Source organism: Chroococcidiopsis sp. CCALA 051, assembly GCF_003015105.1.
Taxonomy (GTDB): Bacteria; Cyanobacteriota; Cyanobacteriia; order Cyanobacteriales; family Chroococcidiopsidaceae; genus Chroococcidiopsis; species Chroococcidiopsis thermalis.
The window spans coordinates 1-52,982 of record NZ_PYCI01000034.1 but is presented as its reverse complement, the minus strand read 5'-3'; the positions used below and the strand labels follow the sequence as shown (position 1 = coordinate 52,982).

General features: G+C 45.0%; 51 protein-coding genes and 2 pseudogenes. 34 read left to right on the top strand and 19 right to left on the bottom strand.

Annotation, left to right across the window (positions count from 1 at the left end):
* The 9 genes and pseudogenes from C7Y66_RS10775 to C7Y66_RS10735 all read left to right on the top strand — a co-directional run.
* Positions 1–550: pseudogene (locus C7Y66_RS10775) on the top strand (beta-glucosidase); the annotation flags it as partial.
* A 335-nt stretch (positions 551–885) separates the two neighbouring features.
* Positions 886–1,119 (top strand): DUF4327 family protein, encoded by a 234-nt coding sequence (locus tag C7Y66_RS10770; RefSeq protein ID WP_015155351.1) that lies wholly within the window; start codon positions 886–888, stop codon positions 1,117–1,119.
* Positions 1,120–1,420: 301 nt separating this feature from the next.
* A complete protein-coding gene (locus C7Y66_RS10765; protein ID WP_106545569.1) occupies positions 1,421–2,560 on the top strand; it encodes a sulfate ABC transporter substrate-binding protein in 1,140 nt (379 codons plus the stop codon).
* A gap of 168 nt (positions 2,561–2,728) precedes the next feature.
* Positions 2,729–3,595: a sulfate ABC transporter permease subunit CysT gene (gene cysT, locus C7Y66_RS10760; protein ID WP_015155353.1), complete on the top strand. Its 867-nt coding sequence runs from the start codon at positions 2,729–2,731 to the stop codon at positions 3,593–3,595.
* A gap of 7 nt (positions 3,596–3,602) precedes the next feature.
* The gene (gene cysW / locus C7Y66_RS10755) at positions 3,603–4,454 is read left to right on the top strand and encodes a sulfate ABC transporter permease subunit CysW (RefSeq protein WP_199197361.1); all 852 of its coding nucleotides are present in this window, start codon (positions 3,603–3,605) and stop codon (positions 4,452–4,454) included.
* Positions 4,455–4,573: 119 nt separating this feature from the next.
* A complete protein-coding gene (locus tag C7Y66_RS10750; protein ID WP_015155355.1) occupies positions 4,574–5,686 on the top strand; it encodes an ABC transporter permease in 1,113 nt (370 codons plus the stop codon).
* A 139-nt stretch (positions 5,687–5,825) separates the two neighbouring features.
* On the top strand, positions 5,826–7,403 hold the full coding sequence (locus tag C7Y66_RS10745; protein ID WP_106545567.1) for an ATP-binding protein: 1,578 nt from the start codon (positions 5,826–5,828) through the stop codon (positions 7,401–7,403).
* A gap of 41 nt (positions 7,404–7,444) precedes the next feature.
* A pseudogene (locus C7Y66_RS33365) lies at positions 7,445–7,630 on the top strand (hypothetical protein); the annotation flags it as partial.
* The gene (locus tag C7Y66_RS10735) at positions 7,596–9,656 is read left to right on the top strand and encodes a response regulator (protein ID WP_106545566.1); all 2,061 of its coding nucleotides are present in this window, start codon (positions 7,596–7,598) and stop codon (positions 9,654–9,656) included. The pseudogene C7Y66_RS33365 and the gene C7Y66_RS10735, both read left to right, overlap by 35 nt.
* 130 nt (positions 9,657–9,786) lie before the next feature.
* Here the strand turns inward: C7Y66_RS10735 and tsaB are convergent, their stop codons facing one another.
* A complete protein-coding gene (gene tsaB, locus C7Y66_RS10730; RefSeq protein WP_106545565.1) occupies positions 9,787–10,440 on the bottom strand; it encodes a tRNA (adenosine(37)-N6)-threonylcarbamoyltransferase complex dimerization subunit type 1 TsaB in 654 nt (217 codons plus the stop codon).
* Positions 10,441–10,510: 70 nt separating this feature from the next.
* Positions 10,511–10,759, bottom strand: a complete 249-nt coding sequence (locus tag C7Y66_RS10725) for a Ycf34 family protein (RefSeq protein WP_015155359.1) — start codon at positions 10,757–10,759, stop codon at positions 10,511–10,513.
* Positions 10,760–10,841: 82 nt separating this feature from the next.
* Here C7Y66_RS10725 and C7Y66_RS10720 point away from each other — a divergent pair, with 82 nt between their 5' ends.
* Positions 10,842–12,089, top strand: coding sequence for a CCA tRNA nucleotidyltransferase (locus tag C7Y66_RS10720; RefSeq protein ID WP_106545564.1), 1,248 nt, complete (start codon positions 10,842–10,844; stop codon positions 12,087–12,089).
* 6 nt (positions 12,090–12,095) lie between these two features.
* On the opposite strand, the gene trmD is transcribed toward C7Y66_RS10720, so the two are convergent.
* On the bottom strand, positions 12,096–12,839 hold the full coding sequence (gene trmD, locus C7Y66_RS10715) for a tRNA (guanosine(37)-N1)-methyltransferase TrmD (protein WP_106217341.1): 744 nt from the start codon (positions 12,837–12,839) through the stop codon (positions 12,096–12,098).
* Positions 12,840–13,109: 270 nt separating this feature from the next.
* On the opposite strand from trmD, the gene C7Y66_RS10710 reads away from it, so the two are divergent.
* Together C7Y66_RS10710 and cphA are read left to right on the top strand one after the other, a co-directional pair.
* A complete protein-coding gene (locus C7Y66_RS10710) occupies positions 13,110–13,970 on the top strand; it encodes a cyanophycinase (protein WP_106545563.1) in 861 nt (286 codons plus the stop codon).
* A 165-nt stretch (positions 13,971–14,135) separates the two neighbouring features.
* Positions 14,136–16,829 (top strand): cyanophycin synthetase, encoded by a 2,694-nt coding sequence (gene cphA / locus C7Y66_RS10705; RefSeq protein WP_106545562.1) that lies wholly within the window; start codon positions 14,136–14,138, stop codon positions 16,827–16,829.
* 128 nt (positions 16,830–16,957) lie between these two features.
* Here the strand turns inward: cphA and C7Y66_RS10700 are convergent, their stop codons facing one another.
* From C7Y66_RS10700 to C7Y66_RS10680, 5 genes are all read right to left on the bottom strand, one after another.
* Positions 16,958–17,344: a RidA family protein gene (locus tag C7Y66_RS10700; RefSeq protein WP_106545561.1), complete on the bottom strand. Its 387-nt coding sequence runs from the start codon at positions 17,342–17,344 to the stop codon at positions 16,958–16,960.
* 61 nt (positions 17,345–17,405) lie between these two features.
* Complete coding sequence (gene tatA, locus C7Y66_RS10695; protein WP_106545560.1) at positions 17,406–17,579, bottom strand: twin-arginine translocase TatA/TatE family subunit; 174 nt, start codon at positions 17,577–17,579, stop codon at positions 17,406–17,408.
* A 233-nt stretch (positions 17,580–17,812) separates the two neighbouring features.
* Positions 17,813–19,156 (bottom strand): serine/threonine-protein kinase, encoded by a 1,344-nt coding sequence (locus C7Y66_RS10690; RefSeq protein WP_106545559.1) that lies wholly within the window; start codon positions 19,154–19,156, stop codon positions 17,813–17,815.
* A gap of 93 nt (positions 19,157–19,249) precedes the next feature.
* Complete coding sequence (locus C7Y66_RS10685) at positions 19,250–19,720, bottom strand: GNAT family N-acetyltransferase (protein WP_106545558.1); 471 nt, start codon at positions 19,718–19,720, stop codon at positions 19,250–19,252.
* A 54-nt stretch (positions 19,721–19,774) separates the two neighbouring features.
* A complete protein-coding gene (locus C7Y66_RS10680) occupies positions 19,775–20,977 on the bottom strand; it encodes an RpoD/SigA family RNA polymerase sigma factor (RefSeq protein WP_199197359.1) in 1,203 nt (400 codons plus the stop codon).
* Between the two features lie 672 nt (positions 20,978–21,649).
* On the opposite strand from C7Y66_RS10680, the gene priA reads away from it, so the two are divergent.
* From priA to C7Y66_RS10660, 4 genes are all read left to right on the top strand, one after another.
* The gene (gene priA / locus C7Y66_RS10675) at positions 21,650–24,235 is read left to right on the top strand and encodes a primosomal protein N' (RefSeq protein ID WP_106545557.1); all 2,586 of its coding nucleotides are present in this window, start codon (positions 21,650–21,652) and stop codon (positions 24,233–24,235) included.
* 49 nt (positions 24,236–24,284) lie between these two features.
* Positions 24,285–24,650, top strand: coding sequence for a papain fold toxin domain-containing protein (locus C7Y66_RS10670; RefSeq protein WP_015155368.1), 366 nt, complete (start codon positions 24,285–24,287; stop codon positions 24,648–24,650).
* Positions 24,651–24,663: 13 nt separating this feature from the next.
* A complete protein-coding gene (locus C7Y66_RS10665; RefSeq protein ID WP_106545556.1) occupies positions 24,664–25,026 on the top strand; it encodes a hypothetical protein in 363 nt (120 codons plus the stop codon).
* Positions 25,027–25,292: 266 nt separating this feature from the next.
* Entirely contained in the window at positions 25,293–27,608 is a 2,316-nt protein-coding gene (locus tag C7Y66_RS10660) for a nitric-oxide reductase large subunit (RefSeq protein WP_106545555.1), read from the top strand.
* Here C7Y66_RS10660 and C7Y66_RS10655 read toward each other — a convergent pair.
* Both C7Y66_RS10655 and C7Y66_RS10650 read right to left on the bottom strand, forming a co-directional pair.
* Positions 27,605–28,864: a cell wall metabolism sensor histidine kinase WalK gene (locus tag C7Y66_RS10655; protein ID WP_146149770.1), complete on the bottom strand. Its 1,260-nt coding sequence runs from the start codon at positions 28,862–28,864 to the stop codon at positions 27,605–27,607. The genes C7Y66_RS10660 and C7Y66_RS10655 overlap by 4 nt on opposite strands.
* Positions 28,861–29,538 carry a response regulator transcription factor gene (locus tag C7Y66_RS10650; RefSeq protein ID WP_015155372.1) on the bottom strand — a complete coding sequence of 226 codons (678 nt, stop codon included), beginning with the start codon at positions 29,536–29,538 and terminating at the stop codon, positions 28,861–28,863. Before C7Y66_RS10650 ends, C7Y66_RS10655 begins: the two co-directional genes overlap by 4 nt.
* A gap of 126 nt (positions 29,539–29,664) precedes the next feature.
* On the opposite strand from C7Y66_RS10650, the gene C7Y66_RS10645 reads away from it, so the two are divergent.
* The gene (locus tag C7Y66_RS10645) at positions 29,665–29,853 is read left to right on the top strand and encodes a hypothetical protein (RefSeq protein WP_106545553.1); all 189 of its coding nucleotides are present in this window, start codon (positions 29,665–29,667) and stop codon (positions 29,851–29,853) included.
* Between the two features lie 256 nt (positions 29,854–30,109).
* On the opposite strand, the gene C7Y66_RS33255 is transcribed toward C7Y66_RS10645, so the two are convergent.
* From C7Y66_RS33255 to C7Y66_RS10630, 4 genes are all read right to left on the bottom strand, one after another.
* A complete protein-coding gene (locus tag C7Y66_RS33255; protein WP_106545552.1) occupies positions 30,110–31,999 on the bottom strand; it encodes an ABC transporter ATP-binding protein in 1,890 nt (629 codons plus the stop codon).
* Between the two features lie 36 nt (positions 32,000–32,035).
* The gene (locus tag C7Y66_RS31020; RefSeq protein ID WP_158265901.1) at positions 32,036–32,197 is read right to left on the bottom strand and encodes a hypothetical protein; all 162 of its coding nucleotides are present in this window, start codon (positions 32,195–32,197) and stop codon (positions 32,036–32,038) included.
* A gap of 13 nt (positions 32,198–32,210) precedes the next feature.
* Complete coding sequence (locus tag C7Y66_RS10635) at positions 32,211–32,693, bottom strand: single-stranded DNA-binding protein (protein ID WP_015155375.1); 483 nt, start codon at positions 32,691–32,693, stop codon at positions 32,211–32,213.
* Positions 32,694–32,795: 102 nt separating this feature from the next.
* Positions 32,796–35,348, bottom strand: coding sequence for a mannose-1-phosphate guanyltransferase (locus tag C7Y66_RS10630; protein ID WP_106545551.1), 2,553 nt, complete (start codon positions 35,346–35,348; stop codon positions 32,796–32,798).
* A gap of 214 nt (positions 35,349–35,562) precedes the next feature.
* Here C7Y66_RS10630 and C7Y66_RS32405 point away from each other — a divergent pair, with 214 nt between their 5' ends.
* From C7Y66_RS32405 to C7Y66_RS32880, 4 genes are all read left to right on the top strand, one after another.
* The gene (locus C7Y66_RS32405; protein WP_233222622.1) at positions 35,563–35,703 is read left to right on the top strand and encodes a hypothetical protein; all 141 of its coding nucleotides are present in this window, start codon (positions 35,563–35,565) and stop codon (positions 35,701–35,703) included.
* A gap of 22 nt (positions 35,704–35,725) precedes the next feature.
* Positions 35,726–35,917, top strand: coding sequence for a hypothetical protein (locus C7Y66_RS10625; protein ID WP_106545550.1), 192 nt, complete (start codon positions 35,726–35,728; stop codon positions 35,915–35,917).
* Positions 35,914–36,867: a cobalt-precorrin-6A reductase gene (locus C7Y66_RS10620; RefSeq protein ID WP_199197358.1), complete on the top strand. Its 954-nt coding sequence runs from the start codon at positions 35,914–35,916 to the stop codon at positions 36,865–36,867. Before C7Y66_RS10625 ends, C7Y66_RS10620 begins: the two co-directional genes overlap by 4 nt.
* Positions 36,868–37,110: 243 nt before the next feature.
* Entirely contained in the window at positions 37,111–37,245 is a 135-nt protein-coding gene (locus tag C7Y66_RS32880; protein WP_255409960.1) for a hypothetical protein, read from the top strand.
* Between the two features lie 53 nt (positions 37,246–37,298).
* Here the strand turns inward: C7Y66_RS32880 and C7Y66_RS10615 are convergent, their stop codons facing one another.
* From C7Y66_RS10615 to C7Y66_RS10605, 3 genes are all read right to left on the bottom strand, one after another.
* Complete coding sequence (locus tag C7Y66_RS10615) at positions 37,299–37,907, bottom strand: 2OG-Fe(II) oxygenase (protein ID WP_106545571.1); 609 nt, start codon at positions 37,905–37,907, stop codon at positions 37,299–37,301.
* A 113-nt stretch (positions 37,908–38,020) separates the two neighbouring features.
* Complete coding sequence (locus tag C7Y66_RS10610) at positions 38,021–38,446, bottom strand: type II toxin-antitoxin system VapC family toxin (RefSeq protein ID WP_106545549.1); 426 nt, start codon at positions 38,444–38,446, stop codon at positions 38,021–38,023.
* Entirely contained in the window at positions 38,443–38,703 is a 261-nt protein-coding gene (locus C7Y66_RS10605; RefSeq protein WP_015155382.1) for a hypothetical protein, read from the bottom strand. Before C7Y66_RS10605 ends, C7Y66_RS10610 begins: the two co-directional genes overlap by 4 nt.
* A 152-nt stretch (positions 38,704–38,855) precedes the next feature.
* Between C7Y66_RS10605 and C7Y66_RS31010 the strand changes: the two genes are divergently transcribed.
* Both C7Y66_RS31010 and C7Y66_RS10600 read left to right on the top strand, forming a co-directional pair.
* Positions 38,856–39,011, top strand: coding sequence for a hypothetical protein (locus C7Y66_RS31010; protein WP_158265899.1), 156 nt, complete (start codon positions 38,856–38,858; stop codon positions 39,009–39,011).
* Between the two features lie 116 nt (positions 39,012–39,127).
* Entirely contained in the window at positions 39,128–39,322 is a 195-nt protein-coding gene (locus C7Y66_RS10600; protein WP_015155383.1) for a heavy-metal-associated domain-containing protein, read from the top strand.
* Here the strand turns inward: C7Y66_RS10600 and C7Y66_RS10595 are convergent.
* On the bottom strand, positions 39,300–40,205 hold the full coding sequence (locus C7Y66_RS10595; protein ID WP_106545570.1) for an alpha/beta fold hydrolase: 906 nt from the start codon (positions 40,203–40,205) through the stop codon (positions 39,300–39,302). The two genes, C7Y66_RS10600 and C7Y66_RS10595, sit on opposite strands and share 23 nt — an antisense overlap.
* Before the next feature lie 84 nt (positions 40,206–40,289).
* Between C7Y66_RS10595 and C7Y66_RS10590 the strand changes: the two genes are divergently transcribed.
* The 4 genes from C7Y66_RS10590 to C7Y66_RS10575 all read left to right on the top strand — a co-directional run bounded on the left by C7Y66_RS10590 (position 40,290) and on the right by C7Y66_RS10575 (position 42,665).
* Complete coding sequence (locus tag C7Y66_RS10590) at positions 40,290–40,502, top strand: type II toxin-antitoxin system VapB family antitoxin (protein WP_106545548.1); 213 nt, start codon at positions 40,290–40,292, stop codon at positions 40,500–40,502.
* Positions 40,489–40,890 (top strand): PIN domain nuclease, encoded by a 402-nt coding sequence (locus C7Y66_RS10585; protein WP_106545547.1) that lies wholly within the window; start codon positions 40,489–40,491, stop codon positions 40,888–40,890. The genes C7Y66_RS10590 and C7Y66_RS10585 overlap by 14 nt, the downstream gene beginning before the upstream one ends.
* A 137-nt stretch (positions 40,891–41,027) precedes the next feature.
* Positions 41,028–41,585: a Uma2 family endonuclease gene (locus C7Y66_RS10580; protein WP_106545546.1), complete on the top strand. Its 558-nt coding sequence runs from the start codon at positions 41,028–41,030 to the stop codon at positions 41,583–41,585.
* Positions 41,586–41,678: 93 nt separating this feature from the next.
* The gene (locus C7Y66_RS10575) at positions 41,679–42,665 is read left to right on the top strand and encodes a tyrosine-type recombinase/integrase (protein WP_106545545.1); all 987 of its coding nucleotides are present in this window, start codon (positions 41,679–41,681) and stop codon (positions 42,663–42,665) included.
* A 110-nt stretch (positions 42,666–42,775) separates the two neighbouring features.
* Here C7Y66_RS10575 and C7Y66_RS10570 read toward each other — a convergent pair whose 3' ends face one another.
* Entirely contained in the window at positions 42,776–43,927 is a 1,152-nt protein-coding gene (locus C7Y66_RS10570; protein ID WP_106545544.1) for a tyrosine-type recombinase/integrase, read from the bottom strand.
* Positions 43,928–44,328: 401 nt separating this feature from the next.
* Between C7Y66_RS10570 and C7Y66_RS10565 the strand changes: the two genes are divergently transcribed.
* From C7Y66_RS10565 to C7Y66_RS10535, 7 genes are all read left to right on the top strand, one after another.
* Positions 44,329–44,913, top strand: coding sequence for a DUF99 family protein (locus tag C7Y66_RS10565; protein WP_106545543.1), 585 nt, complete (start codon positions 44,329–44,331; stop codon positions 44,911–44,913).
* A 141-nt stretch (positions 44,914–45,054) separates the two neighbouring features.
* On the top strand, positions 45,055–48,726 hold the full coding sequence (locus C7Y66_RS10560; RefSeq protein ID WP_106545542.1) for a DUF2157 domain-containing protein: 3,672 nt from the start codon (positions 45,055–45,057) through the stop codon (positions 48,724–48,726).
* A gap of 285 nt (positions 48,727–49,011) precedes the next feature.
* Positions 49,012–49,680 carry a DUF998 domain-containing protein gene (locus C7Y66_RS10555; protein ID WP_106545541.1) on the top strand — a complete coding sequence of 223 codons (669 nt, stop codon included), beginning with the start codon at positions 49,012–49,014 and terminating at the stop codon, positions 49,678–49,680.
* Positions 49,661–49,948 (top strand): element excision factor XisI family protein, encoded by a 288-nt coding sequence (locus tag C7Y66_RS10550; RefSeq protein WP_233222618.1) that lies wholly within the window; start codon positions 49,661–49,663, stop codon positions 49,946–49,948. The genes C7Y66_RS10555 and C7Y66_RS10550 overlap by 20 nt, the downstream gene beginning before the upstream one ends.
* A gap of 386 nt (positions 49,949–50,334) precedes the next feature.
* On the top strand, positions 50,335–51,222 hold the full coding sequence (locus C7Y66_RS10545; protein ID WP_106167894.1) for a DUF2267 domain-containing protein: 888 nt from the start codon (positions 50,335–50,337) through the stop codon (positions 51,220–51,222).
* 302 nt (positions 51,223–51,524) lie between these two features.
* A complete protein-coding gene (locus tag C7Y66_RS10540; RefSeq protein ID WP_106545539.1) occupies positions 51,525–52,157 on the top strand; it encodes a hypothetical protein in 633 nt (210 codons plus the stop codon).
* 128 nt (positions 52,158–52,285) lie between these two features.
* Positions 52,286–52,882, top strand: coding sequence for a glyoxalase-like domain protein (locus C7Y66_RS10535; protein ID WP_106545538.1), 597 nt, complete (start codon positions 52,286–52,288; stop codon positions 52,880–52,882).
* Positions 52,883–52,982: the final 100 nt, after the last annotated feature.

Below are 52,982 nucleotides of genomic sequence, written 5' to 3'. Positions count from 1 at the left end.
GGGGGAGACAAGGGAGACAATTTTTGAGTTGGCTCAACCGGAAGCTTTTGCGGTCGTGAATGAGATTTTAAGTGCTTCCCAGGTCGTACAGGGAAACGTGCCTTTGATGCCTTTGATGCCAGCAGCATCTGCCTCAGAGTCACAAAATTTGCGGAATTTGATTGTGGTCGATGAGTTGCTTGGATGCGATTTCTTGCACCGCAAAGCACCTGCGATCGCTCTCCCTACTTTACACGGCTATACAACACAGCTTTGCGATCGCCATACCCCTGTTGTTTTTGAGACTGATGACGATTGCCCAACTTTACTCCAGCTGTTCATTCGCGGTAATCCTTTTCGCGGCAGTGCTGGAATCGCCCAAGTAGGACAGGTGTGGGTTAAGAAATTATTAGCTTCAGGTAATCTTCAAGCACTGGTAGTTTACGGTAGTCCGTATGTCCTCCAGCAGTTGCTGCCTATGCTACCGTCTATTCCTTATGCTTTCTCTTACGGGCAAATGCCAACAGCTCAGGCAGTTTCCTTGTCCGCGTTATTTGCTAGGTCGATTTAGTTCTCTATCTTAAGATAGATTTTTTTGACTCTTCTATCTCACCTGAGTTAGATATGACAAAACCTTAACCCATTCCTAAACCAAAAAATATAGGATTAAAAGGGCTATGCACCAGCTCTTGAAAAAGTTCAAGCATAGACAGGTGGCGAACGTTTTGTCAAGAATTGTTGACTGTCTCAATATTTGTTAATATATAGTTGAATGATATAACGTCAAAATAGGGATAATTTCAGTATAGTCAACTACAAAATTTTCAACTTCAATTAATTTTTACCCATCTGCCATCTTGAGAGAACAACACATCCGATACCCCGATCGAAACTTAGGTTAAAACTATGAGTGTAAATACGGTGCCACCAATCCGATATTCTTTGGACGTAATCCAAGATGAAGCCCGTCAGTTGGTACAAAAAGGATTGGTTAGCCGCCAGCAGCCAATCTATACTCTGTGTCAGTACATTCCAGCACGGGAATGGGTTTGCATAGAGTGCGAATTAGAGCAATGTGATTTCTTGCTACGCGATCGCATCGGCGATCTGATTGGTAGAGAACAATGGGATAACGATTAAAAGGGCTATGGAATTAGAAACTAAGGGCTAGTGCGTCGTTGCACTAGCCCTTAGCGTTTTTAGCAAAAGAATCGTCAACTGAACAGCTCTTGAGAAGAGTGGCTAATAGTCACGAATAATTAACTATTAGCCATTAGCAATCGCGCTCAAATCTTCATCCATTGTCTATAAACCCCACATTCTCGCTCGGAGAACGAGGATTTTTCTTGCTTTTTTCGGTTTGACTCTGTAATATCTATGACCAGACAGATTAAATACGGTAGTTCTACCAAAGATTCGTAGATTATTAGGAGACAATGACATGAGGTGGTGGCAGCAGACCTGGAAGCAATGGCAGCGGGCGGTTGAGCAGCTTGGTAGACTCAGGTGGAATTCGGTCAAAAGCTTGGCATCGCTATTTTTAGTTGGGGTGAGTTTGAGCGTGGCGATCGCCGCTTGTAGTGGGAATGGTAGTAATTCTGCTCAAAACCCTGCTGCCAATCCTGTAGCTGCAAACAAGCAGGATGTGGAACTGACTCTCGTTTCCTTTGCTGTCACCAAAGCTGCTCACGATGCGATTATTCCCAAGTTTGTCGAGCAGTGGAAGCAAGAACATAACCAAAACGTGACCTTCAGCACTAGCTACGGTGGTTCTGGCTCCCAAACTCGTGCCGTGATTGATGGTTTGGAAGCAGATATCGTTCACTTAGCTCTTGCCCTCGACACGAGCAGGATCGAAAAAGCAGGACTGATCGAGCCAGGATGGGAAAAAGAAGTCCCCGATAATGCCATTGTCTCTAAATCTGTTGCCGCATTAGTCACTCGTCCAGATAACCCCAAAGGTATTAAGACTTGGGCAGATTTAGCCAAAGATGGAGTCAGCCTGATTACAGCCGATCCGAAGACTTCCGGGATTGCCCGCTGGAATTTTCTGACGCTGTGGAATTCTGCCATCAAAACTGGAGCAAGCGAAGAACAGGCACTCGACTTTGTGAGCAAAGTGTATGGCAACGTGCCAATTTTAACTAAAGATGCGCGAGAAGCAACCGATGTCTTTTTCAAGCAAGGGCAGGGAGATGCGCTAATTAACTACGAAAACGAAATTCTTCTAGCACAGCAAAGAGGCGGCGAGAACGTTGCTTACATAATTCCCGATGTCAATATCTCCATCGACAATCCCATCGCTGTAGTGGATCGCAACGTAGATAAACACGGCACTCGCGAGGTTGCCGAAGCTTTTGTGAAATACTTATTTACCCCCGAAGCGCAGCAAGAGTTTGCCAAAGTCGGATTTCGACCTGTAGACGAGACAGTAGCTCAAACCAAGGAAAATACTGACAAATATCCCAAAGTGCAAAATCTCGGATCGGTGAAGGACTTTGGGGGATGGAACGCAGTCCAAGCTAAATTCTTTGAAGATGGAGCAGTTTTCGACCAAATTCAAGCCAAAATTAATCGTTAATTGTTGCGTGGTGCGTGGAAGAAATTTTACATACATTCTTCTGACTCCTTTTCAGGCGGGTTTGACGGAGAACATATCCGTCTAGCGACAGCTAACGCGAATAAACCCGCCCCTACGACTCCTGATTCTTGATTTTTAACTTTTAACTTTTGACTTTTAACTTTTCAGATGGCTGTATCTCCTGCACCTCGATTTGGTTTTCGCAATTCAGTAGCTCAAAAGTTGCGGCAATGGTTGTTTCATATGCCTTGGACGTGGCGCATTACGCTGGGATATCTCACAGTAATGTTATTCCTCCCCATTGCGGCAATGTTCCTCAAAGCAAGTACAGAAGGTCCTGTTAACTTTTGGCGCATTGCTACTAGTCCCGTGGCGCTGGCAACATACAACGTCACATTTGTGACATCAATCTTGGCGGCTTTGATGAATGGACTTTTTGGCACTCTGATTGCCTGGGTTTTAGTGCGCTACACATTTCCTTTTAAACGATTAATTGACGCTTCGATCGATTTGCCCTTTGCCTTACCAACTTCAGTTGCGGGGCTAACGCTGGCAACAGTCTATAGCAATAATGGCTGGATTGGCTCTTTGCTTGCCCCTTTGGGAATTAAAGTGTCCTTCACCCGTTTGGGCGTATGGGTAGCGATGATTTTTATTTCGTTGCCTTTTGTGGTACGGACAGTGCAACCTGTCATGCAAGAAATGGAAAGAGAAATTGAAGAAGCTGCTTGGTCTTTAGGGGCAGATCGGTGGCAAACTTTTGTGCGGGTGATTTTACCACCTCTATTTCCAGCAATTTTGACTGGTGTGGCTTTGGGTTTCTCCCGTGCTGTAGGAGAGTATGGCTCAACCGTAATTATTTCCTCCAACACGCCTTTTAAAGATTTAATTGCACCCGTACTGATTTTTCAACGCTTAGAGCAATATGATTACTCTGGTGCAACTGTCATCGGTACGGTGTTGCTGTTGATTTCACTAGTGTTGCTGCTGTTGATTAATCTTTTGCAGGCTTGGGGAAGACGGTATGACGACTAGGAAGGATATGAATTCTCGGATGAATAATAGCAAAGCTGCGCCTAGCGAACAAAAGAGTTGGATTCCAGCCATTTTGATTGTCGTAGCGATCGCCTATGTCAGTTTAGTGCTTTACATCCCTGCCTTAAACGTCTTCATCCAAGCTTTTAGCAGAGGAGTTGGTCCATTTTTTGCTAACCTGACTCGACCGGAGTTTCTCCATGCCGTCCAATTAACTGTAATGTTAGCCGCGATCGCCTTACCGCTGAATACAGTTTTTGGGCTATGTGCAGCTTGGGCGCTGACTCGTCACCGATTTCCAGGTCGTGCTTTTGTTTTAAGTTTGATCGACCTACCCTTTTCCATCTCGCCTGTAGTTGCAGGATTAATGCTTGTCCTCCTCTACGGACGACAAGGATGGTTTGGTGGATGGTTGCAAGATCGCGGGCTGAATATTATCTTTGCCTTTCCAGGTATGGTTTTGGCAACAGCGTTCGTGAGTATGCCGTTTGTTGCCCGTGAGGTGATTCCCGTATTGGAGGAATTAGGGTCAGATCAAGAAGAAGCGGCAAAAACTCTAGGCGCAAACGACTGGCAGATCTTTTGGCGCGTCACCTTGCCTAATATCCGATGGGGTTTACTCTACGGCTTAATTTTGACTAATGCTAGAGCTATGGGTGAATTTGGGGCGGTTTCGGTGGTTTCGGGAAATATTTCGGGAAAAACCCAAAGTTTACCGCTATTTGTTGAAGATGCTTACAAACAGTATGAAACTGAAGCTGCCTACTCTGCTGCTGTACTGTTAGCACTGTTGGCTGTAGTGACGTTGGTATTGAAGGAAATTTTGGAACGGAAAACTCGAATTAAAGATGTAGAATAGGGCGGAATTGGTAATGGGTAATGGGTAATGGGTAATTGGTAGTTGACGACGGTTGACGGTTTACAGTCAAAGAGTGGTGCGCAATCGAATTTTGAATTTTGAATTTTGAATTTAAAGTTATGAACTGGTGGCAAAGACTTAAAAAGAATCCCCTCGCCCGCTTTGGGGCGATTCTGCTACTCATTTTTTACATTGCAGTTTTCGCTGCTGATTTTGTCGCACCCTACGACCCTTATGAGTCTCAAGCTAATGGTTCCCTGCTGCCACCCACACAAATTTATTGGCAGAATACACAAGGGCAATTTGTTGGACCTCACGTTTACCCTACGACTCAAGGTAAGACAGATTTAAATACAGGCGATCGCCAACTGATTGTAGACCGGACTAAGCCTGCTTGGTTCCGCTTGTTTGTTGCAGGCGATCGCTACCAACTATTTCGTCTCAGCTTACCACTGGGCAATAATTTTGAAGAAGTAGAAGTATTTAGTGGCATTCCCGTCAACCTGCATTTATTTGGTACGACTGGGGCTAAATTTAACTTGTTGGGAACTGACGAACAGGGACGCGATCAATTTAGCCGTTTGCTACATGGGGGGCGCGTTAGCCTCAGTGTCGGTTTAATCGGAGTCGCTATCTCTTTTCCCCTGGGAATGATTGTCGGTGGTATTTCTGGCTATTTTGGTGGCTGGATTGATAGCATCATCATGCGTCTTGTAGAAGTATTAATGACGATTCCTGGTCTTTATCTATTGGTTGCTTTGGCAGCAGTTTTACCACCAGGACTAAGTAGCGCTCAGCGATTTATGCTGATTGTTTTAATTACTTCTTTTATCAGTTGGTCTGGACTGGCGCGAGTAATTCGCGGACAAGTTCTATCGATTAAAGAGCGAGAATTCGTTCAAGCAGCTAAAGCTATGGGTGGCGATCCTTTCTACATCATCATCCGTCACGTTCTGCCTCAAACAGCAACGTATATCATCATCTCAGCAACTCTATCCGTACCTGGATTTATTGCGGCAGAATCGGTATTAAGTCTAATCGGATTGGGCATTCAGCAACCCGATCCATCTTGGGGCAATTTGCTCTCTTTAGCAACAAATGCCTCAATTTTAGTGTTACAACCTTGGTTGGTTTGGCCTCCCGCGATATTAATTATTGTTACAGTGCTGGCATTTAATTTATTAGGAGATGGCTTGCGCGATGCCCTCGATCCTCGTAGTGTCAGACGGTAGAAGGTTCAAAATTCAAAATTCAAGATTCAAAATTGCCCCACACCCTCTCTTCACTGATAACTGATAACTGATAACTGATAACTGTAGAGGTGGATTAAGCTGGATTATTCCTTAATATTCTTTCCAGCTTTTCTTGCTTATGCTTAGTAGTCTGTTGTTGGGTGCAAATAGTGTCATTGCGGTTTGCTACTTCGCAATATCCTTTCTGATCTTTCAGGGACTCCGACGCGGACAAAAGCATTTACTCAAGAACCCACTCGTTCTAGCAACTGTTATTATCTTTTTCACCTGTGCTGTGGGTCACTCCGTCCATGTTGTAGGTGGAATTGTTGACGAACAATATTCGCAACTGACAATGCAGGTGCAAGTTGTTGTGGACTTGCTGACTGCTAGTATTGCTGTCATTTACTTTGCACTGCGCCGACAGTACTCTTTACTCGTTGATGGTCCGTTGCTGCTAGCTCAGACTCAAAGCCAATTGGCGAAAGCGATCGCCGAGCTAGCACACGCAAAAGGTAACTTAGAAAATGCGGTTGTAGAACGCACCACCGAATTATTACACGCCAATCAACAACTGGATGAATTGTTGGGACGCGAACAAAAGGCTCGTCAAGAAGTCACCGAACTACTAGAAAGCATTTCCGATGCGTTTTTTGCCTTGGACGGCGACTGGCGATTTACCTACATTAATTCCCAAGCCGAAAACTTGTTGCAGCGATCGCCAGATGAATTACTCAATCGTCAGATTTGGTTTGAATTTCCCGCAATTGTAGGAACTGTTTTCGAGCGCGAATATCGCCGAGCTGCAACAGAACAAGTCACCGTTCAATTTGAAGAATTCTTTGCGCCACTTGACAAATGGTTAGGGGTTCGAGTTTATCCGGCGGCGAACGGATTATCAGTTTATTTGCAGGACATTACAGAGCGCAAGCAGGAACAGGCACTTTTACAAGAACTCAATCAAAATCTAGAACAGCGGGTAACCGAGCGCACGTCACAATTAGCAGCTGCGAATAAAGAACTAGAAGCCTTTTCCTATTCTGTCTCCCACGATCTTCGCGCCCCACTACGCAGTATCGACGGTTTCAGTCTAGCTTTACTAGAACGTTGTACTCACTTGGACGAAAAAGGGAAGCATTATCTGCAACGTATTCGTGCTGCTAGTCAAAGAATGGGAGAACTGATTGAAGAATTGCTTCACCTATCGCGGGTGACGCGCAGCGAAATGCGGTTACAAAATCTAGATTTGAGCGCAATGGTACGCAATATTGCTTCAGAATTACAACAGGCACAACCAGAACGAGTTGTAGAATTTGCGATCGCTCCTAACATCACCGCACCAGCAGATCCACAACTCATTCGAGTTTTATTTGAGAATTTACTCAATAACGCTTGGAAATTTACCTCGCGCACAAAATCTGCTCGAATTGAATTTGGCAAACTTCCATTAAAACAGCTCAAATTCTTTACAGAACGCTCTTTATCTCCTTTTAATTCCTCTAATGTTTATTTTATTAGTGATAATGGTGCTGGCTTCGATATGGCATATTCTGCTAGATTGTTCGTTGCCTTTCAACGCCTCCATTCAGAAGATGAATTTCCTGGGAATGGCATTGGATTGGCGACAGTCAAGCGGATTATCCTGCGTCACGGAGGGCAAATTTGGGCAGAAAGTATCATAGGTCGAGGGACAACATTTTTCTTTACATTACGGTAATGGTAATGGGTAATGGGTAATTGATAATTGGTAGTTGACGGTTAACCGTTGTCGTACTGACAACTTCCAACGAACAGGAAGATATGATTAACAGCTATGAATTAGGTTGCAATAGCTACGTGCGCAAACCTGTAAACTTTACGGATTTTTTGGTGGCTTCTCGGCAGCTTGGGTTATACTGGCTCCACTTAAATGAATTCCCGCTATGTAACTCATACCGTGAGTAAACCTCTACGTATCTTACTAGTTGAAGACTCAGAAGATGATGCTGAGTTATTGGTGTGTCATTTAGAACGCCATAACTACGATGTAGAGTGGCTGAGGGTAGAAACTCCAGAGGCAATGTCGAGCGCCCTAGATCGCCAACAGTGGGATATCATTCTAGCCGATTACTCGTTACCAAAATTTAATGCTACTGCTGCTTTGCACGTATTGCAATCTAAAGCTTTAGACATTCCATTTATCATTGTCTCTGGCAACATTGGTGAAGAAACTGCTGTCGCAGCCATGAAAGCCGGAGCGCACGACTACATTATGAAGGGGAATTTGGCGCGTCTAGTCCCCGCGATCGAACGAGAGATTGAAGAGGCTGCTTCTAGGCGAGAACGCCAACGCATTCAGTTAGAACTTAAAGAAAGTGAAGCTCGCTGGCACTTAGCACTAGATGGTGCTAATGACGGACTTTGGGACTGGGATATTAAAAATCATACAGCTTTTCTTTCAGCCCGTTGGAAAGCAATGCTGGGTTATGCAGAAAATGAAATTGACAATCGCTTTGAAGAATGGGCGAACCGCGTGCATCCAGACGATGTGGCATCGGTGATGCGATCGCTACAAGAGCATCTTGCCCGACAAACTGAATTTTACCGCACAGAACATCGCCTTCGCTGTAAAGATGGCACTTACAAATGGATTTTGTCTCGCGGCAAAGTCTCGTGGGATGAAACTGGCGCTGCAATCCGCATGGTTGGTTCCCATACAGATATTACTTCCACGAAGCAGATGGAAGATACCCTAAGACAACAAGCCGAAAGTTTAACAGCAGCAAATCGGATCAAAGATGAGTTTTTAGCTGTTGTGTCTCACGAACTACGCGCACCGCTCAATGCCATTCTTGGTTGGTCGCAAATACTTCGCACGCGAAAATTTACAACGACTACCAAATGGGAAATATTAGATGCGATCGAACGCAATGCGAAATGGCAACAACATTTAATTGAAGACTTATTAGATGTCTCCCGCATTGTTCAAGGTACGCTCGAACTTCAGTTTGCTCCAGTCTATCTACCGTCGATTATTGCTGCAACAGTTAAGGCAGTACAACCGATGGCTGATGCAAAAAGAATTCAACTTAAGTTTACAGTCGATCCTGATTGGGAAGACGCAGAAATAGAAAGACAAATTTTGCTTTTGGCTGACTCTAACCGATTGCAACAAGTCTTTTGGAATTTGCTAAGTAATGCAATTAAGTTTTCTGCCGAAGGTCAACAAGCAGACATTTGCCTATCATTAGTTGCTGACGATTCTAACAGCCAATCTCAAATTTACAGCTACGCTCAAATTCAAATTATCGATCGCGGTCAAGGTATTAGCGCCGAGTTTCTGCCGCATGTATTCGATCGCTTTCGGCAAGAAAATAGCTCTAGCGCCAGATCGCATGGCGGGTTGGGATTGGGACTGGCGATCGTCCGTCACATCGTCGAAATGCACGGTGGGACAGTTGGTGTTGCTAGCGACGGAGTTGGACAGGGAGCAACTTTCACAGTTCAGCTACCACTACCAAAACAAAAATTGAGTCAAAATCGGCAGCCTTCTCCTGCCGATCTCTGGTTGGAGACATCAGAACCATATCCCTTAGTGGGGAGAAAAGTTTTAGCGGTTGATGACGAACCCGATACTTTGGAATTATTGGCAGTAGCTCTCACGGAGTACGGTGCTGAGATTGTTGTTGCTGGCTCAGTACCGGAAGCGATCGCTGCCTTTACCCAGTTCAAGCCAGATATTATGGTTTGCGATCTGGGGATGCCAGGAGAAGATGGTTATGCTTTGATTCACCAAATTAGAATGCTGGAGATAGGACTAGGTACTCATACCCCAGCGATCGCCTTGACTGGATTTGCCAGAGAATCAGACCGCGATCGCGCGATCGCTGCTGGTTTTCAAATCCATCTCTCTAAACCCGTCAATCCCTATCAATTAATGTCGATAATTCTGAAACTGACTAAAGATAGTTATTTAGCTGGAAAGATATAAGGGAGCAGGGAGCAGGGAGTAGGGAGCAGGGAGTAGGGAGTAAAGAATAAGAGAGAATTCTGAACCCAGTGCTTTTTGACTTTTAGCTTTTGACTTTTGACTTTTCAATTAGCTTTTGACTTTTGACTTTTCAGTCTACCGGATGCTGTCCGTAAAAAGGTAATGCTGCTGACCAGTGGGGGCGTTTGCCTTGTTGCCATTCGAGTTCGGCTAATTCTAAAATTTGAGAGACAGAAGCTCCTAAATTCCCCTCAGCAGAAACTAGTTGACAAGGGGCTGAAAAATCAGCCAAAGTTTGCTGCCATGCTTCGGGAGACATAACTGTATCTGCTAATAGGGGAGTTAAGGCTTGCGAATCTGAAGTCGATTGATAAATTGCCGTAAATAATTGTCCTCGCTGGGCTGGCATCTTTACGGCGACAGGTTTTTCGCCTCGATGTCCCCAGGCGACTGCGGCTAAAGTTGAGATGGCAAATAGGGGAATATCGAGTTGTTGCGCTAGCGTCCGCGCCGTTACCACGCCGATCCGCGTCCCTGTAAAGCCTCCTGGTCCCTTAGCTACAGCAATAAATGCCAAGTCAGACCAAGTTTGAGGTTGCAAAAATTCAGCTAAATTTTGGTGCAAAAAACTTGACAGATCGCGCCCCAAATGTACAACGCGATCGCGTCTATTTTCCTGAAAATTACTTATTGCCAGTCCTAACTCTGGTGTTGTCGTGTGTAGGGCAAGGGCGTAGTTGGTAATTGGTAATTGGTAACTGGTAATTGGTAGTTGGTGGTTCATGATTAATTTTTTGTTTCCATCAACTGTTGACTCTCTGCTATTACCTATTACCTATTACCCATTACCATCTTCATGTCGGTACGAGTTCGCCAGGACGTAGTTTTGACCATTTACCCATTTCGGCTTTGAAACTGAGGCAACCTACTACGTCCCATTCCATTTCAATGTAGTCTTCTTTAGGACGGATGTTGACGTTAATGCTTGGTTCGACTGGTTCAAAAGTTGGGTTTTCGGTCAAGTGGGGTTGCTGGTGTTGGTGTTCTACTGCATGATAGGTCATGCAGCGATCCACGTAATGGCAATTGACGCAGATGCACATAGAACCTTCTCCATTGGCTTTTCTGTTAATTTAGCTTATACAAATTGGATGTGAGTCAACTGCTGGGTTGATTTTTGTTGCGATGTCTCCCCCTTTATTATCTCAATTATTTACCAATCTGCCCTTTGACTGGGAATGGTTGCCTCAACCATCGTACCTAGTAGGTGGTGCAGTCCGCGATCGCCTACTCGGGAGAAAATCAGATTATTTAGATTTAGATTTTGTTTTACCAGAAAAAGCGGTTGAGACAGCTAGGGCGATCGCCAAACATTACAAAGCTGGTTTTGTCTTACTCGACGCGCAAAGGCAGATTGCTAGAGTTGTGTTTAAAAATGCTACCGTTGATTTTGCCTTACAAGAAGGTGCTACGCTCGAAACCGACTTGCAACGGCGAGATTTTACGATTAATGCGATCGCCTACAATCCTCACACTCAAGAACTCATCGATCCTTTACAAGGCTATACTGACTTACAGCAACGCTTGTTACGGATGATATCGCCTGCAAATTTGCAAGACGATCCGCTACGGTTACTAAGAGGTTATCGTCAAGCTGCTCAGTTAGATTTTGCTCTCGAACCAAATACGCGATCGACAATTCGTCAGCTTGCACCTTTAATTAGACGAGTAGCAGCCGAACGAGTACGAGTAGAATTAGGCTATCTCCTCAATAGCGATCGCGGTACGGCATGGTTGGAAGTTGCTGGGGAAGATGGGTTACTTGCACCTTGGTTTCCGAGTATGATGCGATCGCATATAGAGCGATTACTCAAGGTTAACTCTGCCGCTGCTAGCTTATCATCATTTCCCCAGTTAGTTCGAGAACTCAGTCAACCAGTACGAAATACAATCAAAACTTCCTGGTTGGGAATTGTCAAACTGACTTGTCTCGTTTCTACAAATTCAGCCACAGCAGAAATAGAGTTAGAGAAATTAGCTTACAGTCGCTCAGAAATCAAAGCTGTGACTACAGCCTTACAACTATTACCCCAACTCCAAGCAAAATCGCCCCTACAAATGACTTTAGCCGACCAATACTTTTTCTTTCGTGCTGCTGGTGTTGTTTTTCCGGCGATTGTCATTTTAGCTGTCGTACAAGGAATAAGTATAGACTCACTCTCTTCGCTCATTCACCGCTATCTCAACCCCAAAGATCCAGTTGCCCATCCTACCCCAATTTTGACGGGTAATGACTTAATGAAAGCCCTCCAACTCTCACCTAGTCCGCTGATTGGGGAAATGCTGTTACAGATTCAACTAGCGCAAATCGAAGGTAAAATCTCGACTGTAGAAGAAGCGATCGCATTTGCAGCAAAAAGACTAGACAGTTGACAGTTATCAGTGGCTAGTGGCTGGTGGCTGGTGGCTAGAATTGTCCGCCTTGTCTCCCTTGTCCCCCTGTTCCCCTGCTCCCTCTAACAAATCGGGACGACGCTCGCGGGTGCGTTGAATTTGCTGTTCGTAGCGCCACTGGGCGATCGCTTGATGATTCCCAGAAAGTAAGACTTCTGGAACTTTCCAGCCGCGAAATTCTGCTGGACGAGTATATTGAGGATAATCTAACAACCCTGCCTCAAAACTTTCGGCTTTAAGAGACTCTGTTTTTCCTACCGTTCCTGGTTGTAGCCGGATAACTCCATTCATCAATGCTAGAGCGGGAATTTCTCCTCCAGTTAATACGAAATCACCTAAAGAAATCTCTCGCGTGACTAAATGCAGTACGCGATCGTCTACCCCTTCATAATGCCCGCAGATAATGACTATTTGCTCGCAGTTACCTGCTAATTCTTTGAGCAACGATTGATTCAAAGGTTGACCTTGAGGAGTCATTAATATCGTTTCTCGACGCGGTAAAATTGGGAGTGATTCAACGGCAGCGAAAATCGGATCTGGTTTCATCAACATCCCTACACCACCACCGTAGGGTTCGTCATCAACCTTGCGGTGCTTGTCCGTGGTAAAGTCACGAGGATTAACCAGATTTACCTCAGCAATTTTTTTTGCCAAAGCTTTACACATCAATCCTGAGCTAAGAGGAGAGGTAAAGAAGTCGGGGAAGAGAGTAACTATATCAAAACGCACAAAAACTCAACCAGAAAAATGACTATATTAAACAGTTATCAGTGATTAGTGGCTGGTGGCTAGCTGCTCACAAATGACGAATGACGAATGACAAAAGTGTTGCTTATTGTTTAAATTATGTTTAAATATTGTCACGTCTGGCAAATTACTGAGCGGTCAGGGTAAAAAAAATTCAATTGGTACGGTCTCAACCTCGGATTGAATGCTTTGCAGCACTGAAGCGATCGCGGGAGCGGACTTTGAATGAGGTTGACGAGAAGGAAAGAAACAATGGTGCAATTAGAGGCTCAATCGCTGGAAATGAGGACTCCCCAAGCTACAAAAACAGCCATTTTGGTGATCGGTGGAGCAGAGGATAAGGTTCACGGAAGGGAAATCCTGCACACGTTTTTTGCTCGTGCCGGATCGACAGATGCCCATATTGCTATTATTCCTTCTGCTTCTCGCGAACCGACAATTATTGGCGCACGCTATCTTAGCATTTTTGAAGAAATGGGAGCAAAAAAAGTTGAAGTCTTGGATATCCGAGAACGACAACAGTGCGAGGAGCCAAACGTTCAGGCATGTCTGGCTGCTTGTACGGGAGTCTTTTTGACCGGGGGGGATCAACTACGTCTGTGTGCGGTGTTGGCAGATACCCCAGCGATGGATATTATTCGGATGCGGGTGCAGCGGGGACAGTTGACTTTAGCTGGTACGAGTGCGGGAGCTGCCGTGATGGGGCATCACATGATTGCTGGTGGTGGTAGCGGCGAGTCACCAAATCGAGCGCTGGTAGATATGGCGATTGGTCTGGGAATCATCCCTGATGCAATCGTGGATCAGCACTTTCACAATCGCAACCGGATGGGACGGTTGCTCAGTGCAGTTGCCTGTCATCCAGATCGTCTGGGGCTCGGGATCGATGAAGATACTTGCGCTATGGTCGAGAAAGATGGCACTTTAAGGGTAATGGGCAAAGGTACAGTTACGATTGTCGATCCTGGGGAAATGTCTTACACTAACCATGCCGACATCGGTGCTGCCGAGCCTTTGAGTTTGCATAACTTACGAGTGCATATTTTGAGTTATGGCGATCGCTACCATTTACAAAAGCGGATCGTTTTGGCTCCCGTGCAAAGACTACCTTAGTAGAATTCGGAATTCGGAATTCGGAATTCGGAATTATATTCTTTCATTGGGAAGAATATGAGTTGCATTTTTGATTTTCAGTGAAAATGTGATTTTCGATACAGTTGTCGCTAAGTCTTGAGCGAGACACTAGTTAATTGGTTGCACCCCCCATTTCCCAATCCCATGAGAATTCTGAAAATCCAGACTTTACGCGGTCCCAACTATTGGAGCATTCGCCGACATAAGCTGATCTTGATGCGGCTCGATTTAGAAGAGTTAGCCGAGCAACCAACGAATCAAATCCCAGGCTTCTATGAAGGACTGGTTGAGACTCTGCCGAGTTTAGAATCGCATTTCTGCTCTCCTGGGTGTCGTGGTGGTTTCCTGATGCGGGTGCGGGAAGGCACTATGATGGGGCATGTGGTGGAGCATATCGCTTTAGAGTTACAAGAACTGGCGGGAATGTCAGTCGGCTTTGGACGGACGCGGGAAACCTCAACGCCAGGGGTTTATCAGGTGGTGTTCGACTATGCAGACGAGCAGGCAGGACGCTATGCGGGAAGGGCTGCCGTGCGGATGTGTCAAAGTATTGTGGAGCAAGGAAGATATCCCCAGGCTGAGTTAGAGCAGGATTTGCAGGATCTCAAGGAACTGTATCGGGATGCGGCGCTAGGACCGAGTACGGAAGCGATTATAGAGGAGGCAGCAGCTAAGGGAATTCCCTGGATGAATTTGGGGGCGCGATTTTTGATTCAGTTGGGTTACGGTGCGAATCAAAAGCGGGTGCAAGCTACCATGAGCGATCGCACGGGAATTTTGGGTGTAGAACTTGCCTGCGATAAGGAGAGTACGAAACGGATTTTAGGCAATGCAGGCGTACCCGTTCCCCAAGGGACGACAATTAGCTATTTAGATGAATTAGAAGATGCGATCGCCTCTGTTGGCGGTTATCCAATTGTGATTAAACCCTTGGATGGCAACCACGGGCGGGGCATCACGATAGATATTAGAACCTGGGAAGAAGCTGAAGCCGCCTACGATGCTGCTAAAGAAGTTTCTCGCGCTGTCATTGTCGAGCGCTACTACGTCGGGCGCGATCATCGCGTATTGGTCGTAGACGGTAAGGTGGTTGCTGTTGCCGAGCGCGTCCCCGCTCACGTTGTCGGTGATGGTGAGAGTACGATCGAACAGTTAATTGAAGAAACGAACCAAGACCCGAATCGAGGTGAGGGACATGATAATGTCTTGACCAAAATTCAACTCGATCGCACCAGTTTCCAATTGCTCGAACGCCAAGGGTATACCTTAGATACGGTATTAACAGACGGCGAAGTTTGCTACTTGCGGGCAACGGCAAACTTGAGTACGGGTGGGATCGCTGTAGACCGTACCGATGACATTCACCCAGAAAATGCTTGGTTAGCGCAGCGAGTCGCGAAAATCGTTGGCTTAGATATCACGGGGATCGATATTGTCACCTCCGATATCAGCCGTCCGTTGCGGGAAACTGAAGGCGTAATTGTCGAAGTGAATGCGGCTCCAGGCTTTAGGATGCACGTTGCTCCCAGTCGCGGCATTCCGCGTAACGTTGCTGGGGCAGTATTAGATATGCTATTTCCCCCAGGTACGCCCAGCCGAATTCCAATTATTGCCTTGACGGGGACGAACGGTAAGACAACCACTACACGCCTGACGGCACACCTGATTAAACAGAGTGGTAAGGTTGTCGGCTACACCACAACTGATGGCACGTATATCGGCGATTATTTGGTAGAGCCAGGTGATAATACTGGTCCCCAAAGCGCTCAGTTGATATTGCAAGACCCCACGGTGGAAGTTGCCGTACTAGAGTCAGCGCGGGGAGGAATTTTGCGATCGGGACTGGCTTTTGATGCTAGCGATATTGGGGTGGTGTTGAATGTGGCTGCCGATCATTTAGGAATTGGCGACATTGACACGCTCGAACAAATGGCGCACCTCAAAAGTGTAGTAGCGGAAGCCGTGCAACCAAATGGTTATGCCGTCCTCAACGCCGACGACCCTCTTACAGCACAAATGCGCGATCGCGTCAAGTCTAAGCTGGCTTGGTTTTCCATGTCCCCAGACAATCCTTTGATTCAAGAGCATACCCAGCAGGGTGGCTTGGCAGCAGTGTATGAAAACGGCTACCTCTCAATTTTGCAAGGAGATTGGACGCTGCGGATCGAACAGGCAGCGAACGTACCGTTAACTATGGGCGGACGCGCACCGTTTATGATTGCCAACGCTTTAGCTGCTAGTTTGGCAGCTTATGCCTATGGCGTGCAGATCGAACAGATCCGTGCTGGATTGGCTACGTTCCGCGCTTCCAGCAGTCAGACTCCTGGGCGGATGAATTTATTCAACCTGGGTGAATATCATGCTTTGGTAGACTACGCTCACAATCCCCACAGCTACGAGGCGTTAGGGGGATTTGTGCGTAACTGGACGGCAGGAGAAAGAATTGGTGTTATTGGGGGTCCGGGCGATCGCCGTGACGAAGATTTTATTATGTTGGGTAGGCTTTCAGCAGAAATTTTCGATCGCATCATTATTAAAGAAGACGACGATAACAGAGGTCGCCCCAGGGGAGACGCAGCTGAATTAATTTCCAAGGGAATTATGCAGGTCAAGTCCGATTGTCGTTACGAGATCGTCTTAGATGAGACGACAGCGATCGACACGGGTTTAGACACTGCTTCTAATGGTAGTTTGGTGGTGATCCTGCCAGAAAGCGTCAGCCGTGCCATTAGTTTAATTCAAGCCCGCAACCCCTTGAGCGATAATTCTCTCCAGCCTCCCAGCGTGGCGGCGCAAGATTCACCAACTGGGATCGTGTCGTCGGTGAATCAAATTTAGGTAATTGGTAATTGGGTGGTGCATGGTGCGAACGATGCGGGTGTAGTGAGTGGAGAGTCATCACTCCTACCTCCTGTCTTCTGTCTCCCATTCTCTCAGTTTTGACATTTGACTTTTAACTTTTGACTTTATTCAACTACGCAATCAGCTTCAATTTCCACTAACCAATCTTCCTTTATCAATTTTGATACCTCTACAAAGGTACAAGCAGGACAAATATTTTTAAAAAATTCTCCATGTGCTTTTGCAGCCTCTTCCCATAGAGAAATGTCTGTCAGCATGACCCTTGTGCGAATCACGTTGCCTAAGCTACCTCCAGCCTCCTCGATCGCATTTTGAATGATTTCCAAGCAACATTTTGTCTGACTGTACATGTCACCTGGAAAAGCTGTAGAACCATTGGACGAAATCGGTGCTGTTCCTGCTACTGAGATGAAGTGTCCGATCCGCGATGCTCTCGAAAAACCAATAGACTTTTCATAAGGAGAACCAGAGGATACATTCTTTCTCACCATAGAGAACCTCAAGATATGTCTACAAGTAGCGTAAACTGCTTTTTATTAGACTGCTTTCTTCCTATTCTCTTTCTTCCGATTCAGGGCGATCTTCCTGGGGATTTTTCAGTTCTTCTTTGAAGCCGCGTAGTGTTTTACCGAGGGAACTACCAAGTTCGGGAATTTTCTTGGGACCAAAAATCAAAATTGCAATGATGAAGATGATTCCGACTTCCGCCCATCCTAGACCAAACATAAAATTCTCCTGTCAACCTTCTCTCTTATTAATCATAGATGGGGTGTGTGAGAAGAATTCGGAATTCGGAATTCGGAATTCGGAATTAATGCGTGAATAGGTGAATGTATGAATTGCTCCTCAGCTCCCATTCTTCAAGAAGGGCTATTCTTCGAGAAGCCACCCTTCGGGTGTCTACGCCCTACAGTTCCCTTAGCTCCTCTGCTTTCTTCCCGACTCCCGATACCCGATCTCTACTGTTTTGTAATTGGTATTCCCAGCCAGGTACTGAGTTCTTGGGCTAGCCAGTGAATTTCAGAGGGAGAGATTGAACCGTCGTTACCCAGTTCGTATTTTTTGGTTCCCGCCCAAATTGTCAAGCGGGAGACATTGCCAAAAGAGGCGATCGCCAGTTTTTCGATCTCTTGTCTCGGCAGTTGATGGCGCGGCTGTTTAAATCGAAAGCCGACCATTTCGTAACTGCGGGTTATTTGTTGGGGATCTATAGTAATTCGGACTTTCCCAAATAAAGCTGATAATATCCGCCAGACCATGCTTGCACCCGCACCCAAAAAAGGAAGTGAAAATAAGGCAAAGAAAAGATTCATTCCCATCGGTGCTGTGATGAGAGCCGAGGCTAGCCAAAATACTAAAAATGAATTCCAGGCGATCGCAAATAAGCTTAAAGAGACAATTTCAGGACTAAAACCTTTGCTAGGAAGCAAAATTTCTACACAATTGGCATCATGATGTAATTTAATTTTACTCCCAAACGGTTGCGAAATTGTCGGTACGATATTTACAGGTTGTTCTAACGCTGCCAACGCTTCCCGAGCCGAACTCAAACGCCGATCTAAGTTTGGTTCTGTCATCCACTTCAACCAGCGGGTAAATTCAGGACTCAAATTTGCCACCGATTCAAATTGAATTTTGCCGTCTTTGTGCGGCAGATCGGCAGGATGAATCCCCGTAACCAAGTAAATTAAAGTTGTTCCTAAGCTATATAAATCGGAGGCGGGAACGGCGCGATCGCCAAATTGTTCGGGAGGCATATAACCGTATGTCCCCACGACTGTCATCGTTCCGCCTTCTTTGGAAGCTAGAGTTTGGACGGAACCGAAATCGACTAAATATATTTGCTCGATGCGATCCCCAAGCAAAATGTTACTGGGTTTCAGATCGCGGTGAATGACTGGTGGTTTTTGTCCGTGGAGGTAAATCAAAATTTCTAGTACTGACTTAGCTAATTGTTTGACTTCCGCCTCGCTAAAAGTTCGTCCAGCTTTGAGTTCTGTTTCTAAAGACTTTCCTTCTACGTAAGACTGTACCAGAGCAAACCCTTTACTGTAGGGTGTATCGAATTCAAAAAAATCTAAATATTTGGGAATAGCAGGATGAGATAAAGCTTTTAGAGTTTCTGCTTCCCGTTCAAATAACTTCAACGCTTCCCACTCAAAATCTATTCCGAAGGAGAGGAGTTTAATTACAACTAATGCTTTTGTTTCCAAATCCCGCCCTAACAGCGTTTTGCGTCCAGCTTTTTTTGCCAATTGCTGCTGAATTTCATAGCGCGAAGTGAGGCGATCGCTATAGTTCATATTTTGCAACTCATAAATCGTAGGGTGCGGTACATGTATCGTACCCTACAAAAATCTTAGCAATTTCCTACTCTTACCCTTACCCCTTACCCCTTATTCATCCAATAAAAAGGTAATGCGACAAATTCGCCAATCTGCCAAAATTTCAGCACCGATCTGCCGATAAAATGCGATCGCGGGTTCGTTCCAATCTAATACGCTCCATTCCAATCTCCCGCAATCTCTTTCCATTGCTAACTGCACCAAATACTTAAATATTGCCTTACCGATCCCCTGGCGACGATATTCTGGTAAGACAAATAAATCTTCTAAATAAATTCCTGGCTTGGTGAGAAATGTAGAATAGTTGTAGAAATACAGCGCAAAACCTACAGCTCTCCCGTCATATTCAGCTACAATCGCTTCTACATAGGGACGAGAACCAAATAAATGCTCTTGCAACCCCTCAACACTACCAGTTACCGCATCGGTTAACTTTTCATACTCTGCTAGTGCTTGAATTAATTCAAAGATAGCAGCTGTATCTTCTGGCTGAGCTGGACGCAAATTAAATTCAGACTTCATAAGTGAATTCTAGATTTCAGATTCAATCTAAAATCTAAAATCCAAAATCCAAAATTACAACAACCACCCTTTCAAGCGTTTAGCGATGTGAGGACGGCGCAATTTCCGCATGGCTTTACTTTGAATTTGTCTGACTCTTTCGCGCGAGAGGTTGAACAGACAACCGACTTCCTCTAAGGTACAAGGTTCGCTTGTCGTTAACCCATAACGCAGAGAAATTACGTCTTTTTCCCTGGGAGTAAGGACATCGCCTAAAACATCCCATATTTCCTGTCTCATCATGGTTTCGCTCATCTGTTGTTCGGGAGATTGAGCGTCGTTGTCTTCTAAGAGATCGACTAATTCTGTATCTTCCTCTTTCCCGACTCGATGATTGAGAGATAAAGCTTTGCGCCGTAACTGTTGTAATTGACGTAGCTGTTCTGGTGGAACTTCTAATGCTGCGGCTAATTCAATTTCTGAAGGATTGCGTTGGAGTTTTTGTTTTAACTCTCGTTGATATTTTTTAAGTTTATTTAATTTTTCAACAATGTGAATTGGTAACCGAATTGTTCTAGCGTCATTAGCGATCGCCCGCGTAATTGCTTGACGAATCCACCAATAGGCATAGGTAGAAAACTTATATCCCTTGTCGGGATCGAATTTTTCTGTGGCGCGGTTGAGTCCCATTGCGCCTTCTTGAATCAGATCTAGAAATGGCAAACCACGATTTAAATAGCGTTTGGCGATAGAAACTACTAAGCGTAAATTGGAACGGATCATTTTTCGCTTTGCCACTCGTCCCAAATACAGTTGATGTTCTAATTGCTTGTCTGAAATTCCTAACTCCGCTATCAATTCTTCTCGGTTTGGTTGACGTTTGAGTTGCTTTTGTAGTCCTCTTTGAATTTCTTCAACTTCAACTAAAAACCGAACTCGACGCGCCAATTCTACTTCTTCTTCTGCTTTCAGCAGGGGATAACGCGCCATTTCTTTAAAAAACGCTCCCACTGCGTCGTCAAACTGAGTTTTTTGATACTCCGAAGCTCTTGCTGCTCCAATCCCATCAAAGTCTCGTTCGTCAGCCTCCCACCCTTCTGTCAAGGCGATCGCTGTTTCTTCTATATTGGGTGTTGTTAGCTCGGGTAGCTGCTCTGGTTCCGATTCGACTTCTCGATTCAAAGCGGTAATTACCTCTATTTCGGCAATATCTATATCGCTGTTGAATTCAGGGGTAGGGAAGCGATCGTGTTGGTACGGCTGCTTTCTTTCGTACATAAACACTGGCACAAGGTAGATGGGAGACTACTTAATTTTTAATTAAGTTTCAGGCTTGAAACTTGTCTGGGTAATTATCTTCTGATTAGAAGCTTATTATCAGTTTTTCTCGACTTGAAGACCTTTTAAATTCGTATTTTTTATCACCAAGTTCGCTCGGCAATAAACACTGTAAATTGAGAGCGAGAGTTTTATTAAATTTTCCAACCATGCTTATCGTAGGCTAATTATCGTTTGAAATGCAATGTAAATAGTTAGAGATTTCCTGTTTTTCTATGGCAAACCTATTAAGTTTTTATTAAAATTTGCTCTGTATTTCAGAAAAATGAATATGTTCTCCAAAAGTTATGAGATATACCAAGCCAATTAGATGTTTAGTATTCCTAAATGTAGGCTAGCTCTGTTAATAAAAGTTACCAATTATACACATATAATTAGCTGATTCATTAAATTTTCTTAAAGTATTTGTTCCTAAAAATTAGGATGGCATAGAATTAACGGTTTAAATCTCTATCAATAGGGAGAAAATACTTATTGGAAGTCAAAAGTCGAAAGTCAGAAGTCAAAACTAACTGCTCCCCACTCCCTTCATTGCGAATTCAGAAGGCAAATTGTAATATGGATTACCACAGGTCGCGCCAAGGATAATTGTAGGAGTAGGCTAATTTAGGTATGGTCGGGGTAGATTTAACAGGCAGATCTGTGGTAGCTGAATTACAAGGATACTACCAATCGCAAACGAACCAGCGTTGGCTGGAAGTTTTGGTAGATTGTCCTGGAACGCAGGAAGTCTATACTTATAAGTTGCCAGCTCAATTGACGGTACAACCGGGAGATATCCTCAGCGTGCCGTTTGGGGCAAATCAAGTTGGTGCGATCGCCTTACGATTTGTAGAACATCCTCCCGTCGATCTATCGCCAGACAAAATTCGTGCTGTTGAAGATGTGGTGAGTCGGGGCTTTTTCCCGCCTGCTTATTGGGAACTACTCAATCGAGTGGCAGCATATTACTACACTCCCTTGATTGCAGCGATTCGCGTTGCCTTGCCACCCGGACTATTGGGGCGATCGCAGCGTCGGATTAAACTAATTGGGGAAATTAAGCCTGGTGTTGATGCGTTCTGCACTCCGGCGGCGAAAGAAATTTTGGCACTGCTGCAAGCTCAACCTAATAAAGACTACAGCTTTATTTATCTGCAACGGCAAGTTAGAAATGCCTATCGGGGAGTGCGAGAATTGTTGCGCCTGTCGTTGGTAGAAAGTTATCTAGAACCACCCCGCCTGACACGACCCAAGTTGCAAAAAGCTGTAACGTTGGTAAGTACGGGATTAGAACGAGATATTACGTCTCGACAACAGGAAATTTTAGACGTGTTGCGACGGCAGGGCGGCGATATTTGGTTGAGCGAATTGTTACGACTGTGTAACGCCAGTCCTAGCACCCTCAAAACATTAGAACAAAAGGGTTATGTTGTCATTGAAGAACGGGAAATGCTGCGGCAAGAACAAGGAGTATTGCAAGCAGCAGACGAGCCAAAAACGCTGACAGCAGCTCAGTCACGAGCAGTAGAAACAATTACTCAATTAGCAGGATGCGATCGCGTCTTATTGCATGGAGTGACGGGATCGGGTAAAACTGAAGTTTATTTACAGGCGATCGCGCCCATATTACGTCAAGGCAAATCGGCTTTAGTTTTAGTACCGGAAATCGGTTTAACTCCCCAACTTACAGACAGATTCCGCGCCCGCTTCGGTAGCAAAGTATGCGTTTACCATAGCGCCCTCTCAGATGGAGAAAGATACGATACCTGGCGACAAATGCTCTTAGGAGAACCCCAAGTTGTCATTGGTACTCGTTCTGCTATTTTTGCCCCCTTACCCCGTCTTGGCTTAATTATTTTAGACGAGGAACACGACAGCAGCTTTAAGCAAGACTCCCCCATCCCCACCTACCACGCCCGTACCGTCGCCCAGTGGCGCGCTGAATTAGAAAACTGTCCCTTAGTGTTGGGTTCTGCAACCCCTTCTTTGGAAAGTTGGGTAAGCGTGAAGGAATTCGGAATTCGGAATTCGGAATTCGGAATTAAAGATTTCCAACAGCCAACTTACGACTTAAAATTTCCCTGTACGGGCGCACAGCCGTGCGCCCCTACCGACTTACCAACTACCCATTACCTCTCCTTACCAGAACGCATCCAATCCCGCCCTCTCCCACCTGTAGAAGTGGTGGATATGCGTCAGGAGATTCAGGAGGGCAATCGCTCGATTTTCAGCCGGGCGCTGTTGGAGGCTTTGCAGCAGTTGCAAGCACGGGGACAGCAGGGAATTTTATTTATCCATCGACGGGGACACAGCACGTTTGTTTCGTGTCGCAGTTGCGGTAACGTGCTGGAGTGTCCTGCTTGCGATGTGTCGCTGTCCTACCACCATACGGAAGAAGGTGCGCCGCAGTTGTTGCGGTGTCATTACTGTAATTACAGTCAATCTCATCCTCGTAATTGTCCCGAATGCGGTTCCCCCTATTTGAAATTTTTTGGTAGCGGGACGCAACGGGTGGCGCAGGAAATTACAAAATTGTTTCCCCAGTTGCAGTTTATTCGGTTTGATAGCGATACAACTCGGACTAAGGGGGCGCACCGGACGCTGTTAACTCAGTTTGCCAACAGAGAAGCAGATCTATTAATTGGCACGCAAATGCTAACGAAAGGGTTAGATTTACCCCAAGTTACCTTAATTGGAGTTGTGGCGGCGGATGGGTTGTTACATTTACCCGATTACAGAGCCGCAGAACGAGCATTTCAAACTTTAACTCAAGTTGCGGGAAGGGCGGGACGCGGTGACGATCCTGGGCGGGTAATATTACAAACGTATACCCCCGATCATCCGGTGATTCAAGCCGTACAGCAACATGAATATGAAGGATTTGTGGAAGCGGAGTTGCAACAGCGGGTGGCGTTGAATTATCCGCCTCACGGACGATTGATTTTGTTGCGTTTAAGTAGTGTTGAAGCGAGTGCAGTAGAAAGTACGGCACAGGCGATCGCATCCTATCTCAATAATTACATTACGCCCAGTTGGGAAATTTTGGGTCCTGCCCCAGCGAATATCTTGCGGGTAGCTAATCGTTACCGTTGGCAAATTCTCCTGAAGATTGCGACCGATCTGCAACCAGTGTTACCCGATTGGCAGCAGGTGCGATCGCTTTGTCCTCATAATGTGAGTTTGACCATTGATGTCGATCCGCTCAATTTGATGTGATGTCTCTCATCCAATACCCATTACGATCGCTGCTTGACCAAACTGCATCATGACCAGCGCTAATCTTCATTGTCAACTGAGCGCGATCGCTAAACAGTTCCAGATTTTTGAATGTGTTCCCTGCGCCATTGCTCTGCGCCAATTCCTCATTGAGCAGCGTGTTTTTGGCAAACAGATTAGCCTTTTTACAGGTAGTATAGAAGATCCATTCTGTAACATTTATCACGAACGCCTCCAACAAAACATCTCCGTCAACGGACGACATGAAGCTATCTCTGTTGAAATTGACGGACAAGAGCTGATTTTTGACAACATCCATCCCGAAGGAATTTCCAAAGTAGACTGGATTGATAACCTCTACTGTCCCGCTCAGGACTTAGGTGGCAGCTTCCAAATTACTGAAACTGCATTTTAAGCTGGAGGAACAAATGATTGATTTGTACGATCTCATTCGCAATATCCAGAAACGTCCTGCTATGTATTTGGGACAAGCTTCCGTGTCCAATCTCCGCACTTTTCTGGCAGGCTACTGCTTTGCTCGTCGCCAACTAGGAATTCCTCAAACTTCACAAGAACAGCGATTTGCAGAATTTCCAATTTGGATTCAGCAAAAATTTAATCTAACTTCCAATCAAACCTGGGATCGGATTGTAATGTTTTTCTCTCAGGACGATCGTGCTGCCCTAGAACAGTTTTTCCAGCTGTTTGATGAATTTGTTCACGAGCATCCTATTGAACTTCAAGCAGATACAAAAACCAATCCGATCGCGGTTGCAAGGACTCAAGAATAATAACAACTGAAATAGAAACAGGTGCGATCGCTTTGTCCTAATAATGTGAGTTTGACTATCGATGTCGATCCGCTCAATTTGATGTGATTTGTCTAACTCAAGGATCGAACTATGAGCTAGCTCAGAGATGCTAGCGAGCAGGTTTGTCAAACTAAAAGTACGACCGAGATGAAGGTTGCGAGTGCGAATGTGGGTTGAACTGAGTTCGACTTGCACGATTCGATTTGCGATCGACATTCTTTATATCTTTATTTGGAGGTGCGGCAATGACTGATTCTATATCGGTGAATGGCGATCGCGCCGCAACTGGAGGGCGATCGCTCAGCCTACCTGCCTGGTTAGTACTCATCTGCATCATTGCCTTTACGACTTTGCTAGCTGCCGGAGCAGCAATTTGGAAAAATGCCCCACCCGTTCCCGATGTGGTGCAATCCCCGCAGCAAGAAATTATCCTGACACGAGCCGAGATCCAAGCGGGACAAGAAATCTATCTAGCTCGCGGTGGGCAACACATTGGCAGTATTTGGGGACATGGCAGCTATCTCGCGCCCGATTGGACGGCTGACGTGCTGCACCGATGGGGATTAAGCACTGCTGGCGTTCTCTATAACAGTCAGCCAGATTTTTCTCAAGCAGACTTGGATGCTTTACCCGCTCCCGAAAGAGCCAGCCTAGAAGCAAGGGTAAGCCAGCAGTTCAAAACCAACCGCTACGATCCCCAAACCCACACGCTACTCCTGACAAATGCTCAAACTCAAGGCTTAAAACAAGTTTTTCAAGATTATCAGCCACTTTTAGCGCATGGTTCTGCCATTCACTCTATTCCTGATGGCTGGTTCAAAGACGATACCCAAATTCGCAATGTCACTGGCTTCTTTGCCTGGACTGCTTGGGCAGCATCTGCCAATCGTCCCAATGCTCCTTTCTCATATACGGCGAATTGGCCCGCCGATCGCCTAATTGGTAATCAAGCTCCAGGACAGTTTATCACCTGGTCGATCCTATCTGTGGTGGTTCTGATTGCGGGTATTGGCGTGTTTCTATTTATCTACCTGACGCAAGAAGAAACAGATGAAGTCCAGCCCGTTCCGGCTCGTCCAGCCGTCCGCATTCCTACGCCCAGCCAGAAAGTAACCTCGCTATTTTTTGGCGTGGCGATGACATTGTTTCTGGTGCAAATTTTAATGGGGATGTTTACCGCGCACTATGCCGTGGAAGGTGAAGGATTTTACGGTATTCCCCTGATGCAATTCCTTCCCTATGCTGCCTCGCGCACCTGGCATCTGCAACTCGCTCTGTTTTGGATTGCTACCTGTTGGTTAGCGGCTGGATTGTATTTTGCGCCTCGGTTCGGTCAACACGAACCCAAGCATCAAGCCTTGGGCAATACCGTTCTGCTGGGAGCGTTGGCGATCGTAGTGGTCGGCTCGATCGTTGGCACTTGGCAAGCCGTGACAGGGGTGCTGGACGTAAAAGATAGCTTCCTTTGGGGACATCAGGGCTACGAGTACATTGAATTAGGGCGAGTTTGGCAACTGCTGTTGATTGGCAGCATGGTCTTTTGGTTGTGGCTGCTGTACCGTGCCTTCAAGCCTGCCCTGAAACAGGAAAAAACTCCGACGGGGTTAAGTCACTTTTTCCTCTACAGTGCAATTACGATTCCTCTGTTTTATTCAGTAGGGTTAGCCTACACCAACCACACATCCCTGAGCATTGCAGAGTATTGGCGCTGGTGGGTGATTCACTTATGGGTGGAAGGTTTCTTCGAGGTGTTTGCGACAGTGGTAATTGCCTATTTGTGTAGCGAACTGGGATTCCTCAAGAAATCCTCGGCATTACGCGCCACCTATCTCACCACGATTCTCTATTTAGGCAGTGGGGTAATCGGTACATTGCACCACCTATACTTCTCCGGTACGCCGACATTTATTGCCGCGATGGGAGCGGTATTTTCGGCGCTGGAAGTCGTACCCCTGACACTGATTGGCTTTGAAGTCTTAAAAACTCTGAGACTATCTCAGGAAGCAGAAGGGTTTTACCGTTGGCCCCTGCGCTTTTTCATTGCCACCTGTTTCTGGAATTTAATCGGTGCGGGAGTGTTTGGCTTTTTAATTAACCCTCCGATTGTCTTGTATTACTCTCAAGGACTGAACACGACTCCAATTCACGCCCATTCTGCTTTGTTTGGCGTGTATGGTTGTCTAGCTCTAGCGCTGATGTTGTTTGCCTTGCGGGAATTTGTGCCAGAACAGGCTTGGAACGAGCGGCTCTTGCGTTTTAGCTTCTGGACGATTAATGGCGGTTTAGTTGGAATGCTAGTTTTAGGACTAATTCCCAATGGCTTCTACCAATTGGCGCAGTCGATCGAACACGGCACTTGGTATGCTCGTAGTGCTGAGGTGATTAGTAGCCCGTGGATGCGATGGACTGTATGGTTGCGGATTCCAGGTGATATTATTTTTGCGATCGGTGCGTTGACAATGTTTGTGTTTACGATGAGAGCGATCGTTGCTGTCTTTCGCTTTCCGGTCAAAACGACACAATCGGAGTTACCAAACAGGGCAATTGAGGTATTGCGCTAAGACATCACTGAGAATGACAGGGGTAAAACGACTGTGAAAGTCGTTCCCTGCCCCAGTTCGCTGTTGACATAAATCTTGCCTGAGTGCTGAGTTGTAATTGTCTTGGCGATAGCTAAACCCAAGCCATAGCCGCTTGAATGATAGGAGCGAGCCTCATCTGCCTGCCAAAAGGGATCGAAAATTCGATCCCTATCTTCTGTCGCAATGCCAATTCCAGTATCTCGAACGTCAACTTGAATCTGCGTGCCTTGAGTCCGCGCTGTTACCCAAATTCGCCCGCCCTTTGGGGTGTATTGAATTGCATTGCCAATTAAGTTAGAGAATAGTCGATTGATATGAGCGATGTCTCCCAATACATATAGCCCTGAAGTTAAATCTGATGTTAGGAGAATTTCTTTTGCTTGAGCTTGGGGTTCAAAGGACTCTACTAAACTTTTTAATGTTGGCTCCAGATCTAAAGGGGCTTTTGCTGAGTGGGGTATCTGTTGAGTTTGGTCGGAGCGGGCGAGAAAGAGCAAATCCTCAATCAGGTTTGTCATTTGGTCGGCAGCCCAGGCGATCGCTGCTATTCTTTTTTTATCCGCAGCATGAATTCGCTCTGGATGATTTAAAATCAAACCGATATTACTTTTAATCACTGTCAAAGGGCTTCTTAGTTCGTGAGAAGCGTTGGCAGTAAACCATTTGACTCGCATCAGACTTTGTTCGATCGGTTGCACTGTTTGGCGCGTCAGCCAATATCCACCCAATCCACCAAATCCCAGTTCTGTAAGCAGACCGAGACTCAACCGCCAGCGCCACTTTTCCAGCAACTCATCCACTGTTCTGAGAGATTTACTGACTCGAACATAGCCCTGCAATTGTCCTGCTCTTTGAATGTCAGGACTACGAACGGCGATCGTTAACTGGCGTAACTGCCCAATTTGCTGCACCGAGTCAGACACTTGGGGGGGCAGCGACGATCTACGCCTTCCCTGTGTTGCCAAGGGTTTACCATTAGCATCGAACCATTCCAATGTCACGCCGCGAATTTCTAAATCATCCCAAATATCATCATTCAAATCGATCTGAGGATGCTTCTGCTTGCCTAGACTCAAGGCTGCAATTCTTGCCATAGCCGTCAGTTGCTGGTCTAAATCCCAGTAGAGACTGCGAGCAAATAACCAATAGGTCACTCCCGCAAACGCACCTAATAGCACTGCCATAATTGCCAAATACGTGCCAAACAAGCGGTATCTGAGAGCTTTTGAATTCACGATCGCTCCTTGAGGCGATAACCCAAGCCGTGGACTGTTTGGATTGCGTCTTTCGGGACTCCTACGTTTGTCAGCTTGTGGCGCAGGCGCTTAATGTGCGCCCTCACAACTTCTTCATTCGGCGAATCTTCTAATGCCCAGAGGCGATCCAAAAGCTCAGCTTGGCTAAAGATCCGCTGGCGATTGCGCAAAAACAACTCCAGCATTTGATATTCTTTGGAAGTGACATTAACTGCTTGGGAGCCATAGGTGACAGCTAAGGTGCTGGGGTCTAACTTTAACTCTCCCCAACTGAGAATCGGTTGTCGCCCCGGACTATCTCGACGTAACAAGGCGCGGATGCGAGCCGCTAATTCGTTGACATCAAAAGGTTTAATGACGTAATCATCAGCCCCACTATCTAAACCGACAATCTTATCAGCTGAGGAGTCCCGTGCTGTCAGCATCAGAATTGGTTTTCCATAACCAGAACTACGCAGCCGCTTGCAGAGACTAATGCCATCGAGCTTAGGTAACATCAGATCTAGCAAAATCAAGTCGTAGTCGAAAGCCTCCGCCTGTTGCCAACCAGCTTCTCCATCAAGGGCAATATCTACGACATAATGCTGGTCTTGCAGCACGTCTGCTAATGTCTCCGCAATGAGTTCGTTATCCTCGACTACTAAAATACGCATCGTTTCGATCTCGATCGCATTTAAGTTTCACAAATTAGTCACATTCGTTGTCTATGCTTAGGTTATAGCTGAATCTTAGAACTTGGCTAACGAATAATAAAAATTATTTCGGCTTGGAGTTACGTAATGCTGAGCGAAATTACTTTAAATCCCACCTTATCCGAGCAAACATCTGAATGCCACATCGGTGAATGTCTCATCGAGCGCACTGAAATCGATTGCTATCCCTACGCGACTCGGGGAGTTTTGTTTGGAATTCTACTCGGAAGTTCCTTTTGGGGGGCGATCGCTGGTGTCTTCATGCTACTACTGTAAAATATCTTAAACTTGACTAACTCGCTGGCGATCGCGGGAACTCAAAAGCGAGAACAGCTACTTTTATGTTGTTACCAGTCAAAAATTACCGATTTCAGATACCGATCTCCCGATCTTCAGGGTTTGCTGTCTTTCATACTTTCAAAAAGAGATTTTAATGTATTAATTTAAGATGGGCATTGCCCACCCTACTAATAACTAGATAGACATTACCTCGCTGGTCACTGGTCACTGATAACTGATAACTGATAACTGGTCACTGGTCACTGGTCACTGATATATGTTGCTGACGTTGGTGAATTCTTTCTGGCGTACCTGTGGGGATAGAAGCGATTAATCTGCGCGTGTATTCTTGTTGCGGTTGGGAATAAATTGTTTCTGCACTTCCCTGTTCGACAAGTTGTCCTTGATTCATCACCAAAATGCGATCGCTCATGAATTTTACCACACTCAAATCGTGAGAGATAAATATATAAGTTAGTTTTAATTCTTGTTGTAATTCTTTTAAAAGATTGAGTACCTGTGCTTGTACCGACACATCTAATGAGGAAACAGATTCATCGCAGATAATAAATTTAACTTCAGGATAAAGAGCTAGCGCTCTAGCAATACAAATTCGCTGCCTTTGTCCGCCAGAAAATTCATGAGGATAGCGGTTCATCAATTTAGGTTCTATCCCAACTTTAGCTAAAAATTCTGCGGCTCTTTCTCGTCGCTGTCTCGTTGTTTTACTCGTGCCATGAATCCACATTGGTTCCATCACTGCATCGCCAATCTTCATCCGAGGATCGAGAGAACTGTATGGATTTTGAAACACGATTTGCATTTCTCGGCGGAGTCGCTGTAACTGTTCGCCTTTAAGTGTGGTGACATCTTTCCCCGCAAAAAAGATTTTCCCACCCATCGGTTGAATCAGCCGTAAAATCGTTCTCCCCAAAGTTGTTTTACCACAACCAGATTCACCGACTAATCCTAAAGTTTCTCCTGGATACACTTGAAACTCAACGTTATTGACTGCCATGAAATAGCGCTTCGCTCGACCGAAACCCCCACGCATGGGAAAGCCAACTTGAAGATTTTTGACTTCTAATAGAGGTGGCTGTTGTTGTAATTGCTCTACCCGTTGGTGAGTGGCTTCTGAAGTAATTAAGGCGGGATAATGCGGTTGTTTTGACTCAATTTCCAATTCCCCCGTAGGGGTTTCCCTCACAGTCATGAAGTCGGCAACTGTCAGGAGTTTTTGCGGTCGGGAATCTAGCGCCGGACGACAGGCTAATAAGCCTTTCGTGTAAGGGTGTTGGGGTTGGGAGAAAATCTGCTCTACCGCACCGTACTCGACAATTTTGCCTTTGTACATCACCGCGATCGCATCGGCAATTTCTGCCACCAATCCCAAGTCGTGGGTAATAAACATCATCGACATCTGACGGCGATCGCGCAATTCCCGCAACAAGTCCATAATCGTCGCTTGTACGGTCACGTCTAGGGCTGTGGTAGGCTCGTCAGCAATCAAAATGGCGGGATTGCAGGAAATTGCCATTGCAATTGTCACCCGCTGTAATTGCCCTCCTGATAGCTCGTGGGGATAGCGATCGAGTATGGCGAGTTTTTGTTGGTTGACCCAGGTTTGAATTTCCCTTGACGATGCATTTGGTTGCTTGGCGGTGGCGAAATATTTCTGTTGTAACTCTTCGTCACTGGGTAAAAGTTTGACTTCCTGTAACCGTGCCGTGGCTTGACGACGGGCTTCAGCTTGAGATACGTTTTGATGCAAGCGAATGGCTTCAGTTAATTGAAACCCAATTGTAAAGACTGGGTTGAGGGCGCTCATCGGCTCTTGAAACACCATTGCCAAGCGATCGCCCCGATATTTCTGCATCTGGGCAGGAGATAGTTGCAATAAATCTACTGCCTGCCCGTCTGCTGCCCAAAATTTGATTTGTCCCCCCGTCACCTTCCCAGGAGTCGGAATCAGTCCCATCATCGCCAAGGACGTGACTGATTTTCCCGAACCCGATTCCCCTACAATTCCCAGGGTTTGCCCCCGCTTCAGTTCAAACGAAATGCCGTTAACAGCTTTAATGAGTCTATTGTCATCTGTAGCAAACTCTACGTGTAAATCGCGAACTGTGAGGACATCACTCATAGGAGTTAGCGGGGCGATCGATAAATTAACTGGATCTTAACAGCACCGCTTGGTAGTTGGTAATTGGTAATTGGTAGTTGGTGAGTTAAGCAAGAGGCGAGAGACGAGAGAAATAACTCGTGAATGTTTGAATTCTTCTGGCTCCTGACTCCTAGTTTTGACTTTTAACTTTTGCCTTTTGACTTCCCCATTACCCATTACCCATTACCAGTTAAAACGGAATATCATCCTCATCGACTTCTACAGGCGCTTTGGGTGACTCTTGAGGTGCGGCTACGGCGACAGGGGTGGGTTGTCTTTCGACTGGCGCTGAAGCACGCGGCTGGGGTGCTGGTGGGGTGTAGCTACTTGTTTCTTCCCGTTCGGTGGCAGAAGACATGAGGTTAACACCATCCAGCCTGTGAATGCGTTGTGCGGTTAATTCAGCGCGTTTCTCTTTAAAACCCTCTTGTCGCTCTACAGTATTCATACCTAAACGACCTTCAATGATGACGCGATCGCCTTTGTGGTAGTTTTGCTGAATTTCGTCTGCCATTTTGCCCCAACCGACAACTCTTAGAGTCGCTGGGGGGTCTTCTGCCCGTAGCCCAGGAATACTAACCATCATTTCGGCGATCGCCAGCAGGTTGTCGTTATTGACGTGACGTAGTTGCGGCTCTTCTTTAATTTCTGCCATCAAAATACAGCTGTTCATGTCTTCGTCTCCTTTGTGTAGGGTGTAGGGAGTCGTTATTGGTGGTTGAAAGTAGACGGTTAACCGTCTACTTTCAACTCACTTCTCCTTTATACTTCATCCCTATTTTGCCTCTAGTCCTTCAAGAGATGAGACGGATGGCTCCACTCCTTGTTCTTGTTCCACGAACTCTTGAACGCGGTGGCGGTATTCCCGCAGGGATTCATCTATCCAATCTCGATCGTTACTATTTGCGAACAAATGTACCACTGGTTCCCCTGCATCTGGCAAGATCAAAATCCAATTATCTTCATGGCGATCGAGAATCTTTACACCGTCGGTCAGTTCGAGTCTTTCTGCTGGATGGGTTTCGACAAGATGTCGCATCAAAGCTCCCTTGACCGTCCAAGGACACCGGACTGTATAAGATTTGTGGTAGACGCGGGGGAGTTCGGTGCGAATAGCGGCAAGCGATCGCTCTTGAATAGTCAGCATTTCGATTAGCTTGGCAATGCAGAACATCCCGTCGAACCCTGGATGTAATTGCGGGAAAATAAAGCCTGTTTCTCCACTTCCGCCTAAAACTACATTTGGCGTGCGACGGCATTCTTCCATTAAGGCGGTGGGGTTTGCCTTGGTACGAATGATTTTCGCATCGTGGCGACGGGCAATTTGCTCGACAGCGCTAGAAACGTGAACGGGTACGACGACAGTGCCTCTGGGGTGTGCTGTCAGCATCATGTTGACCATCAAAGCCGTCAGCATTTCACCCCGAATTGGGATACCTGCTTCATCTACTAAGGTCATTTGTTCGCCATTCGCCGATACCTGCACGCCGAAATTAGCTTTGAGTGCTTCGACGACGTGACCGAGTTGCATCAGTAATGCTTCTTTCTCTACGGCACTGACGGCGGTTGGTTTGAGGCTAGCATTTAACACCACTGCATCGCAGCCAAATTTAGCTAGCATTTGCGGCAGGACTGCCCCAGTCACCGCATAAGAGTAGTCGATTACTACTTTAGAGTTGCTGTGGTGAACCGCTTCGACGTTGAGGTGCTTTTCAAAGGCAGTGCAGTAGGTAGATACCATTTGGGTCGGATAGACGACATTACCGATTTCGTGAATTTGTACGCGCCGCAGGTCTTCTTTGAAATAAGCCCCTTCAATTTTCTTTTCTAGAGCTTTAGAAATATTGATGCCTTTGGGGTCGATAAATTCAATCAAAATGTAATCTGGGCGATCGGGATGCACTCTAACGTGAATGCCTCCAGACACTCCCATCGTTGAGATTACAGTTCGCGCCATTGGAATTGCGGTAGCATCGAGGTTTTGAATGTTGATCCCGACTGACATCAATCCCGCAATCAGAGATCGCGTGACCATGCGAGAAATGCTGCGCTGGTCGCGGGAAACTGTCACCTGCGCCCCTGGTTTTAATGTCGAACCATAGGCGGCTCCCAGTTTGACCGCAAATTCGGGTGTAATGTCAATATTTGCTAATCCCGTTACGCCTCGCTGACCAAAAAGGTTGCGCTGAGCGGTGTGACCCCAAATTAAGTTAATATTTAACGTCGCGCCCGATTCAATTTGCTTGCTGGGCCAAACTCTGACGCTGGAACTGATCAGGGCTTCTTCTCCCACGGTGGACAAGGAACCCACTACCGCGCCTTCAAGGACGTGAGCGCGACGGTCTACTCTCGTACCGCGAGAAATAACGCAGGCTCTCAAGTGCGCCTCATCTCCAATCAGCGCTCCATTCCAGACAATCGGGCGCTTCAGGTTGGCATCAGCGCCAACGGTAACGTTGTCGCCAATGACCGTACCCGCAGAAATTTGAACTCTGGCTCCAATGCGGCAATTATCACCGATTAAACAAGGGGCTTCTAGGTTGGCAGTCGGATCGATGTGAGTATTTTGTCCTATCCAAATTCCTGAAGACCGCTCCTCGTAGGCATAGTCGAGTTTGACTTTGCGATCGAGTGCGTCGTACTGGCTTTCTCGATAGGCATCTAAGTGACCGACATCGCACCAGTAGCCTTGAGCGATGTAGCCGTACATTGGCTCGTCTTTTTCTAGTAATAAGGGAAATAATTCTTTAGAAAAGTCACTTTCTTGATTTTCTGGCAGATATTCCAATACTTCTGGTTCCAAAATGTAAGTACCAGTATTTACCGTGTCGGAAAAAATTTCGCTAGAAGAAGGTTTCTCTAAAAAGCGGCGGATGCGTTGCGATTCATCTGTAATTACTACACCAAATTCAATTGGGTTGGGAACGCGGGTTAAAACTACAGTGGCTTTCGATTTTTTCTGTTTGTGAAATTCTATGGCTGCGGTGAGGTCAAAATCTGTGATGCTGTCACCGCTAATCACTAAAAACGTGCGATCGAGCAATTCTGCGATATTTTTGACGCAGCCTGCCGTTCCTAGCGGCTGATCTTCCTCAACGGCATAAGTCATCTGTACGCCAAAGTCGCTACCATCTTGAAAGTAGTCGCGCATTACGTCAGGTAAGTAGTGTAGAGTGGCAATCACTTCTGTAATCTGATGCCGTTTGAGCAGATTAATAATATGTTCTGCGATCGGTCGATTCAGCACTGGAACCATCGGTTTAGGAAGATCGCAAGTCAGCGGTCGAAGCCGCGTTCCAGATCCTCCAGCCATCAGTACTGCGCGCATAATTCCTCCTTAGATGTTCCACCCATTAGTGGTGTAAAGCCAACACTTCGAGCAACGCTAGTCTTTATCTAGTTTCCTATGTCTCTCCCACTTGCGGCACTCCCACAGGTTACATCCCACCAACAAGCTTGATGGATTCTACCTACCACGCTTTCCAACTAATCATGCTACGGGCATTCAAGCAACTGCATTGGCGCTAGAAGCGGTATCAATTGTGTCAGCTAAACTGAGAGAAGGTGTGGAGTGTAGGGTGTGGGGTGTGAGGACAAGGGAGACAAGGGAGACAAGGGAGACAAGGCAAGCAGAGGAGAAATTACCGATCGCTGGTCACTGGTCACTGATAACTGATAACTGATAACTGTAGAGGTAGATTCGGAATGAGTAGTTTAATTACTTTGTTATTAGTCTTAGCTTATGGCGGTGGTGTTTGGAAGTTCTGGACTGGATTTCACCGAACTAACTTTTCTCGCTCTTTTACTAACAGGCTAAGATTATCTCTACTGTGGCCTGCTTTGCTCGTGGCGAATAAGTCTTATCGCCAGAATTTTAGAAGAGCGCTGAAGGGATGATGGAAAGGAGACAGAAGGGGGACAAGGAAGACAAGGGGGACAAGGGAGAGATTCACTCTCAAATCCGAAATCTAAAGTCTAAAATTTCCCTCACTCCTCAACGCCAGATGTTTCAAGTCGAGGAACCGCAAGAGCGCACTGGCTCCTCGTCACTCCTCACTCCTCTGTGGCTCATTGGTGGAACGCAGGAAAGCGCTCAATTGGCTGAGGCGATCGCACGGGCTAATTTGCCGTGTATAATTTCTGTCACAACGGAATCAGCTCGCGCGCTCTACCCCGATGCGGCTTGTCTGCAAGTGTGGGTGGGGCGTTTTACCTGTTTGGAGATTGAAGCATTTGTACAACAGCAAGGGATAATTGGCGTATTAGATGCTTCCCATCCCTATGCTGTGGAAATTTCCCAAAGTGCGATCGCAGTTTGTCAAAAGTTGGGAATTCCCTATTTGCGGTACGAGCGTCCTGTTTTCAAGGGAGCTGGGAACAGGGACGAGCTGGGAGCAGGGGAGCAGGGGAGAAGAATAACATTAAATAGTTTTGAATCTTTGCTGTCGGGAAACTATTTACAGGGACGACGGGTGTTACTAACTGTAGGTTATCGTCCTTTGCATTTGTTTCAAGCTTGGCAGGATAAAGCAACTTTATTTGCTCGTATTTTACCTAGCGCGATCGCATTAGAATCTGCTGTGAAGGCTGGGTTTACTAACGATCGCTTAATTTGCCTGCGTCCGCCAATTTCGGCAGCTTTGGAGGCGGCTTTGTGGCGACAATGGAATATTTCTGTAGTGGTGACTAAAGCTTCTGGTGCGCCTGGAGGAGAGGATGTGAAGCGAACTGTGGCTGCTGAATTGGGGATCGATTTAATTACGATCGATCGTCCAACTGTTGAATATTTGCAGCAAACTAGCGATTTATCAGTGGCTCTAGATTTTTGCCGCATGTTATTTGGATAGTTGAGGATTGATAGCGGGCGATCGCAACTTTCCCAGTTTTGTTACTTTTTTGTTCCAGTTCTGTCACTTTTTTAAGTTAAATTGTAGTCGAATGTGAAATCAAAGTTTCAGCTCTATAACTTTGTTTCCTATCTTTTTGTTTTCCAGCAAGTTGTAAATACTCGCTTCAAATTTATATGCAATTTAGTAGAGGAATACGGTAAAAGTATAGCCATATAATCCTAATATTTAGGAGGGATTTTCATGAATTCATACATTTTCTTTGAAAGTGCGCTTCAGCTTTTAGTAATAGCTTATCTCATCTCAGTGGTGCTATTACTTGCAGCTTCTAAAATTGGTTTAGCAGTCATTGAAACTATTGAAGAAGCTCAAGATTAATCTAAATAGAATAAATCAATTACATCCCCAAAAGACGGTGAATATACCCAAAACTACTTTTTTCTCTTTGAAGACTGATTCACTCTTGACTCGACAATAAACTTTGGAATTTCCCGCAGTTCGGACTCGCTCAAATTATACTGTTCGCAAACTAAGCTGAGGCGCTTTCCTGGGGTTTGTACGGGATTGACGGAATGGGTCAAATTGCCCTGAAAGTATACTAATGTATTAGCTTGTGGTTTAATCTGTCCGACTTGACGTTTATCGCAGCGCAATACTAATTCTCCCCCTTGCATATCTGGTGGTAGTTGCACGTAGAGGACGCTGACAACAGCGGGTGGTTCGATGGTTTTACAATAGGAACGTAAGGAGCGATCGATATGCGGATCGACACGGGAGCCTGCGGTTAGGAGTAAGGGATTGAGGTAAAAGGCATTACAATCCGATCGCAGAGCTAGATTGATATATGGTTTGAAGTAGGGAAATTTTTGTTCTACTTCTGCTATTCCAGCACGCTGAAATACTACAGAAAATCCTTTAGTTCCTACGAAGTCACGGTTGAGGTTGTTGGTAGTAAAGTAGGGACACGCTTGAATTTCTCCCCATAAGTCGTTGAGGTAGTTGCCGGGGAAGCAGGATTGTTGTTGGTGGTAGTATTTCAGTTGCATTAAAAATAGGGAGTAGGGGGAAAATTCGGAATTCGGAATTCGGAACTCGGAATTCAAGACTTTTAACTTTTTTGTTTATACCTAATGTGCGGGATTAATACCCAAAATTAGCTAGGACAAAATACGCGATCGAATGGTTGTTTGCGGTAGCGTATGTAAATATCAAAGTCTGCATCTAATGTGGCGATCGCCGGAATATCTAATCTTTCTGATATAGTTACCAAGGCAAGATCGGCAAAGTCTGGCTTCAGATCCGCATATTGAAGATTTAATTCTACAATACGAGTGAAATCGTTTGGTTGCAGGTGTTCGATCGCGATTATTTCCTGTGCCACCATTAACAATAAATCGTTCTGGATCGCTGGGTTTGAAGGTAGCAAGTGCAGAGCTTCTGTGATACAAGCTATGGTAGTTAACACAATGCTGGTAGAGTTCATCATGAATGGGTAGACTTGAGCGTGATAGCGATCGCTCCGATTAAAGAAAGCGACAAGTATACCCGTATCTACTAGAAAAATCGGATAGTAACTCATTCGGGATTTTCTTCCAGCAATCGTTTGGCAATATAGCGTTTACGCGCTTTCCGTTCTGACAAATCTGGCACTCCATCAAATAAGTGGGGTTCTCTTCCCATGCGTTCTGCTAGTGTTTGCTTACCAGCTTGCAGGCTTAACCACTTCTGATTGATGATTCTCCTAATTGTCTCGCTTCTATCTGCTTGTTCGTGCGCCACAATTTCAGCTAACCGCGCCTCAGTTTCTGCGTCTAGTCGGACAGCTATTAGTCCCATATTCGTACTCCTATTTGTTATACAAGTATAACGAAAGCGATCGCGCTTGGATACGATGCTGTATGTTATTGCAGTATTGCGACTACATCAAAAATATACCTAAATAACATACAAAATACCCAGTAAATCAAGGTGTGAGGAGAAAACCTGACATGGAACTGTTAATTCGGGAAGTCCAAGCTGATGATGCTGAGGCTATAGTTGGTATTCTCAATCCGATTATTCAAGCAGGGGTTTATACCGCATTTGATACACCATTTACTGTTCGCAGACATGGTATTGCTAGGCAGATAACACAGCAGCTTTAACGCGCTTTATTAGCCTACATCCTGTTTATACCCAGAAATTGAGAGTTATACCTATATATTCAACTTGAAGCATAAATCTGATACTCTAAACTTGAGTAGAATTCAGTTTTATAGTTATGTCACTGCAACTGAAGGTTCCGAGTATTGTCTGCGATGGCTGTGCAGAAACAATTACCAAAGCGGTTAAATCTGTGGATGCAGATGCTCAAGTTGATGTGGATGTCTCGGCTAAGACTGTTAAAGTGGAAGGCGCACAGTCTGAAGAGTCCATTAAACAAGCTATTACGGCTACTGGTCACACGGTAGAGTAGAATCGACAAATTCTAAAATGTGTTGCGCTGTCATTTGTGGCTGTTCTAGATGAGGAACGTGTCCGCAATCTTGAATCCAAATCAGTTGACTTTGGGCGATCGCGCGTTTAAATCTATAAGCATCGGTAGTACCCAAGATCCGATCGTCTTTTCCCCATAAAATTAGTGTTGGTGGTTGGATTTGGTTAAGTCTGTTTTTAAAGGAACTATATCCACCACTCTTGGTAAAAGCAATTAACGCCTGACTCCACTGAGAACATTCTAAATGCAGTGCGGCACAGACTTGAGCGTCAATGGAAGCAAGTGTCTTATTTTTATAAGCAGCACGACTAATACTATGACGGATTCTAGGATTTTTTAAAAACTCAGTCGCTAAACGATCTAGTGGTGGAAACATATATTTACTCATCACCGAACCACCAGCTACTCCAGCACTATCAATTAAGACTAACTTTTGCACCGCATCTGGATATGTCAGCGTGAAATCTATGGCTGCTGCGCCTCCCATCGACGCACCGACTAAAATTACAGGCTTTTGAATCAGAGTTTTCCAGAAATAATATAGATGAGTCTTAATCGCGTCAGGAGTTATTTTGACTTCTGCAACTCTGTCGGTAAACCCAAAACCGAATAAATCTACTGCCCAAGTTGCGTGATGAGCTGCTAATAGTGGTAATAATCGACGAAACTCTAACACGGAACTATCAAAACCGTGAATTAATAATATGGGGATTTCTCCACTACCTTGTCTGACGTATGTGGTTGCGATCGCTTCTGGAGATAATGGAGTGGCGATCGCTTGTTGCCGTATATTCTGAGCTAATGCGATCGATGTTACTTCAGTTAGTTGCGTGACAAGCTGAGGGAGAAATTGAGCAAACATAGGCATTTGATTCTTTTGTAGAAGATACTACGAAAAGATTTTTTGTGTATAATACACCCATAAAAACACATTATACACATAACGATGCGAACCAACGTTGAGCTTGACGATACATTAGTTGAAGAAGCCTTTCGACTTACCAACGTCCGTACTAAAAAGGAACTGTTGCATCTAGCACTGCAAGAATTAATTCGCTCCCAAAAAAAGAAAAATTTACTCGATTTGGCTGGAAAACTTGAGTTCTACGATGATTACGATCCTAAAGCACTCAGAACACCCCGCCATGCTGCTGATTGATACATCTGTTTGGGTAAGTGTATTTCGAGATAAAACAGGACTTGTACGCCAGCAGCTTCAATCAATCATTAGCGATCGCGATGTGATTCTAACTCGTTTCAGCCAGTTAGAACTGTTACAAGGATGTCGAGACGATCGCGAGTGGAGATTATTACACAGCTACTTGCAAGCCCAAGATTATGTGGAATTAAGTTCTGAATCTTGGCAAGCGGCTGCACGCATATACTTTGAATTACGCAGACAAGGATTAACTGTACGTAGTCCGATTGACTGCTGTATTGCTCAATTGGCTTTAGACTACGCATTAATTCTAATTCACGACGATCGCGATTTTGAAATTATTAGCAGCATCCGATCGCTGCAACAAATCCGCTTTCAGTCAAAATAGTTACAAAATAGTTATGACGAACAACTAGCTTTGTTGTTTCTAATAATCGCTTCGGTAATAATCCAAATCTTTTCAGGGGTTGAGAAACCTGGCTACTAGACTAAGATCGAACTAACTCTGTTGTCTAAACGGTTGTCATGGCTGTAACTACCTACAAATGGACAATTGAACGATATCACCGAGCAATAGAAGCAGGCATTTTTGATGACCAGCCCCTAGAATTATGGCGCGGTGACCTCATTATTATGCCCCCAGAACGAGAACCCCACGCCTACTACAACACAGAAGCCGCCGATTATCTCCGTACGCTACTCGGCGAACGGGCAAAAATCCGCGATGCTAAACCTGTAACTCTGCCAAATAATTCCGAACCTGCCCCCGACATTGCCATTGTCAAACCCTTAGGTGAAGTTTACCTAGAACACCATCCTTACCCTGAAGATATTTTCTGGATTATCGAATTTTCTAACAGCACCTTAAATAAAGATTTAGGTGAAAAAAAAGATATCTACGCAGAAGCAGGTATTACTGAATATTGGGTTGTTAACCTCAAAGATCGATGTTTGCAAGTATTTCGCGACCTCAAAAATGGGCAGTACAACACCGAACTAACACTAACTACAGGTACTATTACCCCTCTAGCCTTTCCTGATGTATCCGTCCAAGTTGAGCGCCTCATAGGTGTGAGCTATTAACATAGACTTTTGCTGTGCTGAGCTTCTCAAAATCCTAGACATATTGATATATGGGAGTTATAGTAGGTTACGGAAAGGCACATTATCGTAACCATGAGCCAATTAAGTCGGCTGACAGCCCCTAAATCGAGTTTCAACATTCAACCCCAAGAAGATATTTTGGGAAATTTATTGGCAAATAAGCGCAGCGAAAATACTCGTCGCGCCTATGCTAAAGATTTAAAAGATTTCTTCGTCACGATGGCAGGAGTTGAACCAGATCGCAATTTGATTGCCGAATTTCTCCAACTTTCTCGATTTAATGCAACAGCCTTAGTACTTAAATATAAGGCAGTTCTGATCGATCGCAATTTATCGGAAGCAACAATTAACCGTCGATTAGCCGCAATAAAATCTTTAGTTAACTACGCACGTCAAATTGGGATGTGCGATTACAGTTTGGATGATATTGCTGGAGAGAAAGTTAAGGCTTATCGCGATACGAGTGGAGTGAGTTTAGAAGCGTATCGTCAGGTGTTAGATATTGTCGATCGCAACTCGCTTAAAGGCAAACGCGATTATGCGATATTACGATTGCTGTGGGATAATGCCTTGAGACGCGGAGAATTAGTTAAAGCGAATGTAAGTGACTTCGATCCAGACAGGCGATCGCTAACTATATATGGAAAAGGTCGAGGAACACAAGCCGAGACAATTAGTTTATCTGAGTCTACAGTAGCAGCATTACAAGAATGGTTGTGCGATCGCAGTAAGGTTAAGCGTAACGAACCATTATTTATTGCACTCGATCGCGCCAGTTACGGGCATCGCCTCACAGGTACTGCTATATATAAGATCGTACAGGCAATGGCAGAAACAGCAGGATTGAAAAAACGCCTCAGTCCCCACAGAGTCAGACACTCTGGAATTACAGCTGCATTGGATGCAACAGGTGGAAACGTTCGCATGGTACAGAAATTATCTCGTCATGCCAGGTTAGATACATTAATGGTTTACGACGACAATCGCCAAAATCACCAAGCCGAAGTTACCGGATTATTAGCAGCATTGATTGAAGGAGAATCGTACGGGCGGGTTTAGCAGATAAATTAATAACTCCAACAGCAAATATTCATTCAAAACCCGCCCGAACCCAAATTGAAATGGAATCACCAATTACCAATTACCCATTACCAATTACCAATTACCCATTACCCATTACCAAACAAATCTGGCAGCGTAGGCAAAGAAGGAATATACTCAGCATAATCGCGATCGAGAGATTGCAGATCGCAACCAGTAATTTGAGCCACCACAGCAGGATTTACACCCGCACTCAAACACATACAAATAAACGAGTGTCTTGTATTGGAAGGTTTGCGATACTCCACACCAGCCAACTCCAACATTTTCACCCAAGCACGGTTGCGAAAATTGCGATCGTCAATCGGTAATCCTTCAGGACTAGGGAAGATAAGATCTTCTAGTAAATGATTTTCAGGCTTTCTAGTTTGAAGCAATAATCTAATTCTGTCATTTAAGGGAATAGAGCGAGCTTTACTTGTTTGAGGGACACCCCGACTGATAGATTCTCCAATCCAAATACTTGACATATTAGAGCTAATATGCATCCAACGTAAAGCGATCGCCTCAGTGGTTCGTACCCCAGTTAAAAATAAAAATTCGACAAAATCGGCATAGTGTTTGTATTGAGGGTGAGTTTTGAAAGCAGCGAGAATTGCCTTAACTTCCTCTTGTGTAAATGGTTTGAGTGGTTGTTTGGGTGCTGACTCCACCTGCTTTTGTAAATCTTTCCAGGGGTTCGCTTCCACAAAACCTTTCGTTATTCCCCAACTCCAACAAGCACTGAGTAAAATCAGCCTTTCTTTCCTGGCGCGTTCGGCATTTTTACTTTTGAGCCAAGCATTGAATTGTTCTGCATGAGTATGTAGAATTGCGATCGCGTTTTGTGCGGCTAGTAATTTCCGCGTCTCATCCTCTCGATAGTAAAACTGGTGCAGGTATTTCAGAGTTGTCTTGTACCGATCTAAACTTCTGGGATGTAAAGACTGAGACTTATACTCCATAAACTGTTGGAATAATTCGGCACAAGTAAGAAGTTGCGCGTCACTAACTGGTTTTTCAGCTAAGCTTTGGGGTTTGTATTTAGTCAGAGTGGTGTCAAAATTACCAGCAATCGCATCCAACTCAATCTGACGCGCCTTCAACTCTGCCAACATTCGACTCTCTTGAGTATCTGGCAATCCTAGAGATAAACAATACCGCTTTCCCGAAACTCGCCAACGTAGTCTTAGCCTATCCTTAAAACTTTCTACAACAACCGAACCTTTACTTGCCTTCATTATTGGGTATTTATTTCGTGTTTTAGGTATACAAGCGAGAGTACAGAGACAACAAGTATTAGAGAATTATCAGGTATAGACTACACTATTTGGGTATCAAAACGAGATAATCTAATGTAGAAAATTGATTTTCTTTGACTTTTGGGTATAAACAGCATACTTTAGGTATTCAATTGACTGAATCTTCGCTCGATCGCGTTTAAAGAGTTTCTCACCCAGATTTGGGTATAATTAACTTGTTCTGGGTATCTAAATGATTTATCGAAATATTTAGGTATAGCATCCTAAATTTGGGTATTTTTTTGATGTAATCCAATACTGAAAATATATTGCTTCGCACATCTATATTCATTTGCATAACTGCGTTTCAATAATTCTAGAAACAAAGTACTGCAAACCCAGTGAAACTAGAAACATTACTAGCACGCGATCGCACCATTCGCGTTATCGGTTTTGACGATGCGCCATTCGTGCGCCGACGCAGTAGCAGTGTCTCAATCGTCGGTGTTATTTGTGCAGAGACGCGATTTGAAGGGATGGTATGGGGAAAAGTGCGACAAGACGGCTGGAACGCTACAGATACAATCTGTCAGTTACTTTTAGGCAAAAAATTTCTGCCTCAACTCCACATATTGCTATTGGATGGAATCGGCTTTGGTGGCTTTAACATCATCGACTTACCCAAACTTGCAGACAAATTGCAAATCCCCTGCGTTACCGTCATGCGCCGACAACCAAACATGACAAAGATAGAAACAGCACTACAACGCTTACCCCAACCCCATCGCCGTTTAGAACTGATGCGCCGTGCGGGAAAAGTTCACGCATATCCGCCATTTTTCTTTCAAGTCTGCGGAGAAGATCCAGATGTGATCTCAGCTGTATTACACAGATTAAGCGATCGCGGTCACGTACCAGAAGCCCTAAGATTAGCACATTTAATTGGTGCGGCAGTCGTAAAAGGAGAAAGCGGGAGTTCAGCTTAGCGCCTACTCTACGAGAACGCTGCGCGTATGCGTCTTTGCGCGACACGATCATTCGATCGCCAACTTAAAAACTAGCACATTTACCGAGAGTTAAATTTCCCTACAATCGGCATGATGAGGTATGCGCTGAGATAGCTAGCCATGACCTCACAACCAGAGCGAATCGAGATAAAACTAACAATACCAGCTACACAACCCCAGTTGTTAGAAGGATTAGATCTGTGGTTGCGCCTGGGGTTGCTTTCTGAAACTCAAGTTATCCAAATTTGTCGCACTTACCTAGTTTGTGCCTTACCCGTACCTGAAGTAACTCCTCAAGCAGACTTTATTACCACACCAGCAACAGAAACACTTCCAGCGAGAACTCGTCCCGCACCCATACTCAGCCGAATTTTATCTTCCCTGATGGAAGAAATTAGCGTCGTGTGGCTGCTATTTCTAGGCGTGTTTATGGTAGTCGTATCCTCTGGGGTACTAGCTGCGAGTCAGTGGCAGAACTTTTCCGCAGTCGGACAATATGCCATTTTATTCGGCTACACCTTAGCATTTTGGTTCGCTTACTGGTGGACGCGACAACGACCGAATCTAAGTTTGACAAGTAGGATTTTACAAGTCACCACCCTATCCCTAATTCCAGTTAACTTCTGGGCAATCGATGGGTTTCAGTTGTGGTGGGATGGATTGGGATTAATAGTAGGAGCGATCGCAATTTTAAGTTTATCTGCGATCGCCTGGACGTTACTGCAAGCAGCACTACCGATTAGAGTGAATACTGTTGCACTGAGTTGGCTGCAATTAGGTTGGATAATACCTAGTTTTCCCCTCATCGCCATCTATAGCGGTACGGTAGGGACAGCAGGAGTATTATGGCATCGGGGAGAAAAACGTCAGGCAAGTTTAATCGATTTAGGGATGAGTGGCGTTGTTCTGGCGATTGCCACCTTACTGCTTTTTGCTAGGGGAATTCTACGTGCAAGCGTACCCATAGATGCAATTGGACTGGCGTTAGGGATTTGCGGCTGGGTACTTTGTTGGTTAACTCGCCGTCAGGTACAACCTCTATTGACTCGCACGGGTATCGGGTTATTAGTATTGGGTTGGATAGTCGCTGTCAATGTCGAACCGCCTTGGCAAGCGATCGCAGTTAGTATTTTAGGTATCTGGTTATTAGCAAATCATCTGCAAAGACTTTGGCAAGTATGGGATTTACTCGCCCTATTTTTTGTTGGATTGCAGGCTTACTGTTTGCTATGGCGGCTGATTCCCATTGCAGGGAGGCAACAAATTATCGCCTTTGCTACTCAAATCGCTGGGGGAAATTTACTCCCAGGAGAACTCATCGGACTGGCGCTTTTTCCTTATATTATTGTCACCTTAATTGTTGCCTCGCGGTTGCGGCGTGCCTCTCAACCAAATTTAGCTAACTACACCGAAGGCATGGCATTGATTTTAGGAATTATCCTTGCCTTAGTTAGTTTATTCCATCCCTTGATGCGATCGCTCTACTTATTAGCTTCTACTCTTACCTTAATAATTGTTCTGCGTCAGCGCCCTACTCCGGTTGCATGGTTAATTTATCTCACGCACGTCACTGGAATATTAACTTTATATGCATGGATAGGCTGGAGTTTTCCCAATCTCAATTCTCAATTCTGGGCAGTTATTTTATTAATTGGGATGATAGCAGAATGGGGGTTTGCATGTAGGGGCGCACAGCCGTGCGCCCTTACGCATCCAATCTGGCAGCGTAGTGCGTGGTATATCGGTTTAGTCTTAGCCGGATTGAGTTATCCCTTACTCATAGCATCGAATTTATATTGGGGATTAATTTGGCTAGTTACTCCCGCCTGTCTCACATTTCTCGGTAGTCGTACCATTCCTCAAGCAAGATTAGCAAATTGGCTGAGTGTTGTTGCCTTACTTCTAGCCCAAATTTTAACTGAAGCTAGAGTAACTCCTTTATTGATAAGTACGGCAGTCGCCACCAGTTTAATGTTATTCAACACGCAAAAATTGCGATCGCAACTTGCCGCAGCAATAACTATTGGATTTGGCTTGAGTTTTGCGGGAACTTGCCTGTGGCAAATTTGGGGGGTTCCCCTCAATTGGTTACCAACATGGATTGGCGTTGCTTTATGGGGGTTGTGGATGTTACGGCGATTTATCCCCACGGGAATTTATACCCCAGTATTAGACGGTTGGGCGATCGCGCTGAGTATAATTAATTTAACTTTGCTAACTTTAGGTAGGCTAGAAGTTTACCCCATACAAGATTTATACATAATTTTTGCAGCAGTTATAACCACAGGAGCAATTACTTATCGTAACTGGGAACAGCCGACAAATTTAGGTTTTTATGGGATTGCTTGGGGTACAGAATTAGTAGTAGCTAGTATCGTATGGTGGAGTGTACCGTCTTTTATAAATATTGCGATCGCTAATTTAGGATTAGGACTAGCAACGCAATTAGGTGGTGATTGGTGGGTACGTCGTTCTGCCTTACCTTACCTTTCTAGTTGGCACGTTATCTCGCTTATATATGCAGTTATAGGATTAATCTTCGCCCACTATACATTTACTGCCTACACAGGACTTTACACGTTAGCAGGCGCATTAGTGGGAATTGGTGTTGGAAGGCGTTTACCTCTGCTCAAACCAATTACATTTATATCTGTATTTGGTATTTCCTTTGCGGCATACGAACTTTTAATTTATCAATTGATCCAATCCAAAGGAGGGCAAGCAGGGGATGGCATAGTCTTACTATCAGCCCTAGCCTGTGCGATCGCAATTATATATTGTTTCTGTTCGCGCTGGTTACTATTCTATTGGAGGCTTGCTCCTCAAGAATTACTTGGAATTACCCATATTCACTGGGGAGTTGGCAGTTTTTTTTCCCTACTAGCATTAGGAGTAAATTTAAGTAATTTTGGCAGCAATCTTTGGCTATTAGTCACAGTAGTATTAGCAGCTTATGCAGCTTGGCAAGGACGGAATCACAATTTTTGGGTTTATTTGGGAGTCATACAATTCACAATTGCGATCGCCCACCTTTTAAATCGAATTTTACCCCTATCTGCACTGCTAAGTTGGTCAGCCGCGATCGCTTGTGTCTACGCCTACCTTTTATACTCCTTACCTTGGCAAACTTGGGGATGGTCGAAACAACCGTGGCAGCGTTCTGCTACTGTTTTACCAGGGGTAATTGTCTTGCTTACATTTAGTGAAATTTCAATTCAAGGCTTATTTATCGTCGCTGCTTTTTACGCTTGGTTAGCAAGAGTAGAAAATAAGATTCGTCTCAGTTATATAAGTATTGTTTTAGCTGATTGGGCAATTATTCGACTGATTCAAAATTGGCAGTTCACCGATCCTTTGTGGTATGTTTCCGTATTGAGTAGTTCGTTGCTGTATGTTGCCCAAGTCGATCCAACATTGCGATCGCCTACCGAAAAGGAAAAGCGTCACATTCTCCGCACTTTAGCTGTAGGATTATTTTGTCTGACAGCTTTGTACCAATCAGATAACAGCTTGTGGCAAGGAATTTTAACTATCTTTCTGGGTATAGGTTTAATTTTAGCAGGAATCGTAGTTCGCACCCGCGCTTATTTATATGTCGGTACGCTAACTTTTATTACAAAAGTCTTGCGTCAGCTTTGGCTATTTATCGATAATTATTCTTTACTACTATGGGCAATTGGAATTGTAGTCGGATTGCTATTTATTTGGATTGCTGCCACATTTGAGGCTCGTCGGACTCAAGCGATCGCCTTGATGCAAACCTGGATTCGAGAATTAGAAAGCTGGGAATAAAGCTGTAATCTTACGGAAAGTTTCTAGCTAATCACCCCACACAAGGAGTTATACAAAAAGTTTTCGTATAACAGTCAAACGTAGGGTGTTATACGGAAAAAGTCCGTAGAAATAGCCTATATAAGATTAGATATATGGAAACTTTCCGTATAATAAACAGCTTAGACGGACATAGCAATGTCGCGACACCAAGAAGAATCATAGCAACCGATGGTGCCGCACTTATGTAGCGTAGTATGCGCGCAAGCAAAAAACTCAAAGCCAAAGTCGGCTCGGAGGTGAACAATGGTACGAAAGGTCTTGCTCGTCTGCGGTATCTTGTCTTCACTACTCTATGTTGCCACCGTCGTACTCGCAGCTATACGGTGGGAGGGCTATAGCTCCACCTCTCAAACCGTCAGCGAACTAATCGCTATCGACGCTCCGACGACACCACTCGTCGTTCCGCTTTTCATCACGTATTCCCTACTCGTGTACGCATTCGGAGTGGGCATCTGGCGATCGGCTGGTCGAAAGCGCGCTCTGCGCTTCGCGGCGGTCGGACTGGTCGGAAAGGAGGTTCTCGGCTTGGTAGTAACGCTATTTTTCCCGATGCACCTACGTGGGGTCGAGGGAACGCTTACCGATACCATGCACGCAATTCTCACGGGTGTGGGCGTTCTCTTCATGCTGCTCGCCATAGGGTTCGCGGCTACGGCATTCGGAAAGCGGTTTCGCCTCTACTCCATCGCGACAATCCTGATACTTCTCGTGTTTGGCATTTTGGCAGGTTTGGACGGTTCCCGGCTTGCGGCAAACTTGCCTACGCCGTGGATGGGAGTTTGGGAGCGTATTAACATCTTTGGCTACATGCTATGGGTCGTGGTGCTGACCATCATGCTCTTACGCATCCAAGATACTGTAGCCCCAGATGACTCCGGCGGGAGAAGCAATTTTGGATCGGTTGGTTCTTGATGACCGAACCTCCCATCTAACAATCCCTTTGCACGCCGACCGTATAGGGCAGTATCTGGTTCTAGATCTAGGCTGGAATGGCGATAAATATCTCCATGCGACACCTATACATCTGAGTGCGATCGGTGATAAAGTCTGGGTGCAATATGATGATACAGAAGAAAGTGTAGTCACCGATCTGATGGAAGCAGGTATTCCTAGAGAGAATATAGTGCTTGGTTTTCGACATCCAAAATTAGGGCAGCATACAGGTTTTGCTGTGGCATAACGCTCGAAAGTGGCGATCGCAACATCACAAGTCACTGAACGTAATGCTCTGAATTGGATTCGAGAATAGTCTGTTCCGCAAATTTTAGCCACTCAAGGCTTTTCTGAAAAAATATATCTTTGGGGAAATAGACAATAACAACCAAACTGTTTCTTCAAGCTTACGCCTCAAAATTTCCGAATATGTTTCCTGTGACAGATGTAAGCAAGTATTTATTCTTAATACCTTAAATGGCAATGGCTGTAGATCCGAACTAAATTCGATCCTCCTTCAGTTCGTTTACACTAAGACTTGAATTGAGTCAAGCACTAGAGGGACTGAAAAACAATTTGTTGGTTCTCTTTAGCTACAGTCAAAATCTGCATAAAAAGCTAAGGGGTAATTTCATGACCATTCCATTAAGAGAAGATGTTGCCTACATTATTTTGAAAAAAATCAATGAAACTGGGCAAGAATTGCATCCAGTAAAATTTACTGCTGATGACTTTATCGGTCGCGAACCAACAAAAGCCGAACTATTAGGACACTTGGATTATCTGAATCAAAAGCAGTATATTAAGGCTGAATTTAGTGGTAATGCGTACGGTAACCAGGAAGATGTCCCCGATGCTGTAAATCCTAAAGAAGTTGATTTTAGAGTTGCCAATACTTTTGGTTCATCTGATGGTCCTTTGCCACATTTGATTACTTTCAAACAGGCAGAATTGACAGAAAAAGGTCGCAGAATGTTGGAGAAGATGGAGGCAAAACCTCCAGAAGAATTAAAAGAAGGTCCCTCAGTTCCCATTGCGACTAAAGACATGCCTTTCTTAGAGAAAGTCATGCTTAAAAGCGGACTTGAGGATCTGTTTGATGCTAGAGATGTCACAGAAGTCGTCTATCGCGTCATGCGCGATTTAATGACAACGGAAGCATCAGATCGAGTGGCAGAAGAATTAGAAGATAAGGAAGTTCTGCCGACAGAAGACAAAGCGTTGCAAATGGAAATAGCTGACTTGTGGAATGATACCAATCCCATCGTTCGCTTTTTGAGTAGAATTCGTCCGCCTTTCTACCACTCAGATAGTTCTGACATTACTAACGTTAATGACAATCGCTTCTTGGCACGAGTTAAAGGTGAAGCACCAACAGCAAAAACTGCTTTCGATTTAGATACCGAACAAGTAGTTAAGGCTGTATTTTCTGCTACCAAGGACGAACTATCGGAAGAAAGAGTTAAAGAAATTGCTAACTGCTTACCTCCAAGAGTTCGGCAAATGTGGGAAACAGCTTAGGAACATTTGAAGTTAATTTTGAGTCAGGGTAGGAGTTGTCTCCTACCCTGTTTTGTCATTGGTTGTTGGTCATTTGTTACTAGACGATCCAACCCCTCTTGAGAAATAGCAGGTGGTATGTATTATTTGTTGCTATAATTCAATGTCGAACTACCCAAATGCTTCTCGAAAAGCAAAGTTTTAAATAAACTATTGCTAGAGAAATTTGGTTTATTTATATAACTCATCAGTTCAGATGCAGCCTTGGCTGGAAAAACAGTCAAATCTAAATTCACGTAAATATATATATAACTGGAGAAAAAATGAAGAATTGTAGTATTAGGCTGCGCGGCTCGATCGCAATACTAGGTGTTATTTGTAGCAGTTTGACAATCGATTTACCTGCCGTTGCTATACCCCAAGCAGAGCAAAAGTCAGTACTTACCTCTCTATCTCATATCGTTACAGTAGCACCACACAATAGCTATATTTCACAAACTCCAGAAATTCCCCAAGTTTCGCCTGCTCCCGTTCAACCACCCCTACCCGAACAGCAGCAGCCTCCTAATACGCAAGTGTCCCCTACTCCACAAGTTTCGCCTTCCCCCATTCAACCACCCCTACCCGAACAGCAGCAGCCTCCCAGTACGACAGTGCTATTGAATCAAGGCAAAGTTAGTATTAAGCTGATCAATCAGACAGGAGCAAAAATCACTTATCAAGCAATTGGCAATACAGCACCGCGATCGCTCCCAGGAAAATCGGATGTCACGCTCAAAAACTTAGTTACACCTACAACGGTGACATTCAAGCGCGAAGATGGCGGATTGCTGAACGCAACTGGGCGATCGCCAACTCCAGGAGTACTAGAATTAATGCTAGATGCAACCACCGACCTCGGGATAGATAAGCAATCTCTGCAAATTCAACCGACTGGAGACGTATTTCTGAATTAGATCCGACTCACTACTGACTCAATCACAATTTACAAACGAATAATTCTCCTCTTGATAGACTAGTATCATTGGGTTAATTTTGTGCTAGCACACGAAAACTCAAGTTATTTATTCCCCATCACCCATTCATGGTTACAGCAGTGAGTTCGACATCGTTTCTGCTTCCGCCTACTTTAGGTGCTTTTTTGCCCTCCCTACCCCTGGATAGCCTCTTCTCTACACAGGGGATTATGGTGATGCTACTAGCAGCCTATGCGGTTGCTATGTGGATGTTTCTCACCAGCGCCCCGAAGGTCTATACCGTTATGGTATCTGACTTAGAGATTGCCCGTCAGCTTTACGAAGGAATGCTCAATCTCCCCGCTGCCGAAGTTCCTTTACACTACTACTACAACTACGAGCAAACCTTGGGCGCAGCTGGAACGATCGATCCTTACTACATCTCTCCTAGTCCGAGTTTTACCAGCACCAAAGGATTTAACGGTCCCGATGGATTGTGGTATCAACTCAAGAAAAACACCCAACTCCACATCATTACTGGAGCTAGTTTAGGGAAGAAAAACCAGCAGCGCCATGTCTGTTTCGATCGCGAATGTTTGGAACAAGTCTTGATGCGGGTGGAAATGATGAATTTAAAGCACAAAATTCTCAGCCAGAAACCATTAAACTTTTTGGTCAAAGATCTGGACGGACAGATTATTGAGATGGCAGAAGTGTCTAATTAGGAGTGAGGAGTGAGGGGACAAGGGAGACAAGGGAGACAAGGGAGAGCGGGGACAAAATTCTCTCTTGTATCCTCCCACACTTCCCACACTTCCCACACCC

What these genes read in the sequence shown, in the direction of transcription:
- C7Y66_RS10770 (WP_015155351.1), top strand. Translation starts at nt 886, where the DNA reads ATGAGTGTAAATACGGTGCCACCAATCCGATATTCTTTGGACGTAATC.
- C7Y66_RS10765 (WP_106545569.1), top strand. Translation starts at nt 1,421, where the DNA reads ATGAGGTGGTGGCAGCAGACCTGGAAGCAATGGCAGCGGGCGGTTGAG.
- cysT (WP_015155353.1), top strand. Translation starts at nt 2,729, where the DNA reads ATGGCTGTATCTCCTGCACCTCGATTTGGTTTTCGCAATTCAGTAGCT.
- cysW (WP_199197361.1), top strand. Translation starts at nt 3,603, where the DNA reads ATGAATTCTCGGATGAATAATAGCAAAGCTGCGCCTAGCGAACAAAAG.
- C7Y66_RS10750 (WP_015155355.1), top strand. Translation starts at nt 4,574, where the DNA reads ATGAACTGGTGGCAAAGACTTAAAAAGAATCCCCTCGCCCGCTTTGGG.
- C7Y66_RS10745 (WP_106545567.1), top strand. Translation starts at nt 5,826, where the DNA reads ATGCTTAGTAGTCTGTTGTTGGGTGCAAATAGTGTCATTGCGGTTTGC.
- C7Y66_RS10735 (WP_106545566.1), top strand. Translation starts at nt 7,596, where the DNA reads ATGAATTCCCGCTATGTAACTCATACCGTGAGTAAACCTCTACGTATC.
- tsaB (WP_106545565.1), bottom strand. Translation starts at nt 10,440, where the DNA reads ATGAACCACCAACTACCAATTACCAGTTACCAATTACCAATTACCAAC.
- C7Y66_RS10725 (WP_015155359.1), bottom strand. Translation starts at nt 10,759, where the DNA reads ATGTGCATCTGCGTCAATTGCCATTACGTGGATCGCTGCATGACCTAT.
- C7Y66_RS10720 (WP_106545564.1), top strand. Translation starts at nt 10,842, where the DNA reads ATGTCTCCCCCTTTATTATCTCAATTATTTACCAATCTGCCCTTTGAC.
- C7Y66_RS10710 (WP_106545563.1), top strand. Translation starts at nt 13,110, where the DNA reads ATGGTGCAATTAGAGGCTCAATCGCTGGAAATGAGGACTCCCCAAGCT.
- cphA (WP_106545562.1), top strand. Translation starts at nt 14,136, where the DNA reads ATGAGAATTCTGAAAATCCAGACTTTACGCGGTCCCAACTATTGGAGC.
- C7Y66_RS10700 (WP_106545561.1), bottom strand. Translation starts at nt 17,344, where the DNA reads ATGGTGAGAAAGAATGTATCCTCTGGTTCTCCTTATGAAAAGTCTATT.
- tatA (WP_106545560.1), bottom strand. Translation starts at nt 17,579, where the DNA reads ATGTTTGGTCTAGGATGGGCGGAAGTCGGAATCATCTTCATCATTGCA.
- C7Y66_RS10690 (WP_106545559.1), bottom strand. Translation starts at nt 19,156, where the DNA reads ATGAACTATAGCGATCGCCTCACTTCGCGCTATGAAATTCAGCAGCAA.
- C7Y66_RS10685 (WP_106545558.1), bottom strand. Translation starts at nt 19,720, where the DNA reads ATGAAGTCTGAATTTAATTTGCGTCCAGCTCAGCCAGAAGATACAGCT.
- C7Y66_RS10680 (WP_199197359.1), bottom strand. Translation starts at nt 20,977, where the DNA reads ATGTACGAAAGAAAGCAGCCGTACCAACACGATCGCTTCCCTACCCCT.
- priA (WP_106545557.1), top strand. Translation starts at nt 21,650, where the DNA reads ATGGTCGGGGTAGATTTAACAGGCAGATCTGTGGTAGCTGAATTACAA.
- C7Y66_RS10670 (WP_015155368.1), top strand. Translation starts at nt 24,285, where the DNA reads ATGACCAGCGCTAATCTTCATTGTCAACTGAGCGCGATCGCTAAACAG.
- C7Y66_RS10665 (WP_106545556.1), top strand. Translation starts at nt 24,664, where the DNA reads ATGATTGATTTGTACGATCTCATTCGCAATATCCAGAAACGTCCTGCT.
- C7Y66_RS10660 (WP_106545555.1), top strand. Translation starts at nt 25,293, where the DNA reads ATGACTGATTCTATATCGGTGAATGGCGATCGCGCCGCAACTGGAGGG.
- C7Y66_RS10650 (WP_015155372.1), bottom strand. Translation starts at nt 29,538, where the DNA reads ATGCGTATTTTAGTAGTCGAGGATAACGAACTCATTGCGGAGACATTA.
- C7Y66_RS10645 (WP_106545553.1), top strand. Translation starts at nt 29,665, where the DNA reads ATGCTGAGCGAAATTACTTTAAATCCCACCTTATCCGAGCAAACATCT.
- C7Y66_RS33255 (WP_106545552.1), bottom strand. Translation starts at nt 31,999, where the DNA reads ATGAGTGATGTCCTCACAGTTCGCGATTTACACGTAGAGTTTGCTACA.
- C7Y66_RS31020 (WP_158265901.1), bottom strand. Translation starts at nt 32,197, where the DNA reads ATGGGTAATGGGGAAGTCAAAAGGCAAAAGTTAAAAGTCAAAACTAGG.
- C7Y66_RS10635 (WP_015155375.1), bottom strand. Translation starts at nt 32,693, where the DNA reads ATGAACAGCTGTATTTTGATGGCAGAAATTAAAGAAGAGCCGCAACTA.
- C7Y66_RS10630 (WP_106545551.1), bottom strand. Translation starts at nt 35,348, where the DNA reads ATGCGCGCAGTACTGATGGCTGGAGGATCTGGAACGCGGCTTCGACCG.
- C7Y66_RS10625 (WP_106545550.1), top strand. Translation starts at nt 35,726, where the DNA reads ATGAGTAGTTTAATTACTTTGTTATTAGTCTTAGCTTATGGCGGTGGT.
- C7Y66_RS10620 (WP_199197358.1), top strand. Translation starts at nt 35,914, where the DNA reads ATGATGGAAAGGAGACAGAAGGGGGACAAGGAAGACAAGGGGGACAAG.
- C7Y66_RS32880 (WP_255409960.1), top strand. Translation starts at nt 37,111, where the DNA reads ATGAATTCATACATTTTCTTTGAAAGTGCGCTTCAGCTTTTAGTAATA.
- C7Y66_RS10610 (WP_106545549.1), bottom strand. Translation starts at nt 38,446, where the DNA reads ATGAGTTACTATCCGATTTTTCTAGTAGATACGGGTATACTTGTCGCT.
- C7Y66_RS10605 (WP_015155382.1), bottom strand. Translation starts at nt 38,703, where the DNA reads ATGGGACTAATAGCTGTCCGACTAGACGCAGAAACTGAGGCGCGGTTA.
- C7Y66_RS31010 (WP_158265899.1), top strand. Translation starts at nt 38,856, where the DNA reads ATGGAACTGTTAATTCGGGAAGTCCAAGCTGATGATGCTGAGGCTATA.
- C7Y66_RS10600 (WP_015155383.1), top strand. Translation starts at nt 39,128, where the DNA reads ATGTCACTGCAACTGAAGGTTCCGAGTATTGTCTGCGATGGCTGTGCA.
- C7Y66_RS10595 (WP_106545570.1), bottom strand. Translation starts at nt 40,205, where the DNA reads ATGTTTGCTCAATTTCTCCCTCAGCTTGTCACGCAACTAACTGAAGTA.
- C7Y66_RS10590 (WP_106545548.1), top strand. Translation starts at nt 40,290, where the DNA reads ATGCGAACCAACGTTGAGCTTGACGATACATTAGTTGAAGAAGCCTTT.
- C7Y66_RS10585 (WP_106545547.1), top strand. Translation starts at nt 40,489, where the DNA reads ATGCTGCTGATTGATACATCTGTTTGGGTAAGTGTATTTCGAGATAAA.
- C7Y66_RS10580 (WP_106545546.1), top strand. Translation starts at nt 41,028, where the DNA reads ATGGCTGTAACTACCTACAAATGGACAATTGAACGATATCACCGAGCA.
- C7Y66_RS10575 (WP_106545545.1), top strand. Translation starts at nt 41,679, where the DNA reads ATGAGCCAATTAAGTCGGCTGACAGCCCCTAAATCGAGTTTCAACATT.
- C7Y66_RS10570 (WP_106545544.1), bottom strand. Translation starts at nt 43,927, where the DNA reads ATGAAGGCAAGTAAAGGTTCGGTTGTTGTAGAAAGTTTTAAGGATAGG.
- C7Y66_RS10560 (WP_106545542.1), top strand. Translation starts at nt 45,055, where the DNA reads ATGACCTCACAACCAGAGCGAATCGAGATAAAACTAACAATACCAGCT.
- C7Y66_RS10555 (WP_106545541.1), top strand. Translation starts at nt 49,012, where the DNA reads ATGGTACGAAAGGTCTTGCTCGTCTGCGGTATCTTGTCTTCACTACTC.
- C7Y66_RS10545 (WP_106167894.1), top strand. Translation starts at nt 50,335, where the DNA reads ATGACCATTCCATTAAGAGAAGATGTTGCCTACATTATTTTGAAAAAA.
- C7Y66_RS10540 (WP_106545539.1), top strand. Translation starts at nt 51,525, where the DNA reads ATGAAGAATTGTAGTATTAGGCTGCGCGGCTCGATCGCAATACTAGGT.
- C7Y66_RS10535 (WP_106545538.1), top strand. Translation starts at nt 52,286, where the DNA reads ATGGTTACAGCAGTGAGTTCGACATCGTTTCTGCTTCCGCCTACTTTA.